Origin of the sequence: Sphaerospermopsis torques-reginae ITEP-024 (assembly GCF_019598945.1) — a bacterium.
Classification (GTDB): Bacteria; Cyanobacteriota; Cyanobacteriia; order Cyanobacteriales; family Nostocaceae; genus Sphaerospermopsis.
This window is the reverse complement of record NZ_CP080598.1, coordinates 1,499,458-1,557,128: the sequence shown is the minus strand read 5'-3', so window position 1 is coordinate 1,557,128 and position 57,671 is coordinate 1,499,458. Positions and strand designations below refer to the sequence as shown.

Annotated in this window: 38 protein-coding genes, 3 rRNA genes and 1 pseudogene (1 of these 42 running past the window's edge); 23 read left to right on the top strand and 19 right to left on the bottom strand. The window is 37.3% G+C overall.

All coding sequences use genetic code 11. The annotated features are described in order from the left end of the window. Window positions 1–84 precede the first annotated feature (84 nt). Window positions 85–933, top strand: a complete 849-nt coding sequence (locus tag K2F26_RS07080; RefSeq protein ID WP_220610904.1) for a hypothetical protein — start codon at window positions 85–87, stop codon at window positions 931–933. Window positions 934–950: 17 nt separating this feature from the next. Here K2F26_RS07080 and K2F26_RS07075 read toward each other — a convergent pair whose 3' ends face one another. From K2F26_RS07075 to K2F26_RS07060, 4 genes are all read right to left on the bottom strand, one after another. Then, window positions 951–1,691: a DevA family ABC transporter ATP-binding protein gene (locus K2F26_RS07075; RefSeq protein WP_220611813.1), complete on the bottom strand. Its 741-nt coding sequence runs from the start codon at window positions 1,689–1,691 to the stop codon at window positions 951–953. 116 nt (window positions 1,692–1,807) lie between these two features. Beyond that, complete coding sequence (devC, locus tag K2F26_RS07070) at window positions 1,808–2,962, bottom strand: ABC transporter permease DevC (protein WP_194057741.1); 1,155 nt, start codon at window positions 2,960–2,962, stop codon at window positions 1,808–1,810. 381 nt (window positions 2,963–3,343) lie between these two features. Next, the gene (locus K2F26_RS07065; protein ID WP_194057743.1) at window positions 3,344–4,783 is read right to left on the bottom strand and encodes an HlyD family efflux transporter periplasmic adaptor subunit; all 1,440 of its coding nucleotides are present in this window, start codon (window positions 4,781–4,783) and stop codon (window positions 3,344–3,346) included. Between the two features lie 935 nt (window positions 4,784–5,718). Continuing rightward, entirely contained in the window at window positions 5,719–6,456 is a 738-nt protein-coding gene (locus K2F26_RS07060; RefSeq protein WP_194057745.1) for a phycocyanobilin:ferredoxin oxidoreductase, read from the bottom strand. Between the two features lie 223 nt (window positions 6,457–6,679). Here K2F26_RS07060 and K2F26_RS07055 point away from each other — a divergent pair, with 223 nt between their 5' ends. Together K2F26_RS07055 and K2F26_RS07050 are read left to right on the top strand one after the other, a co-directional pair. Beyond that, window positions 6,680–7,447: a hypothetical protein gene (locus K2F26_RS07055; protein WP_220610903.1), complete on the top strand. Its 768-nt coding sequence runs from the start codon at window positions 6,680–6,682 to the stop codon at window positions 7,445–7,447. Between the two features lie 40 nt (window positions 7,448–7,487). Beyond that, window positions 7,488–8,321 carry a DUF4351 domain-containing protein gene (locus tag K2F26_RS07050; protein WP_220610902.1) on the top strand — a complete coding sequence of 278 codons (834 nt, stop codon included), beginning with the start codon at window positions 7,488–7,490 and terminating at the stop codon, window positions 8,319–8,321. Window positions 8,322–8,561: 240 nt separating this feature from the next. Here K2F26_RS07050 and K2F26_RS07045 read toward each other — a convergent pair whose 3' ends face one another. Both K2F26_RS07045 and psbP read right to left on the bottom strand, forming a co-directional pair. Next, complete coding sequence (locus K2F26_RS07045; RefSeq protein ID WP_194057749.1) at window positions 8,562–9,155, bottom strand: Maf family protein; 594 nt, start codon at window positions 9,153–9,155, stop codon at window positions 8,562–8,564. Between the two features lie 138 nt (window positions 9,156–9,293). Then, window positions 9,294–9,839: a photosystem II reaction center PsbP gene (gene psbP, locus K2F26_RS07040; RefSeq protein WP_220610901.1), complete on the bottom strand. Its 546-nt coding sequence runs from the start codon at window positions 9,837–9,839 to the stop codon at window positions 9,294–9,296. 395 nt (window positions 9,840–10,234) lie between these two features. Here psbP and K2F26_RS24650 point away from each other — a divergent pair, with 395 nt between their 5' ends. Both K2F26_RS24650 and K2F26_RS07035 read left to right on the top strand, forming a co-directional pair. Then, complete coding sequence (locus K2F26_RS24650) at window positions 10,235–10,687, top strand: hypothetical protein (protein ID WP_246605544.1); 453 nt, start codon at window positions 10,235–10,237, stop codon at window positions 10,685–10,687. 33 nt (window positions 10,688–10,720) lie between these two features. Continuing rightward, window positions 10,721–12,505 (top strand): tetratricopeptide repeat protein, encoded by a 1,785-nt coding sequence (locus K2F26_RS07035; RefSeq protein WP_246605543.1) that lies wholly within the window; start codon window positions 10,721–10,723, stop codon window positions 12,503–12,505. 160 nt (window positions 12,506–12,665) lie between these two features. Here K2F26_RS07035 and K2F26_RS07030 read toward each other — a convergent pair whose 3' ends face one another. Next, window positions 12,666–13,829 (bottom strand): cysteine desulfurase family protein, encoded by a 1,164-nt coding sequence (locus K2F26_RS07030; protein ID WP_220610900.1) that lies wholly within the window; start codon window positions 13,827–13,829, stop codon window positions 12,666–12,668. A gap of 217 nt (window positions 13,830–14,046) precedes the next feature. On the opposite strand from K2F26_RS07030, the gene K2F26_RS07025 reads away from it, so the two are divergent. The 14 genes from K2F26_RS07025 to K2F26_RS06965 all read left to right on the top strand — a co-directional run bounded on the left by K2F26_RS07025 (window position 14,047) and on the right by K2F26_RS06965 (window position 33,488). Then, window positions 14,047–15,678, top strand: a complete 1,632-nt coding sequence (locus tag K2F26_RS07025) for a DUF655 domain-containing protein (protein ID WP_220610899.1) — start codon at window positions 14,047–14,049, stop codon at window positions 15,676–15,678. A gap of 322 nt (window positions 15,679–16,000) precedes the next feature. Further along, window positions 16,001–16,735 carry a beta-ketoacyl synthase N-terminal-like domain-containing protein gene (locus tag K2F26_RS24645; protein WP_246605542.1) on the top strand — a complete coding sequence of 245 codons (735 nt, stop codon included), beginning with the start codon at window positions 16,001–16,003 and terminating at the stop codon, window positions 16,733–16,735. Continuing rightward, window positions 16,705–19,044 (top strand): acyltransferase domain-containing protein, encoded by a 2,340-nt coding sequence (locus K2F26_RS07020; protein ID WP_367890335.1) that lies wholly within the window; start codon window positions 16,705–16,707, stop codon window positions 19,042–19,044. The genes K2F26_RS24645 and K2F26_RS07020 overlap by 31 nt, the downstream gene beginning before the upstream one ends. A gap of 182 nt (window positions 19,045–19,226) precedes the next feature. Further along, window positions 19,227–19,964, top strand: a complete 738-nt coding sequence (locus tag K2F26_RS07015; RefSeq protein ID WP_220610898.1) for a phosphopantetheine-binding protein — start codon at window positions 19,227–19,229, stop codon at window positions 19,962–19,964. Window positions 19,965–19,993: 29 nt separating this feature from the next. After that, entirely contained in the window at window positions 19,994–21,361 is a 1,368-nt protein-coding gene (locus K2F26_RS07010) for an aminotransferase class I/II-fold pyridoxal phosphate-dependent enzyme (protein ID WP_220610897.1), read from the top strand. A gap of 16 nt (window positions 21,362–21,377) precedes the next feature. Continuing rightward, complete coding sequence (locus tag K2F26_RS07005; protein ID WP_220610896.1) at window positions 21,378–24,413, top strand: SDR family NAD(P)-dependent oxidoreductase; 3,036 nt, start codon at window positions 21,378–21,380, stop codon at window positions 24,411–24,413. A gap of 2 nt (window positions 24,414–24,415) precedes the next feature. Further along, window positions 24,416–24,832 (top strand): acyl-CoA thioesterase family protein, encoded by a 417-nt coding sequence (locus tag K2F26_RS07000; protein ID WP_220610895.1) that lies wholly within the window; start codon window positions 24,416–24,418, stop codon window positions 24,830–24,832. An 89-nt stretch (window positions 24,833–24,921) separates the two neighbouring features. Then, complete coding sequence (locus tag K2F26_RS06995) at window positions 24,922–26,499, top strand: phytoene desaturase family protein (protein WP_220610894.1); 1,578 nt, start codon at window positions 24,922–24,924, stop codon at window positions 26,497–26,499. A gap of 26 nt (window positions 26,500–26,525) precedes the next feature. Then, the gene (locus tag K2F26_RS06990; RefSeq protein WP_220610893.1) at window positions 26,526–27,833 is read left to right on the top strand and encodes an ABC exporter membrane fusion protein; all 1,308 of its coding nucleotides are present in this window, start codon (window positions 26,526–26,528) and stop codon (window positions 27,831–27,833) included. Window positions 27,834–28,050: 217 nt separating this feature from the next. Beyond that, complete coding sequence (gene devC / locus K2F26_RS06985) at window positions 28,051–29,220, top strand: ABC transporter permease DevC (protein WP_220610892.1); 1,170 nt, start codon at window positions 28,051–28,053, stop codon at window positions 29,218–29,220. Window positions 29,221–29,254: 34 nt separating this feature from the next. Beyond that, on the top strand, window positions 29,255–29,962 hold the full coding sequence (locus tag K2F26_RS06980) for a DevA family ABC transporter ATP-binding protein (RefSeq protein WP_220610891.1): 708 nt from the start codon (window positions 29,255–29,257) through the stop codon (window positions 29,960–29,962). 273 nt (window positions 29,963–30,235) lie between these two features. Beyond that, window positions 30,236–31,441 (top strand): NAD(P)/FAD-dependent oxidoreductase, encoded by a 1,206-nt coding sequence (locus tag K2F26_RS06975; RefSeq protein ID WP_220610890.1) that lies wholly within the window; start codon window positions 30,236–30,238, stop codon window positions 31,439–31,441. Between the two features lie 139 nt (window positions 31,442–31,580). Next, a complete protein-coding gene (locus K2F26_RS06970; protein WP_220610889.1) occupies window positions 31,581–32,234 on the top strand; it encodes an HAD-IA family hydrolase in 654 nt (217 codons plus the stop codon). A gap of 441 nt (window positions 32,235–32,675) precedes the next feature. After that, a complete protein-coding gene (locus K2F26_RS06965) occupies window positions 32,676–33,488 on the top strand; it encodes a carbon-nitrogen hydrolase family protein (protein ID WP_194057775.1) in 813 nt (270 codons plus the stop codon). A 145-nt stretch (window positions 33,489–33,633) separates the two neighbouring features. Here the strand turns inward: K2F26_RS06965 and fba are convergent, their stop codons facing one another. The 4 genes and pseudogenes from fba to K2F26_RS06950 form a co-directional block, all read right to left on the bottom strand. Then, window positions 33,634–34,707, bottom strand: coding sequence for a class II fructose-bisphosphate aldolase (fba, locus tag K2F26_RS06960; RefSeq protein WP_096567579.1), 1,074 nt, complete (start codon window positions 34,705–34,707; stop codon window positions 33,634–33,636). Window positions 34,708–35,196: 489 nt separating this feature from the next. Continuing rightward, window positions 35,197–35,304 (bottom strand): annotated as a pseudogene (locus K2F26_RS25415) (ABC transporter permease); the annotation flags it as partial. Window positions 35,305–35,310: 6 nt separating this feature from the next. After that, window positions 35,311–37,035, bottom strand: coding sequence for an ABC transporter ATP-binding protein (locus K2F26_RS06955; protein WP_220610888.1), 1,725 nt, complete (start codon window positions 37,033–37,035; stop codon window positions 35,311–35,313). Window positions 37,036–37,177: 142 nt separating this feature from the next. Continuing rightward, on the bottom strand, window positions 37,178–37,801 hold the full coding sequence (locus K2F26_RS06950) for an exopolysaccharide biosynthesis protein (protein WP_220610887.1): 624 nt from the start codon (window positions 37,799–37,801) through the stop codon (window positions 37,178–37,180). A 508-nt stretch (window positions 37,802–38,309) separates the two neighbouring features. Here K2F26_RS06950 and K2F26_RS06945 point away from each other — a divergent pair. Further along, window positions 38,310–39,092 carry an ABC transporter permease gene (locus K2F26_RS06945; RefSeq protein WP_220610886.1) on the top strand — a complete coding sequence of 261 codons (783 nt, stop codon included), beginning with the start codon at window positions 38,310–38,312 and terminating at the stop codon, window positions 39,090–39,092. Window positions 39,093–39,399: 307 nt separating this feature from the next. Here K2F26_RS06945 and rrf read toward each other — a convergent pair. The 3 genes from rrf to K2F26_RS06930 all read right to left on the bottom strand — a co-directional run bounded on the left by rrf (window position 39,400) and on the right by K2F26_RS06930 (window position 44,205). Further along, window positions 39,400–39,517: ribosomal RNA gene (rrf, locus tag K2F26_RS06940) — 5S ribosomal RNA — on the bottom strand. A 113-nt stretch (window positions 39,518–39,630) separates the two neighbouring features. Then, window positions 39,631–42,456: ribosomal RNA gene (locus K2F26_RS06935) — 23S ribosomal RNA — on the bottom strand. Window positions 42,457–42,718: 262 nt separating this feature from the next. Further along, window positions 42,719–44,205, bottom strand: a 16S ribosomal RNA gene (locus K2F26_RS06930). The 16S, 23S and 5S rRNA genes sit together here, the layout of an rRNA operon. Window positions 44,206–44,724: 519 nt before the next feature. Here K2F26_RS06930 and K2F26_RS06925 point away from each other — a divergent pair. Then, window positions 44,725–45,093, top strand: a complete 369-nt coding sequence (locus K2F26_RS06925) for a zinc ribbon domain-containing protein (RefSeq protein ID WP_220610885.1) — start codon at window positions 44,725–44,727, stop codon at window positions 45,091–45,093. A 110-nt stretch (window positions 45,094–45,203) separates the two neighbouring features. On the opposite strand, the gene nblS is transcribed toward K2F26_RS06925, so the two are convergent. After that, on the bottom strand, window positions 45,204–47,150 hold the full coding sequence (nblS, locus tag K2F26_RS06920) for a two-component system sensor histidine kinase NblS (protein ID WP_220610884.1): 1,947 nt from the start codon (window positions 47,148–47,150) through the stop codon (window positions 45,204–45,206). 146 nt (window positions 47,151–47,296) lie between these two features. Next, entirely contained in the window at window positions 47,297–48,583 is a 1,287-nt protein-coding gene (gene purD, locus K2F26_RS06915) for a phosphoribosylamine--glycine ligase (RefSeq protein WP_220610883.1), read from the bottom strand. A 297-nt stretch (window positions 48,584–48,880) separates the two neighbouring features. Here purD and K2F26_RS06910 point away from each other — a divergent pair, with 297 nt between their 5' ends. Next, a complete protein-coding gene (locus K2F26_RS06910; protein WP_220610882.1) occupies window positions 48,881–49,831 on the top strand; it encodes an NAD-dependent epimerase/dehydratase family protein in 951 nt (316 codons plus the stop codon). Between the two features lie 69 nt (window positions 49,832–49,900). Here the strand turns inward: K2F26_RS06910 and K2F26_RS06905 are convergent, their stop codons facing one another. Both K2F26_RS06905 and K2F26_RS06900 read right to left on the bottom strand, forming a co-directional pair. Beyond that, window positions 49,901–53,806 carry a DUF2157 domain-containing protein gene (locus K2F26_RS06905; RefSeq protein ID WP_220610881.1) on the bottom strand — a complete coding sequence of 1,302 codons (3,906 nt, stop codon included), beginning with the start codon at window positions 53,804–53,806 and terminating at the stop codon, window positions 49,901–49,903. 269 nt (window positions 53,807–54,075) lie between these two features. After that, on the bottom strand, window positions 54,076–55,515 hold the full coding sequence (locus K2F26_RS06900) for an FAD-binding domain-containing protein (protein WP_220610880.1): 1,440 nt from the start codon (window positions 55,513–55,515) through the stop codon (window positions 54,076–54,078). A 323-nt stretch (window positions 55,516–55,838) separates the two neighbouring features. Between K2F26_RS06900 and K2F26_RS06895 the strand changes: the two genes are divergently transcribed. Next, window positions 55,839–56,381: an acireductone dioxygenase gene (locus K2F26_RS06895; protein ID WP_220610879.1), complete on the top strand. Its 543-nt coding sequence runs from the start codon at window positions 55,839–55,841 to the stop codon at window positions 56,379–56,381. Window positions 56,382–56,486: 105 nt separating this feature from the next. On the opposite strand, the gene K2F26_RS06890 is transcribed toward K2F26_RS06895, so the two are convergent. Continuing rightward, window positions 56,487–57,671: the 3' portion of a dihydroorotase gene (locus tag K2F26_RS06890; RefSeq protein WP_220610878.1), read on the bottom strand. It continues 138 nt past the right edge of the window; only the last 1,185 of its 1,323 coding nucleotides appear in the window; the start codon falls outside the window, past its right edge; it ends in the stop codon at window positions 56,487–56,489.

The window sequence follows — 57,671 nt, the reverse complement described above, 5'->3', positions numbered from 1 at the left end:
AAAAAAGATTGATAATACAGTAAAGTGATACCAAATATTTGGGCATCCTAAACATTATCAGTAAAATATTCTAATTTGCTAACCATGCTCAGTACCATCTTTCCAGCCCAGTCTTCAAAAGCCAAGACTACAAAGGCAATTCAACAAGTACCAGCCAATGAGTCTCCAACATCATCCTTATTCATGTATGCCAGTGGAGGACTGCTGTTAGGACTAATAGGTTTGATTATTTATGGCAAAGTTTTAGTCCATAAATATGAAAAAAGCGTCAAATTTGAAAAATTTCGCACGGGAGAACTAGAAAAAAAATTAAAGTTGGCGCTGGAAACCATTCGCAACATGGAAACCAACCCCGATTTAGTCCACTCGCGGGACTTTAACCTTGATTATCTGCGAATGCGGATGTCACAGGAAGTATTTCATTTTGCGATTGTTAATCAAATTAAAATCAAAATCAAAGATAAAATTTCTTTAGCACTGCGCCCAGGCCAGTCTCAACAGGGACAAGTAGGAGTTGCCAGCAGCAATGGTAGACAGGTAGACCAGCTTTTTGATGTTGAGTATGAAACTGGTGTACCACCTAAGATTGTCAAGCGAGTGTTGTTTAGGATTCAAATTCGGTTAATGAAGTTACCAACACAGGCAACTTCTACGACTATTAGCCAAATTATGGACTGTATAGAAACTTATCTGAGTCCTAGAGATGATCACGACTCATGGCAGCCAACGATTCAGGGTAGGATTGTCTATATGCACTGGGATCAAAAGGCTAAACCCACTCCTTTGCTGGTTTTGGAACAATCGAATGAAGGGGTAAATGTTACTTTCCGTACTACTCGCCAACCAAATGTTGCTGCACCTTCAGAGGGTCCAACAGGAAAGGCTAATGTTCCTCCACCACCAAAAAAAACAACTGGAAAAGCTAAGGCTTGACTCAGTAAACAGTTTAGTTAGTGAGACTCTGAAACTTGCTGGCCTACCTTGTGGCTGATAGGTATATTTTGAGCATCACGAGTTAACAAACCATCTTCCATTTCCACGATGCGATCAGCTATATCTAAGATGCGGTTATCATGGGTAACTAATAAAATTGCCGTTCCTTGTTCTTTAGCTAGACGCTGCATGATTTCTACCACATCACGTCCTGATTGTTTATCTAATGCTGCCGTTGGTTCATCTGCTAAAACTAATGGAGGTTGATTGACTAAGGCGCGGGCGATCGCTATCCTTTGTTTTTGCCCACCAGATAAATTGTCTGGGTAGTAATTCATCCTTTCAGCTAACCCCACTGCCCCCAACATAGCTTCTGATTTTTTAATAGCTTGGGATTGAGAAATACCCCCGTTTAATTCCACTGCCATTTGTACATTTTGTCTAGCAGTTAAAAAACCGAGTAAGTTGTGAGCTTGGAAAATATAACCTATATTACGCCGACTCTGTACCAATCGACTTTGACTAGAACCAAATAGTTCCTTACCTAAAAATTTCAGGCTTCCTTCTTGTACAGACCGCAACCCACCAATCAAGCTCAGTAATGTGGTTTTACCTGAACCTGATGGACCAGTCATAATGACAATTTCTCCCGGATATATTTCTAGGTTAATATCAAATAAAATTTGTTTTCTCAGCGCCCCTCGACCATAATAATGGTTGATATTTTTAATGGCAATTACTGGTTCTGAAGTGTTCATCATAGGTGATTGGTGATTAATAATTGACAATTGATAATTGATAATTGACAATTTTTTCATTCCAAGGTTGAAACTTATCCTTTCAAGGAGAAAGAAACAAAAAATTTCCTCATGCCTTAGAAAATATCAGCAGGATCGGCAGAACGTAATTTTCTCATGGCTATTACACCAGAAATAAAACACATTAAAATAGTTAATATTAGTACCATAATAGCCCGATAAGAACTCATAAAAACTGGTAAAAGTGTAGCATCTCTAGCAACTTTGTAGAGAAACAAAGCACAAGCAAATCCAGGAATGTATCCTAAAACTGCTAACATAAAAGCTTCTTGCAGAATGACAGTTAATAAATAATTTTGTGTATAACCTATGGCTTTGAGAGTAGCATATTCAGATAAATGATCTGTTACTTCTGTATACAAAATCTGATAAACAATTACAGTTCCCACAATAAAACCCATAATTGTCCCTAAAGTGAAAATAAAACCAATCGCGGTACTCGTTGCCCAGTAGTTTCTTTCAAAATCAATAAATTCTTGTTTGGTGAAAACATTCACATCTGTAGGTAAATAAGTCCGCAAATATGCAGCCACTTGGTTGACATCTGAACCGGGTTTTAATCTAATTAACCCGATATCAATTAATCCTCTTTGGCGATTATTAAATATCCGCAAAAAGTTGACATCACTGGTAATTAAATTGCCATCTGCGCCAAAGGATGCTCCTAAAGTAAATAATCCTGCTACTTTAATTCGTCGTCTTCTCACTTCTGCTGTGACATTTTTTCCCTGTTCAAAATTACTAGCAATAGGTCCATATTCTACCCTAGAAGAACGGTCAAATAATACCACATCTGGCATTTCCAATTTATTGATATTTTCTTCTACTCCGGGTAAATCAAAAACATTAAATTCTGGGTTGAAGGCAAAAGTTAGGATACTGCGAGGGCGACCAGTAATAGGATTTTTCCAAGTGGTATAGTCTAAATAGATCGGATGCACTGATTCCACTGCTGGCAGATCTAAAGCTTTATATAATCTCCTTTGGGAAAAAGGTTTCATTGCTAATACAGCATTAGATTGATTGTTAATTACAACAATATCACCCTTTAAACTGCTGTGCATTCTGACGTTACTGTAATATAGTGCATCCCGAAAACCTAGCTGCATAAACATCAAAATATCAGCAAAGGCAATACCTGATAAAGCCACAGCTAGGCGAGTTTTTTCTCTTGTCAGTTGTAGCCAAGATAGAGGTATTTTTTTAGTCATTTAATTTTGGATTGGAGATGTTGGATTTGGGATTAATTAAATGAATCAATTCCAGGTATTATGGGAATATCCCAAATGTGGAAGTTGATTTTTATCTAATAACAGAAAATTATCCCAGGCTGAATTTGATTGAACCGCAAAGACGAGACAGTGCGTTGGGCGGCTCTGCCGACTTGTAGTAACTGGCGTGCAAAGGACACAAAGGTAAGAGAGTTTTAGAGAGTTTTTGGTGTGGCTGTGTTGATTTTTTCTTTTATGGGGATGCTCCCGGTTTTATTACTGTCAATTTATCGCAGATTGCAGATCAATGAGGTACAGAATTTAAATTTAAACCTATATACTTTCGCTAGTTTTACTCCTGACTCCTGATGTAATTTCAAGTTAGTTGGTTTTGCTAATGTTATCAGTGTTAATTTCCACAATCACTTTAGCGTTAGTTAAACCAGAAATTCGTTGACTATCTGCGGGAGAAAGAGCAATTTTGACTTCTACGACTCTGGCATCAATATCTGCGGCTGGATCTGTATTCAGTACATCTTTTTTACCGATTTTTCTGCCAATTTCTGTGATATTGCCTTTGATTTGCCCGCTAAATGCGCCGTTATCACTGGTGATAGTCGCAGTTTGACCAACACGAACTTTACCAATACTATCTTCGGGAATTTCAGCAATGACAAACATTTGATCGGTTTGTCCAATTTCTGCAATGCCATTTGTACTCATGACTTCCCCGGATTTGGTGTGAACTTTTAAAATTTCTCCAGGGGTTGGGGCTTTGACATAACTTAGTTGCAGTTCTGCTTGGGCTTTTCTGACAAAGGCGATCGCATTACTAATTTGAGCTTGTGCCATTTGTACGTCAGTAGGACGCACATCTAATAACCTGCTTAATCTCGCTCTTTCTTCGTCAATTTGCTTTTGTAATGTGGACACAGTTTTGTCGCGGGTGGCCGTAGCCTCGATCAGTTGCTGCTGTAAAGTAGCGATAGTTTGGATTTGAGTAGCTCTAGCTTCAGCAATTTGTTGTTGTAGTGTTCCTAGTGCTTGTCTTAAACTAGCTTGAGTTTCCCGCAGTTGCTGAGTAGCGGTGACAGCACTCAAACGTCTTCTATCCCGTTCTTGCTGGGAAATAGCCCCCTGTTGATATAAAAACTCATAGCGTCCGGCATCAACTTGAGCATTGCGTTGTTCGGCTTGTATCCGGTTAATTGTGGCTCTTAAACTATCTCTTTGTCCACTGAGTTCGGCTTCTAGACGTTTAATTGTGGCAGTTTGGGCGATTTTTTCCCCACTTAACTCGGCAGCGATGCGGGCAATAGTCGCTTGTTGGGCTTGTTTTTCTCCTTCTAGCTGTGCTTGTAAACGAGAAATGACCGCTGTTTGAGCTTGAATATCTCTTGGTGAAGCAGCTTTTACTTGGGCTAAATTAGCACGAGATTCTTGTAGTCTGGCTTTTGCTTCTTCGACTGCTGCCATGTTGGTGTCGCGGCTGTCTAAAATGGCAATAACTTGACCTTGCTGTACTTTTTGTCCTTCTTTTACCAATAGTTGTTGTACTCGTGAACCTGCTGATAGTCCTGAGTTGGGAGCAGCTATTTTAATTACTTCTCCTCGCGGTTCTAATCTGCCCACAGCATTAATACTACTGGGAGTTGGGGCTATGGATACGGAGGAAGTTAGTTTTTTTAATTGTTCAATTCTGGCTGTACCTAGAATACCAGCGGCGATCGCTACTGGTAAGGCTATAGCAACTTTCAACCAAACTTGAGATTTTTCTAGTGCCGATTCTGTTAACTTTGGCTTTTCAGTCACCCTTGACATGGTATGTTGCCCTTTTATCTAATTTGTGATTTGTGAAAGTAAAAAAGCAAATTAGCCTCAGTTGATTTGGTAAAATATAAGTTGTGATTGCACAAAAAATTACAGGAATTCGCAGTGTTTAATTCACCACATTCAGCACCCAGATAAGCAAATATTAAGAAAATATTTTTTATTGCTGATGATTTATCCCAGCAATATGGAATAAATGCGCTAATAATAATCACGCAAAAATAAATTAAGAATTGATATTAGAAGTCGGGGATCTGGGTATGAAGAAGTGTTACATACCCCTATATCAAATAGAAAATTCCTAATATCAAGGTTTTCTTAACTGAATTGTTAACAACTGAATTGTTAACCTGTGAACCAATTTATTTGTTTACATCTAACAAAACAACAAATATTTTTGGTAATTTCCTGATAATATATGATGCGCTACTTTTATTTCTACCGATTTTAAACTCCCGTTTAACTCTAGTTAAATAAATTCTACATTTATTAGTGATGAAAAAACGTAACGAAGCTTACAGATAGGGAGTCTTAAAAATTTTTCAATTAAGGATTCATCTGTCAGCAGTCAATGATCCGCAAGAACCTGAAAACAATTAATCATAGTCAGTAAATTGCTCTGATTAACACTGGTGTAATTTAACAAAACTCTGTATCCTTGTTATACTGTTTCTTGATGAGTCTGCGCTAAATTATCTGACCTCTTTCTTTGTGTTCTTTGCACGCCAGTTGCTACAAGTCGGCAGAGCCGCCCAACGCACTGGCTCGTCTTTGCGGTTCAATCATATCAAGCGAGGGGTAATTTTCTATTGTTTAAATAAGAATAAACTTAAAATAAACTGACACATTTGGGATGCTCCCTGCTCTTACTGCTATGGAATGATAACTAATAACTGATTACTGATTACTGATAGCTGAATACTGACTTATTGTGGTAAATCAAATAATACCGTAGTCATGTAATTTTCTGCCCAATCTTCACCAAAAGCTTTTTCTAGAACTCGTCGGGTTTTATCATTTTGTTGTTGTTTTGTACAATAATTATGTTGTCCGGCAATAATTGATGCTACTTTTTCTGGTGCTACGGGATTAGATGCGATCGCTTGACTACAATGAATATCTAAAAAGTCTTTTACTCTTGCCAAAAATAAGGTTTCTTCTTCTAAAGAACTGGGACGAATAAACAAACAAAAGTCAGAAAAGATATTTCCCCAATCTGGTAACTCACGGGATTGGGAAAAGTTAATTGTTGTTAACTGGCTGAGTTGAGAATTATAACCTTCTGGTAAAATCCGTTCTAAGTTGACTGGAGAAAGGTCAGCGATCGCTGCACTAATTTGACCTCTACCTCCAACTAAATCACAACCAAACATAGGTATATCATATTCAGTTCTGGGAAACATCACACAATGCAAAATATCTAACATATTTCCCACTCTTGCTAGTTCCAAGTGCATTTTACGAAAGTGGGTACTTTGATAACAACGATTTTCTATAATTAGTTTTTCGCCTTCTAGTCTACCTTCTACATATCCTAATTCCGCTGGTAAATGATAGGGTGATAAGTCTAGGTATTTATGCCAAGCTGCTTCAATTGTATCAGCTAGTTTACAAATCAAGGGATGTTGTTGTTCACGTAGGGATGGGGTAGAAATGAAAGACATATTTTTTGATTCATGGACTTTAATATATAGTTTACAATTATTGAGTACATTTTGTTGTATTTATGTTGAGAATTATAAAATTTGCAACGCAATTCTAATATATTATTGATTTTTATGATTTTTTGTTAATTTATTTAAACAAGTATAAAATATTTTTTCACAAGTTATATAATTGACCGTCTATATTGTAACATGATTTAAAATCCATTTCTTAAAATAAATCATGAATACTGAATCCAACAATCATTTTGAAGACGAGCAAGAAAATATTTCCGTTAGTGAAAATGATTACATAGATGATGAAAAAATAATTTTTGATGCAGAAAGATTTGCTGAAGTTATTTTCAATAAAATATTTTACGGCAAAGTTGAAGAAGATGTATTTTGCGAGAAATACATATACACTGAAGATGTTGAAATAGTAAAGGAAAGATTTAAGGAGATATTTTCACCCTTGGTTTCTATTGATGAAAGTATTAGAGAATGTCTGGAATATTTAGAAATTGATGAATGTGAAAAAGATTTGGAACGCTTTATCTTAATAGCTAGAGAGCAAACACTATTAATTAGTTATCTAGAAACTATATATGAGAAAATATTGGGTAAATTATCAGCTATAAATGGTAATTTCTACAGAATAGACAGAAAAATTGACCATTTAACAAATATTTCTGTAACCTATGAATATAAAAAACTAAGAATTTATGCAGCTACTAGAAAACAAAGAAAAACTAGAGAAATAGGTAGTTGGTTAAATAAAAAAACTGAAGTTTATTATGAAGATGCTCATTACTTCATAATAACAGAAAATGGTGAAGAAGTAAATCATATAGAAAGGAGTGAGTGGGAAGAAGTTTCAGAGAATCAATTTTTATCTATCTTCAATCGTTATTATGGTATAAAAGGATGGGAATTATTTAATTTACCAGAACAAGTATACGGTGGTTATGAGGGTTATGAATGTATGATAAAAAAACAAACAAAAAGTTAACAGAAAACTACTCAACAATCAAATAACAAGCATATTAAATATGAGTTACGACAGCACCTTAAAATATTTAATTGAAGAATATCCGCAAGCAATTGTTGAATGGTTGCTTGGTGCTACTATTTCCGAAACACCAGAACTCTTAAAAACAGAATTAAATTTAGAACCCATTCGGGTGGATGGACTATTTTTCTTGAAAACTACCAGTAAAATCATTCATTTAGAGTTTCAAACCATTCCCCAATCAAAACCACCTCTACCTTTACGGATGTTAGATTATTGGGTGAGATTATATCGTCAATATAACATTGAGATTGAGCAAATTGTTATTTTCTTAAAACCAACCACATCAGAAGATGTATTTATTGATGAATTTAGAGCTACCAATACTTTTCACCGTTATCGAGTAATCAGAATTTGGGAATGTGAATCTGAACCATTATTAGCAACTCCAGAACTTTTACCCTTAGCAGTTTTAGCCAAAGCTGATAATTCTAGTATAATATTAGAACAAGTCGCAGCTAAAGTAAATATAATAGAAGACAGAAGACAAAAAATTAACATTTCCGCTTGTGTGCAACTTTTAGCTGGAATTAAATTTGATACAGATATCATCAATGCTTATTTTCGGGAGGATATTATGCAAGAATCTGTAGTGTATCAAAAAATAGTTAGAGAAGGTTTAGAACAGGGAAGAAGATCAGAAGTGAAGTTAATTATTCGTCAGCTTCAGCGTCATTTAGGAAAAATAGGTACAGAAATTCAAAATCAAATTGCAGATTTATCATTTACACAGTTAGAAGATTTAGGAGAAGCTTTATTAGACTTTAAAACTGAAACTGATTTAAGAAACTGGTTAAGTGAAAATTGCGATTAAGGGAAGGAGTCAGAATATTTGATAAATATCTGGATTTTGAAAGTACAGGAATGAGCTAAATTGGGGAGAATAATCACTTAAATTAGGGAGAATCCCAAATGTGTAAGTTTATTTAAGGAATGAGGCTAAGACATGAAATGAACGAACCACGAAGGGACGAAGGACACGAAGGAAAGAAAGTTTTAGAGAGATTTTGCACTGGACAAGTTGATTTTTTCAAAATTGCAATGCTCTCCTTAATTATTGCCAAAAATCTGTAACTTCATAACCTAATTCTGCTAACATTTGTCTTAGTAATGGTAAACTCAAACCAATTACATTACTATGACAACCTGCGATTTTTTCCACAAATAAACTACCAAAACCTTCTAAAGCAAAAGCACCGGCACATTTAAGGGGTTCACCTGTTTTGACATAAGCTGCAATGGCGCGATCGCTCATTTTCCCAAAATAAACTCTAGTAATTTGACATTTAACAACAGTGCGATTTTGGGTATTATCAATTAAAACATGACCAGTATACAAATCACCAAAATTACCCTGCATTAAATTCCAACGAGCGATCGCCACTTCTGCATTTTCTGGTTTACCATAAATCTGTCCATCAATAGCTAAAACCGAATCACAACCCATCACCAAAGCTGATGGAAACTGAGGTGCAATAGTTTCTGCTTTACACTTAGCTAAAATTTCTACTAATGCTTTTGGTTCACTAATTTGAATTTGCGACTCATCAAAATCACTAGCTTTAACAATAGGTTCAATACCCACAGTTTGCAACAAATGACGACGCGCAGGAGAAGCAGAAGCAAGTATAAATTGAGGAATATTCATAGGTAATTGGTAATTGGTAATTGGTAATTGGTAATTGGGTATTAGATTTTAAATTTTGGACTTTGGATTTTACTTACTTCATTTCCATCTAAAATCTAAAATCTAAAATCTAAAATAGATCATCCCAATCACATAAAATTAATAGACACTAAAAGAACTAACAACTTCATCAATGGTACGTTGCAGTTTTTTCCAACGTCTTTCAGGTACAGAAGCGTTAAAAGTAAACAACTTACCACGACTCACAGCAACACTAGCTATATTGTGGCGTTTTTCACGGTTAGGAAGTTGAACTTCATACTCTAGAAAATAGTATGTTTTACCATCAGTTTCTTTTTGAGCAACATTAACTAATTCTGCGGAACGTCCAGAACCTTCAGGAGCAAGAGCAGCTTTTCCTAATTTATATCCTACTTCGGTAGGTGTTCCCAATTCAGTTAAACTTTTACCTTCAGGAACAGGACTAATCACCACAGAGACATTTTCTGATACTTCGATTAAATCATGAAATACCACATCAGGACCGTCGGCAACTTTAACTTGCAACCAACCATTAGGATATAAAAACTGATAACCATCAGCAGTATCTACAAAGCTTTTGAGTCCAGAAGCAGCAGCGACATCAGGGTTACTGAGGCTGATACTGAACACTAAAACCAACATTAACGCAATTCGTTTCCACATTAGATTAAAATTCCTTTCGGATAGCAGCAATATAAGACAAGGATGATTGCAAGTCTTTATTTTCTCATTAATTGGTACGTTCAGCTAAGGACGATTTTACAACTTCACCGGATTGAACTGCACGCTTCTAGGGTTTTGGGTAGTTCAGCCATATTGAAAAATTTGATACACTGTGCAAAATACCCACCTGAAAATTAATTCTCAGGCTAATAGCAAAAGTCGTCTAAAGACGACTATAAAAAGCTTTTAGTCTATTTTAGGACAATTGAACCATTAACCCTGAATTTCATTTCTGGGTAGGTTAGCTAATTTGTGATCTAAATTGGTGATTTTTGCTGCTTGATAGGGAATACTAGAATAAATATTCCTTGTTAGATAAAGGGGAATTTTGACAAATGGACTGGATAACTATACTCAAAGCACAACAGACTGATTTTATTGCCAGAATTAAATCAGGTGACTTACTCCATTGTGAGAAGGAAGGCCAGCATAGTGAGTTGACGGTTATCTCTGGAGAGAGGTTAAAGCAATTACGGGATTTTTGCTGGGAGATGGCGGAAAAATATAGACGAACTTCAACTCCTATCCGTGATGTTTTTGTCAATAATTTAAAAGGAAAGCTGGGTGAGGAAGTTGTTAAAAGTCGTTTAGGTGATTTTGTCACTGAGGTTGATTATGAAAAATACAGTGGTGGAGATGGAAAGGTTGATTTTACCCTAACTTCTGATTCATCAGTTGGTATTCAGGTGAAAACTCGTTATGGAAATTATGATCAAGTTCAATGGACAATTGATAAAGAAGAAATTGAAAAGAATGCTGTTTTAGTTTGTGTTTTATGTCAAGAGTAATTTAGTGACATTGAAAAAGAGTATCGTTTGATTATGGTTGGTTTTTTACCAACTAATATGATTAAATCTGCTGCTAATGAAGCTATAGTAAGAATAGATGAATTACTTTATCCTGGTGGTTTGCGTGGTTATTTAGAGAACTTAAAATCTTTTACGTCTTATGATTATCATAAATATATCTTATTAGGTGATGAATTTGTTAATAATAAAGATTATCAAGGTGCTATTTTTGTTTATTCTCACGCTTTATATTTAAGATCAAATGATGCAATTACTTATTATGAAAGGGATGCAATTATGGCAATTATTTGCTTGAAAAGAGGGAATGCTCTCTATACTTTAGGAGACTATAAAAGTGCAATTAATAATTACACACGATCTATTCAGTTACACCCAATGCAATTTGCTGTTGCTTACTACAATAGAGGAAACGCTTATTACATATTAGGAAAATATCAGGATGCAATTCATGATTATACACAAGCTATTAATTTAAATCTTACATCTGATAGTGTTTACGAAAATCGAGGAAATGCTTATTACACATTAGAAAAATATCAGGATGCAATTCATGATTACACTCAAGCTATTAAGTTAAATCCTACATCTGATAATGCTTACTATAAGCGTGGAATTTCTCATAAAAATTTAGGAAAATATCAGAATGCAATTAATGATTACACTCAGGTTATCCATTTAAATCCTGAATTTGCTGGTGCTTATTGCAATAGAGGAAATACTTATAAAATTCTACAAAAATATCAAAATGCAATTAATGATTACACTCAAGCTATTAATTTAGACCCAGAATTTGCTATTGCTTACTATAACCGGGGAGTTATTTATAAAGAATCAAGAAAGTATAAGGATGCAATTAATGATTTTAGTCAGGTTATCAATTTAGATCCAAAATTTGCTATTGCTTACTACAATAGGGGATCAGTTAATTTAATTTTAGAAAATAACCAAGCCGCAATAGATGATTTTACAAAAGCAGCCTCTATTTATAAACAAGAAAATAATTTTCAGGATTACCATAAAACTCTTGAACAATTGAAAAATATTCAGTGTGATGATGTTGATTTAATATCAGCAGTAGGAATGGATTATAGAAAACTGCGTGATTTACTAAAAACTGGAAAATGGATAGAAGCAGATGAAGAAACCAGAAGAATAATGTTAACGGTTGCACAACGGGAGGAAGAAGGTTATTTGGGTACTAACAGCATTGATAATTTTCCCTGTGAAGACCTCCATACTATTGACTATCTGTGGGTTAAATACAGCAATGGTAAATTTGGGTTTTCTGTGCAGAAAATTATTTATCAAGGTTTAGCTAAAACAAACGATAGCAAAATGTGGGATCAGTTTATTCATAAAATAGGCAGATATATTTATTATGAGATTAATGAATTAAATTATATTAACCCACCCGAAGGACACTTCCCAGGTAGTGTGGGGGTAATTTGGTTAGGTTGGGAAGAGGGTGTTGGCTACGAATTTGTGAAGGGTTGGTTTGATGACTATCTATTCCGTCGCCTTGTCCGTCGCCTTGAGATTTGTAAAATATATAATATCAAATCCGAAACAATATATGAGCCATTAACAAAACATAACACTCAAGTTAGTGATGATTATGAAGATAATTATTCGGCAGAGGATTTAAGTAATAATGATGACTATGATGATTCTTATCAAGAAGAATATGATGATATGTACTATAGTAAAGATATCCAAAAATCAGATGACTACAGATCATCAGACTATGGTTATTTAGAAGATTTTGATCAAAGTAGTTTTTATGATTATTTTAACTGAATATGCTAGTAAATTAAAGCCAAGGCTTATTTTCAAATATGAATTAAAGTATTTCATAAAAATCCTGTAAATCCTTAAATCCTGGACATCCTGATTCAGACAAACATCCTGAAAATCCTAAAATCCTGGACATCCTGATTCAGACAAGAAATTCTAACAATTAACCTCTTACCGATTCCACATTTACCAACCTCTGTAAAACCTGTTTTAAAACCATCGCAGTCCAATCAATATCCGCTTCCGTTGTCTGTTTTCCTAATGTTAACCTAATTCCCCCCAAAGCAGCTTTTTGAGAATATCCCATTGCTAATAAAATCGGACTAGGATTTAATTTACCACTATTACAAGCAGCACCCGCACTAATACCAATTCCTGCTAAATTTAACTGACGAACTAAAGTTTTACCACTGATTTTTTCCCCATCTGCATATTCTAAACAAAAACTCAGATGATGGGGTAAACGATGAATCATATCACCAGTAGGAATTAAACCGGGGACATTTTCTAATAAAGAAAATAGGCGATCGCGCAATTTTATTAATCTGATTCTTTCCCCTTCCAACTCTTTTCCCGCTAACTCCGCAGCAACCCCAAAACCAGCAATAGCGGGTATTGCTTGCGTACCAGAACGCAATTTTTTTTCCTGGCCACCACCACCCAAAAGTGGTATTAACTCCACCCCTGGACGCACATATAAAGCACCAGCACCCAAAGGACCATATAATTTATGACTAGAAATACTCAATAAATCAACAGGTAAATTCTTTACATCTATCGCTAAACGTCCGGCAATTTGTACTGCATCTGTGTGAAACAAAACGCCATTTAATTGAGCAATTTTTCCTAATTCTATAATCTGTTGAACCGTCCCCACTTCGCTTTGTCCATAAATCACAGATACCAAAACTGTGTTATTTCTTAAAGCTGCTTTTAAATCTTCAGGATTAACTCTACCTTGTCCATCTACAACCAACCGGGTAACATCCCAACCCCAACTTTCTAACATTCGCACCGGTTCAGAAATAGCAGAATGTTCCACACTAGAAATAATAATATGTTGCGGTACAGAATAACATCGAGCCACACCCATAATCGCTAAATTATCTGCTTCCGTTCCCCCAGAAGTAAAAATAATTGATTCAGGAATAGCATTGATTAAACCTGCAACTTGCATCCGCGCAGTTTCCAAAATTAAAGCTGCACGATTGCCCCATTCATGTAAACTAGAAGGATTACCCCACTGTTGAGTTAAAACTGACTGCATAACAGCGATCGCTTCAGGACGAGTAGGAGTAGTAGCACTGTAATCTAGATAAATTTGCATAAAATCAATAATTTTGCTAATTTAGCACCTATTATGGGCAATAATAAATTATTAGGAGTCAGGAGTCAGAATTTTTCACTTGATCAGAACTCACGAAAAATTCCTCTCTAACCTCTTTACTTTGCGTCCTTTGCGTCCTTTGCGGTTCGTTCCTCCATAACTTGTACATAACTCCTAACTTCCCTAACTATCCCTTATTTATTTGTATCAGATTCTCATGTCTATTTTTCACCATCTGAAATTTTCATCTTATATATTTTTAATTCTATTTACCCTCACCAGTTGTCAAAAAGTCACATCTTCAAATCAAAGGTTAGCACCATTACCCCAAGATCCATTAATTCAAGTTTACTTCAATCATTCCCAAGCTTCAGAATATCAAGAAACCTACCGACAACAAACCCGTCTAGGAGATGACTTAGGAAAACAGATTATTGATATTATTTCCCAAGCCCAATTTACCATAGATATAGCAATCCAAGAATTACGTTTACCAAAAATTGCCCAAGCATTAGCAGAAAAACAAAAATCTGGGGTTAAAGTTAGGTTAATTTTAGAGAATAATTATTCTCGTCCTTGGAGTAGTTTAACAGATGCAGAAGTGCAAAAACTAGAATCCAGAGAAAAAGCAAGATACAACGAATTGAGAAAATTTGTAGATATCAACCAAGACAATCAAATCACACCAGAGGAAATAAGTCAACGTGATGCTTTATTCATTATCCAAAATAGCAAAATTTCCTGGATAGATGACACCGCAGATAATTCTGCTGGTAGTGGTTTAATGCACCATAAATTTATCGTTGTTGATAATCGTTTTGTGATGATTACTTCTGCCAATTTTACTTTAAGTGATACATCAGGAGATGTTAGCAATTCTAGCAGCTTAGGTAATGCTAATAACTTGTTAAAAATTGATAGTCCAGAATTAGCAAACTTATTTACTGAAGAATTTAATATTATGTGGGGTGATGGACTAGGAGGAAAACCAGATAGTAAATTTGGACTGCAAAAACCAATACGTCAACCCCAAAAAATCACCTTAGTTAATAATCAAATTACCGTCAACTTTTCCCCCATTTCTCCCACTCAACCTTGGAGTAATTCTAGTAATGGTTTAATTTCAGAAACACTAGATAAATCAACAAAAAATATAGATATGGCATTATTTGTATTTTCCGAGCAAAAAATTGCCAATGTTCTGGAAAATCGCCATAATCAAAATGTAGGAATTAGAGCATTAATTGAACCACAATTTGCCTATCGTTACTACAGTGAAGCCTTAGATATGATGGGTTTAGCTTTAAGTGAAAATTGTAAATATGAAATTGATAACCGTCCTTGGAAAAATCCCATTACTACCGTTGGAGTACCCACATTAGCAACAGGTGATTTTTTACATCATAAATTTGCCGTTATAGATAAGACGACAGTAATTACAGGTTCTCATAATTGGTCAGAAGCAGCAAATGATAATAATGACGAAACTTTATTAATCATTGAAAATCCTACAGTAGCTGCACATTTTCAGCGTGAATTTGACCGTCTTTATAGTAACATAAAACCCGGATTACCGTCAACAATAAAAGCAAAAATTGATGAGCAAATCCAACAATGTCCGCAAATAAAAACTCAATCATCTATTCCCGATTTTAATAATCAAAAAATTAATCTCAACACAGCAACACAAGCAGAATTAGAAACCCTTCCAGGAGTAGGTGAAAAATTAGCTCAAAGGATAATTATTGCCCGTCAACAGCAAAAATTTACATCTTTACAAGACTTAGAAAAAATACCGGGAATTAGTGCAAAAACCTTAGCCAAATGGGATGGAATAGTAACTTGGTAATAAGGGATATAAAAGGAAGAGATGTGAAAAGCTTTTTTAACGCTACGCGGGCTATAAAAACCAAGTTCGTCTGTACAGACTTACTACGGAAAATCAAGGGTTTAGAACCCACGCAGACGGTAACAGAGCTTGTCGAAGTGTGAGTTTTTTTTGTGTAGTTTTAACTTGCAGTGCAAGAGTACAGAATATGAAAATATGTATAGAAGATATGTATAAAAGTAAATGTAAATTTTTGTTACATAATTTGATGAATTAGTCCGACTGTGTAGCTTTCTGGAATATGATGTATATCATACACTTATGAATAAATCTTAGGATACTGATGAGTAGCAATAAGAACTCATATTTCAGTATTGCTGTAATAGGAATGGGTTGCTGTTATCCCGGAGCTAAAACTTTATTAGAACTTTGGGAAAATATACTTACCCGCAGACAGCAATTTCGTTCCAATCCAGATGTAAGATTACCTTTATCTGAATATTATGACCCAAATCCCCAAACACCAGATCGCACTTATGGAAATCGGATGGCTGTGATTGATGGTTTTGACTTTGATTGGCGCAAACATCGCATTCCTAAAAGTACCATAGATTCTACTGATATAGTGCAATGGTTGGCTCTTGATACAGCCATGAAAGCATTAGAAAATGCAGGTTATTCCCGTGAAACTGTACCTACTGAACTAACAGGAGTAATTTTAGGCAACACTTTAACCGGTGAACAAACCAGAAGTTCTGGACTGAGATTACGTTGGCCTTTTGTGAGAAAAACATTACGTGCGGCTGCTCAAGCTAAAGGTTTATCTCCTGCAACTATAGAAACACTTGTAGAAACTATGGAAAAATTTTACAAGTCTGTTTTTCCTCCCATTACCGAAGATTCTTTAGCAGGTGGACTTTCTAATACTATTGCTGGCAGAGTATGTAATTTCTTTAACCTTGATGGTGGTGGTTATACGGTTGATGGTGCTTGCTCTTCATCATTAATTGCAGTAGCAGACGCTTGTACAAAACTCATTAGTAGTGAATTGAGTCTTGTCTTAGCGGGGGGGGGGTAGATGTAAGTTTAGATACATTTGAACTGATTGGTTTTGCGAAAACTGGTGCTTTAACGGCTAGTGATATGACAGTTTATGATAAACGTGCTAGTGGTTTTATACCGGGTGAAGGTTGTGGTTTTGTGGTGCTAAAACGTTTAGAAGATGCTCAACGTGATGGCAATTATATCTATGCTACTATTAATGGTTGGGGAATTTCTTCTGATGGTAAAGGTGGAATCACAGCACCTTCTAAAATTGGTCAATCAAAAGCATTATTAAGAGCTTATCAAAAAGCTGGTTATAGTCCTCATACTCTTAATTTTATAGAAGGACATGGAACTGGAACTGAGGTAGGTGATAGAACCGAATTAGAAGGTATTGCTTTAGCAATGAGTCAACATGGTGAAATTCTACCTCGTTCAGTAGGTATGACCTCGTTTAAATCCATAGTGGGACACACAAAAGCAGCTTCGGGAATAGGTGCTTTTATTAAATCAGTAATAGCAGTTAATCAAAGAATTTTACCACCCACCGCAGGTTGCAAAGAACCTAATCCAATATTTGATACATCTGCACAATGTCTTTATCCTGTTTTAACTGGTGAAATTCGCAACCCTAATGAAACATTAAAAGCGGGTATTTTTGGCGCTGGTTTTGGTGGTATTAATTGTCATGTAGCAATTTCCTCTGGAGATGCACCTGCTAATCATCTGAAATCTTCTGTTAGAGAAGCATCTTTATTAGTATCTAATCAGGATACCGAAATATTTATCATTAGTGCATTTTTTGTAGAAGATTTGCCAGAACGCATTCAAATATTAATTGAGCTTGCTCAAGGTATGAGCATAGGGGAAATGGTAGATCTAGCTGCTAAACTTGCTCAAGAAAATCAAGATTCCTTACCTGTGCGAGTGGCAATTGTTGCCCATAATCCTACTCAATTATTAGATAGTCTTGTCAGAATTAAGCAAATACTGAATAATCATTCATTAACAAAAGGAGAAGTAATAATTTCCCCGGAAAAAGATATTTATATTGCCAATCAAATCAAAGGTGATCGCATAGGGTTTTTATTTCCCGGACAAGGTTCACAAAAGTTAAATATGGCGCGTATTTTAGTACAACGCTATGATTGGGCAAAGCAATTAGTAAATCAAGCAGATGAATGGCTGAAAGAAATAGGAATTGCACCCATTAGTCAATTTATTTATTATTCTTTAGAACGTGCTATCAATCAAGAAGAAATTAAAGAATGGTCACAATTATTAGCTCGTACAGAGTTTGCTCAACCTGCTTTATGTCTGACTTCTTTAATATGGATACGTTATTTGGAAAATTTAGGTATTCAACCAGTAGTAGTAGGAGGTCATAGTTTAGGAGAATTAATTGCTTTTTATAATGCAGGTGCTTATGACGAAAAAACCTTAATTTGTTTGGCAGCAATGCGCGGTCAAGCTATGTCTGCATCTTCAGAAAATGCAGGTAGTATGGCTAGTTTAGCTTGTGATCAAGTAACAGCCAAAAGTATTTTATCACAAGTTCAAGGTTATGCAATTGTGGCTAATATTAATAGTCCAAATCAAACTATAATTTCAGGCGATCGCTCTGCTATAGAAGCAGCAATTACAATTGCTAAACAACAAAATATTCAGACTCATTTATTACCAGTTTCCAACGCATTTCACTCGGAAAAAGTTAAAAATGCGGCTGAATATTTACAAAATAATGCAACAATTCCAGAAAGACTTACAAATCTTGCTGTACCTGTATTTTCTAGTATTAATGGATTAGAAATTAAAACAGGAATTAATTTGCAAGAACATTTTGCTAATCAAGTAATTTCCCAAGTTGATTTTATATCACTTGTAGAAAATATGACTACTAAATGTGACTTGATGGTAGAAGTAGGATCAGGAAGGGTACTATCAGGATTAGTGAGTAATATTCCTAATAGTTGTCAGTGTTTTCCTGTAGAGTCAAAACCTGGAAATGATTCAGACTTAAACAGTTTTTTAGCCTATTATTTTGTTCATGGAGGTAATATTAAATGGTCAGAACTTTACAGAAATCGTCTGGTTCGTCCTTTCATTCCCGCAGCAGAAAAGATTTTTATTGACAATCCTTGTGAACGTAATTTTAATGTTGCAATTGATCATGAAAATCCAGAACAGATATTAGATAAAAAAGTGGATTTTCTAAGGGAATCATCACAACTTGCAATAAATAGTGAAGAGTTAGAAACCTTACTTTCTAGTTATTTAACAGAAAGAGGAGCTTTTTTAGCTGAATTGATTAAAACCGATTTGGAATCTTTACCATTTTTCTAAGAGGTTGTTTGTAAAGTCTAAAAAAACCTCTCTCTAAATCTCTCTCCTAGTAGGAGAGAGACTTTGAAAACGCCATGGGGAAGGGGGTAGGGGTTAGGTTTTCGAGATTTTGGTGTTAAACAATAATACTTTTCAAACATCCTCTAAAATACATCAATCAAACAATTATCAGGGAGAAAACCATGAAAAATTCAACTAATGTGGAAAACGAGTTTAATAAACAAGAACTACTAGAATTATTAACTCAGTTACTTAAACAACGTAGTGGTTTTTATGCTAAAGTCATTCTTGCTGATTTGGAAAATCTATCCCAGTTAAAAGGAAGTTTAACCGATTTGTACTCAGAAGAAGAACCAAAAATTAACTCTAATGGAAATAAAAAAATTTCTAATTCACAAATTCATTATACAAGTCAAAATGTTGAGCGTCAGGAGACTATCAATCAAGTCCTTCAGCCTGATGTTTTTACTCATTTGGAAAAACAGTCTCTAGTTAACGCTCAAACTTTGACGCAACAAACTATTAATGTAGAAACAATTCTGATAGATTTAGTCGTTCAACAAACTGGTTATCCATCCTCAAGTATTACACTTGATTTAAAATTACTAGATGATTTAAGTTTAGACTCGATTAAAGCAGGACAATTAATAGCCGAAGTCTCGAAAAAGTGTGGAGTAGTGGGTGAAATTGATGCCTATTCTTTAGCAAACGCCAGTTTAAAAGATATTACGGAAGTCATTAAATCTGTTATATCGAAAGGAAATAATGTTTCTCTAAGAAATAATGTTTCTCCAACAATGACACATTCAAATTCTTTGGCTACTGAACCAAAAATACAAAATCACATTATGGACAAACTAAATCAACTTAGTGAAGCAGAAATAGATTCTCTGCTTTCTGTTCATTTCATCGATCAATAAATTTATCGATCAATAAATAAGGTAAAAATATGGACACCAACAATCTTAACCAGCTTTCTATCGAAGAGAAACGGGCTTTATTAGCTCAATTTATGCAAAAAAAATCTCAGGAAGAAGCAATTGCCAATATTCCACCAGAAAATTATCAATTCGATTGTTTTCCAGAATATCAGCAAATGAAACGACGACATGAAAACTTTCATGAAAACTTTGCTGCCAATGGAATTGTCAATCCTTATTTTACTGTTCATCAAGGAATCAACAATAACAAAACCGTAATTGAAGGGCGAGAATTAATTAACTATTCTAGCTATAATTATTTGGATTTATCCGGATCATCTTCAGTGAACCAAGCCGCCAAAGAGGCTATAGACCTTTATGGCACTTCTGTTTCAGCAAGTCGAATACTTTCTGGCGAGAGACCAATCCATTTGGAACTAGAAAAAGAAATAGCTAACTTTTTAGGTGTTGATAATTCTATTGTATTTCTTAGTGGACATGCAACTAATGTTACTACAATTGGTCATCTTTTAGGAGCAGAAGATTTAATTCTCAGTGATGCTTTAATTCATAATTGTGCAGTTCAAGGTTCTATTTTATCGGGTGCAAGAAGACTCTATTTTCCTCATAATGATTGGCACACTTTAGATAATATTCTGGAAAAACAACAGCGACAAAATTACCGAAGAGTTCTAATTATTATTGAAGGTGTTTATAGTCAAGATGGAGATATTCCTGATTTGCCAAAATTTATTGAGGTGAAAAAACGTCATAAAGCTCTTTTAATGATAGATGAAGCTCATTCTATAGGTGTTATTGGTAAACATGGTGCTGGTATTGGAGAATATTTTGGAGTTGATCGTACTGATGTGGATTTATGGATGGGAACTTTGAGTAAAGCTTTTGCCAGTTGTGGTGGTTATATTGCTGGTTCAAATGCTTTAGTAGAATATTTGAAATATACAGCCCCGGGTTTTATCTATAGTGTGGGAATGTCATCTGCAAATACAGCTGCCGCTTTAGCCTCTTTAAGAGTACTCCGTGCTGAACCTGAGCGAGTTACTCAATTACACCGGCAAGCTAAACGCTTTCTCGAACTGGCTCAAAACTTTGGATTGAATACGGGAGCAAGTAAAAATACTCCTGTCATCCCTGTGATTGTGGGTGACTCTTTCGCTTGTATGCTTTTATCTCGACTTTTATTGGAACGAGGTATTAGTGTTCATCCGACGATTTATCCTGCCGTTGCTGAAGATGCGGCACGTCTGCGATTCTTTCTCAGTTGTTCTCATACTGATGAGCAAATTGATTATACGGTTAAGATTGTCGCAGAAGAATTAGCTAAGATTCAAGGAAATACAACAATCTCCAACCTATCACAAATTGAAAACAACTAATATAAAGGAGAAAATCATGAAAAATTTCAAGCATTTAGCCAATAACATCAGCAAAGAAGACTTGTTAGAAGTTTTATCTCGTTTACTTTCTCAACGAAGTCAATTTTATGCTAAAGTCATTGTCGCTGATCTAGAGAATTTACCTCATTTACGGCGAAATTTAACCAATTCTCAACCTCAATCTGAAGAATCATCTATCCAAAACAGCAAAATAGAATCAGAAACTACCCATTCATCATCTTATGTCAGTAGTTTTTCTGTGGAAATTATCAAAGCAGAATTAACAACAAGTGTTAGAGACACAGTTGAAAAAATAGCCATTGCTTGCATCAAATCTCATCAAAAATTAGCTGAAAATATAGCCCAATTATGGGATGGTTTTAATATACCTGATCGCTTGTTAATTTTAATCCCAGAAGCATGGGAGAATTTAACAGAAACTATAGAAATGTTGACCAATGTAGCTCAAAAAACTGCTGGAGAAACCTGCGAATTAGGATTTATTCAATTTGGTAATGGTTATTTTTCTCGCTGTGAAAATAATGATCCACCTACTTCTATTTTTAGTGTAGTTTCTTTTGCTGCAAGTTTACATTTAGAACGTCCTAAGCTGAAAATCCGGGTTTTAGAATTTGATCACAGACTGTCTTTTGAGATTATTAACCAGAAAATAAAAGCTGAATTTACCACAAGTGATAATTATAGCGTAGCTGGTTATAATTGTGAAAGTCAACGTCATGAAATGGTTTATGACTTAGCACAGAAAAAATCACAATCAAGAAATGTTAATCTCACATCAGAAGACGTAATTATCGTTACAGGTGGTGCTAAAGGAATTACGGCTGAATGTGCTATTGCTCTTGCTAAAAAATATCACTGTAAAATGGCTTTAGTTGGTAGTTCTCCTGTGAATGATGAAGTACAAAATACTCTCAAAAAATACACAGATGCTCAATTAATAGCTAAATATTACTCTTGCAATATTACTGACTTAAATGCAGTCAATCAACTGATTCAAAAAGTAACAACTGAATTAGGAATTATCACAACAGTAATTCACGGAGCAGGTACTAATAAACCTCGGAGAACAGAACAAGTATCTTCTAGGGAAGCATATCAAGAAATAGCACCTAAATTAATTGGTGCGTGGAATTTAATTACAGCCTTAAACTCCCATCAATTAAAATATTTTATTGCCTTTACTTCTATTATTGGAGTTACAGGAATGTTAGGCAATAGTTGGTATGCTTTTTCTAACGAAACGGTAGATTTATTATTAAGAAATCTCAAAAAACAAACAGGAACAGAGACAATAACTCTAGCCTATAGTGTTTGGAGTGAAGTAGGAATGGGTGCAAAAATGGGCAGCACTAAAACATTAGCTAATATGGGAATTGATGCTATACCTCCCCATCTTGGAGTAGCAGAATTTTTGCACTGGATAGAAAATTGTGCAGACGATCAACAAATTGTTATTGCGGCTAAATTAGGTGGTTTAGATACTTGGAAATGTAAAAAATATAACTTCCCTATTGCAAATCGTTATCTGGAAAAAATAGAGTATTTTGAACCAGGAATAGAGTTAATTGTGCGTTGTTCTCTTAATCGTCAACATGACCTTTATGTGAATGATCATAACTTCAATGGTTCGCTATTATTTCCTACAGTATTTGGTTTAGAAGCAATGACACAAGCAGCGTCTTATGTCACAGGAATTACTAATATCAATTCTGTCAAATTAGAGAATATTTCTCTTTTGCGTCCTATTGTAGTACCTGAAAATGGAGAAGTCAAAATTCAGATTCACGCTAGACTAGATGGAAATAAAGTTTTTGCAGCTATTTCTACCGAAGAATCTAATTATAAAACTCCTCATTTTTCAGCAGAAATTACTTTAAATCACAGCAATGAAAAGCCAACAAAAAATTTGAATATAACTAATGAATCTTTACATCTTGAGTCAAAAACAGATATCTATAGTTGGCTACTTTTTCAGGGTTCTACCTATCAAAATATTGACAAGGTTTATCTGCTTAATTCTGATCAAGTAATTTTGTCAACCAAGGGTTTTCATACTGATACTTCTGAAATTTGCTTTTCATCTAATAAATTAGCTCCTTTTACTTTAGGTAGTCCACTTTTGCGTGATGTCCTGTTACAGTCTGGTCAACTTCCCCTCACACAAAATGTTTACCTACCTATCAGGATAGAGGAATGGGAGATTTTTAATATTCAAAATTTCTCTAGCAGAGGTTTTGTAGAAACAACAATTCTTAAAGTAGAAGATAAGACAGCGGTTGCCGATGTAGTCTTTGTTAATGAGAATAATGAAGTTATAGAAAAGATTTTTGGCTATCATGTTAAATCACTTAAACCCACTCCTAAATATCCACATCCAAAAGATATTGGCGATCGATCTTTCATTGAAAACAAAATTACAGAAGTTTTCAAATCCTATGAACATTTATTGACAGATCAACCCCAGTTAATTGTTTACAAACATTCTGAATTATTTAATAGTCTTGACAGTGAAACTCGTCATCAGATAGAACAACAAGTATTTACCGAAAAATACGCTTCTGTTAACGGAATTGATCAAGAAAAAATAACTTGGTTAGACAGTGGAAAACCACAAATTGCTAACAGTAACTTACAGATTTCTATAGCTCATAGTCGCACCTTATTGTTAATAACTATTGGGCAAAATATTCAAGGTTGCGACTTAGAATTTGTGGAACAAAGAACACTGGAGCAATGGCTAGATTTACTCGGAAATCAGTATCAAACTTTATTGCAGGAATTTAAGAAATATGATGATACTCTTTGCTCTTTTGCTACGAGATTATGGTGTGTCAAAGAGTCTATTTTCAAAGCTACAGGTATTTTTCCCCAATTAATTACAGTAGAAATGAAAAGCCAAAAAGGAGTTATTTTTACTGCTCAAGTAGTGAATAATTCTTTTCATGTTTTAACATTTCCTGTGAATATTTGGCACCAAAATATCGTTATTGTAGCTAGTTTAGTTCATCGACAAAACCTCGTCCTGATCTAGTTATGAGTAGCAAAACTTACCAAACAGGAATTTATGATAGCAATTCTGTAGGAAACCTTTATTACTCTAACTACTACGACTGGCAAGCTAAAACACTGGAACAGTTCATTTATAAACTTATGCCTGATGTTTTTAATACAAGGGGTAAACGAGGTGAATATATTTGTCTTGAAGTTGTGGTTAATCACTTACAAGAAGCAATGCCTTTTGAAGAAATTGAAATCAATATGTATTTAGAAAAATGGTACAAAAATGGTTTTAAACTGTACTTTGAATATTACAGCCTATCAGGAGGAAGACGTAAATTAGCTTACGGAAATAATACCTTAATTTGGGCTTTGCGTGAGCATGAAAGTGCTAAACCAGTAGCTTGTGAATTACCAACAATAATCCAGGATTATTTCCAGAAATTATTGTAATCAATGTGGGACAGGCATCTTGACTGTCCCAATTCAAAAATACAGGTAGGATGCCTGTACTACAGTAAAAGTAACAGAGGTAATCAAAAATGAACCCACAAAATCAACAACAAATAGAACCTTCAATTAACAATAATTACGATGTTATTATCATCGGAGCAGGATTAGGAGGCTTAACTGCGGGTGCAAAACTTGCAAAAGAAGGGAGAAAAGTTTTGCTAGTCGAACAACATTATGTGGTCGGTGGATGTGCTACTATTTTTAAGCGCAAAGATTTCACCTTTGAGGTAGGATTACATCAACTTGATGGGCTACATGACAAAGATCCCAAGAAAAAAATATTTGCAGAATTAGGAGTATTTGATCATGTTGAATTTATTAAAATAGATGAATTTTACCGCTTTAAAAATAATCGCCTTGATTTTACAATTCCTGCTAATGCAGAATTAGCAATTGCGAAATTATGCCAAAAATTTCCCCACGAGAAAAAAGGTATCAGAAAATTTTTTCAGAAAATAAATGCCATTACTGAAGAAGTAACTAGATTACCAGAAGAACATTGGCAACGACTTTTATTAATGCCTGTCTTTCCTTTTCTTTACCCTAATTTGACTTTGGCAATTAAGCAAAGTTTGGGTAATTTTTTAGATTCAATTATCAAAGATCAAGAATTAAAATTATTACTTTGTGGAAATATGTATTATTACCATACCAATCCGTACACATTGTCTCTCGTATTTTACTCTCTTGCACAATCTAGTTATTTTCAGGGATCTTGGTTTATCAAAGGTGGATCTCAAGTTTTATCTAATTATTTAGCTTCTGTAATTAAAGAGCATAACGGGGAGATATTATTATCTCATCTAGTAACCAAAATAATGACAAATAAAGGAAAAGTTATCGGGATTGAGTGCGAGAGTAAACCCAAGAAAACAGTTAAACAATTTTTCGCTCAAACTATTATAGCTAATGCAGCTATTCCTAATATTGTAAATTTACTTCCTGCTCCAGAAAATAATCTTTTACAAAAGCAGATTAAAAACTGTGTAGCTGGTTGTACATTTATTGCTATTTACTTAGGTTTTAAAAAGGAAATTGCTCAACTTGGCAACTTAAACTATTCTATGTTTAGGTTTGATGATGATATTCATAGTTTAGATGATATGAATATTAATAATACAGCCGAATATGAGAAGCGAATCTTTACTTTTGTGGATTATAGTCAAATTGATTCAGGACTTGCTCCTTCTGGTAAAAGTACCGGATCTTTTTTATTAGTTGATCATTTATCAGATTGGGAAGGACTTAGCTTACAAGAATACAAGAAAAAGAAAGAATCAATTGCTCAAATAGCTTTAGAACGCTTAGAAAAAGAGATTCCGGGTATTAGTGAAGAGGTAGAACATTATGAAGTAGCAACATCAAAAACTATTCAAAGATATACATTGAATCCTCAAGGTACACCCTACGGATTTGCAGCTATACCTAGTCAAGTGGGATTATTTAGACTACCTAATAAATCTCCTATTCCGGGGCTTTATTTTGCCTCAGCTTGGACTTATCCAGGACATGGGTTTGGAGGAACTATTATCAGTGGTTATTTATGCGCTAGACAAGTTCATAAATTTCTCAATATTAAAATACAACTTAAAGGTATATTAAGATAATAACGCAATTAAAAACGTGAGAAAATATGAATTTACAACTATTCAATACGTTCAAAAAGAGCGGTACAACTACCTTAATTATTGCTATAGTCAGTTTAGGATTTGTGATGGCGATCGCCTACTCTATAGTTAAAAAACAGTTACCTACTCAAACATCTTTACCAACTTCTTCACAAAATCAAAATCTTCCTCAAGCAATAGCAGCTTTAGGATATTTAGAACCCCAAGGAGAAGTCATCCAAATATCAGCCCCCGCTTTTATGGAAGGTGCAAGGGTTAAAAAACTTTTTGTTAAACGTGGAGAACAAGTAAAAGCTGGACAAATCATTGCAATTCTTGATAATAAAGATCGCCTGACTGCACTTTTAGAAGAAGCTAAAACAAACGTTAAAGTTGCCAATGCAAGGGTACAACAAGTAAAAGCTGGTGCAAAACAAGGCGAAATTTCCGCTCAAAAATCTAAATTTCAAGAAACTCAAGCCGAATTACAAGGACAAATTGCCACCCAAAAAGCCACCATTGCTAATTTAAAATACGATTTAGAAGGGCAAAAAAATACTCAAAAAGCTGTCATTCAAAGAATTGAATCTGAATTAAAAAATGCCCAAACAGAATGTAATCGCTATGATAAATTATATACAGATGGTGCTGTTTCCGCTTCTCAAAAAGATAACATTTGTCTGCAAAAAGAAATCAAAGAAAATCAGCTAAAAGAAGCAAAATCAACCTTAAATCAAATTATTACCACTAAACAAGAACAAATTAATCAAGCTACTGCCAATCTTAATCGCACAATTACCACAGTTAGTGGTCAAATTAATCAAGAAAAAGCAACTTTAGCCGCAGTATCAGAAGTCAGACCTACAGATGTAATTTTAGCAACTACACAATTAGAAGCTGCACAAAAAGCCGTCAAAACTGCTCAAGCTAATTTAGATTTATCCTATGTTCGTTCCCCTCAAAATGGGCAAATTATTAAAATTCATACTTGGCCAGGTGAACTTATTAGTAATAAAGGCATTGTTGATATTGGTAATACACAACAAATGTACGTGAACGCAGAAATATATGAAACCGATATTCATCAAGTAAAATTAGGACAAATTGCCACCATAAAAGCTGATAGTGTTGTTGAAGAATTAACGGGAATTGTGGATGAAATTGGCTTGGAAATTAGTAGCAAAAATGTATTAGGAACAGATCCCGTAGCAGATGCAGATGCTAGAGTTGTGGAAGTAAAAATTAAATTAAATCCCCCAGACAGTATCAAAGTTTCTCGATTGACTAATTTACAAGTTAATGTCATCATTAATCCTGACAAACCTAATAATTAATACCTGAGAGGATATTTGTAAAGCGATTAGTCTAAGTAGCGATTAGAAATCGCGTCTACACAAATAAAACCTGCCTACGCAGGTTAGAATTTATTAGTTTTTCATTAGTCCACGCAGGTGGACTTTGCCTGTGTAGTAGCGAATTATATTCGCCCAATACTTTGAAAACGAATACTTTGAAAAATTAATATCTCAATTATCACTCATAAAATCGGCCATGTTTAACAAATTACCCACAGCTTGGTTACAACTAAGATATCAAAAAATTAGATTAATTGTCGCCCTTTCAGGCGTAATTTTTGCCGTAGTTATTGTTTTTATGCAGTTAGGTATTCGTGATGCTTTATTTGATAGTGCTGTTCATTTACACCAAGCATTAAATGGAGATTATTTTTTAATTAGTCCTCGTAGTACCGCTTTAATTGCTATGGAAAGTTTTCCAGAACGTCGTTTAACTCAAACTTTAGCTTTTCCAGAAGTAGATTTTGTTAACCCAATTTATTTGGGTTTTGGCCAATGGAAAAATCCCCAAACTAGAAATAATTGGCGGAATATTTTTGTCATTGGGTTTGATATTAGACATCAAATTTTTGATTTCCCAGGTGTTAATGAAAATATAGATAAATTAAAAATACCAGATCAAGTCTTATTTGATCAAGGTTCAAGAAGTGAATTTGGTCCAATTGTTGCTGAATTTAAAAAACAAAAAACAGTAATTACTGAAATAACAGCTAGTGGAAATAATCGGAAAATCACCGTAGCTGGTTTATTTCAATTAGGTACATCTTTTGGTTCAGATGGTAATTTAATCACCAGTCATTTGAATTTTCAAAGGATTTTTTCTAATCGTAAAAAAGGCATAATAGATATTGGTGTTATTAAATTAAAACCTGATGCTAATGTAGAAGATTTTGGCAAAAAACTTAAACAGTATTTACCCAAAGATGTAAAAAGTTTAAGTAAACAAGAACTTATTGAATTTGAAAAAAATTATTGGCAAACTAGCACGGCAATTGGCTTTATTTTTAACTTAGGAGTTGCATTAGGAATTATTGTGGGAATTGTCGTTGTTTATCAGATTCTTTATTCTAATGTTTCTGAACATTTACCTCAATATGCTACATTAAAAGCCATTGGTTATCGTAATAAATACCTCCTATCAATGGTATTACAACAGGCTTTTTTAATTGCTATTTTAGGTTACATTCCCGGCTTTTTAATTGCCATAATTCAATATCATTTTACAAAAGCAGCTACTCTTTTACCTGTAGTTATGACTTGGGAAAGAGGAATATTTGTCTTCATCGCCACAATGTTAATGTGTTTTATTTCCGGTGCAACCGCCGTTGCTAAACTAAAATCTGCCGATCCTGCTGATATTTTTTAAGAGTTATTTGATAGTTATTTAGGAGATTTAACTAATGATAAACCCAAGTATAAAGATTGAAAATTTAAACCATTTTTACGGTGATAAAGAATTAAGAAAACAAGTATTATTTGATATTAATTTAGAAATTAAAGCTGGTGAAATTGTGATTTTGACAGGTCCTTCTGGTTCAGGAAAAACAACTTTACTTTCTTTAATTGGTGCTTTACGCTCAGTACAAAATGGTAGTTTACAAGAATTAAATCAAGAATTATATGGGGCAAGTGAAGAGCAATTAGTACAAATACGTCGTCATATTGGTTATATTTTTCAGGCACATAATTTATTGCCTTTTTTAACAGCAAGAGAAAATGTACAAATGTCCATAGAACTTCATGAAAATATTAGTAAAAAACAAGCGATCTCCAAATCAGAAGCTATACTAAAAGAAGTGGGTTTAAGTGAAAGAATAAACTATTATCCTGATAATTTATCTGGAGGACAAAAACAAAGAGTAGCGATCGCACGTGCATTAGTCAGTCATCCTAGCATAGTTTTAGCCGATGAACCCACAGCAGCATTAGACAAAAAAACAGGTAGAGATGTAGTTAATTTAATGCAAACTTTAGCCAAAGAACAACATTGTACTATTTTACTTGTTACCCATGATGATCGAATTTTAGACATAGCTGATCGTGTTATTCATATGGAAGATGGAAGACTAGAAGACAATACAAATTTATTAATGACCACACAAAAATAATCACACCTTAACTGGTAAAAATATCAAGGTTCACTCAAAATTCAATAATTTTCTCAAACATTGTAGGCTAATGGCAAGAGAACGTAATATAGCAGGTGACAGGTGACAGGTGATAGGTGACAGGTGACAGGTGACAGTGTGAAAAGTCTTTTACCTTATGGCTTTTGATATAAATTGCGTATCTGATTCAAGTCCATATCACAATAAATCATTACACTAAGAATAACACTAAAAATAAATCAACCTGCTAGAATTTAGCCTTCGATCAAAACCATGACACAAACAACTACAAAAACAACTACAAAAATCTGTATACTAGGTGGAGGCTTTGGAGGTCTTTACACCGCCTTACGTTTAAGCCAGTTACCGTGGGAAAATACACCAAAACCTGAGATAATCTTAGTAGATCAGAGCGATCGCTTTCTATTTTCTCCCCTACTTTACGAACTCCTCACCAGCGAACTACAAACCTGGGAAATAGCTCCACCATACCAAGAACTGCTACAAGGTACAGGAGTACGTTTTCATCAAGCCACCGTCTCAGAAATCGACACCGACAAACAACAGGTACAATTGCAAGATGGGCAAAAAATCGACTACGATCGCTTAGTATTAGCATTAGGTGGCGAAACACCCCTAGACTTAGTACCCGGTGCAGTAAACCATGCTTACCCCTTCCGTACCATCACGGATGCTTATCACCTAGAAGAACGCCTCAGAATTTTAGAAGCATCAAATCCTGAAAAAATTCGTGTTGCCATAGTTGGCGGTGGTTACAGTGGCGTAGAATTAGCTTGTAAACTAGCAGATAGACTAGGAGAAAAAGGCAGATTTCGCCTGATTGAAATAGGTGATCAAATTTTAAGAAATTCCCCAGAATTTAACCGCGAAGCTGCCAAAAAAGCCTTAGATGCTAGATGCGTGTTTATAGATTTAGAAACCAAAGTATTATCAATAGGAGAAAATACCATTTCCCTGGAGTATAAAAATCAAACAGATGAAATTCCTGTAGATTTGGTAATTTGGACAGTAGGTACAAGAGTTTCCCCAGTGGTAAAAAATCTACCCCTCAAGCAAAACCAACGCGGACAAATCACCACTACAACCACATTACAAGTCTTAGAACATCCCGAAATTTTCGCTTTAGGAGACTTAGCAGACTGTAAAGATGCAGAAGAAAAACAAGTACCTGCAACCGCCCAAGTAGCATTTCAACAAGCAGATTATACAGCATGGAACATTTGGGCATCTTTAACAAATCGTCCTTTACTTCCCTTCCGCTATCAACAACTAGGGGAAATGATGGCCTTGGGAATAGACAACGCCACCCTCACAGGTTTAGGTGTGAAACTAGATGGTTCTTTGGCATACATCGCCCGTCGGTTAGCTTATTTATACAGATTACCAACCTTAGAACATCAGTTAAAAGTCGGGTTTAATTGGTTAGTTAGTCCGATCATTAAAACACTTTCTCAGTAAAATAGGTAATCGGTAATTGGTAATTGGTAATTGGTAATTGGTGATTGGTGATTGGTAAGAATAAACTCTTCCCTTTTGCCTCTTGCCTCTTGCCTTCTTACTGTCACCTGTCACCTGTCACCTGTCACCTGAACTTCTTATGAAAAAACCAAAAGTTATTTTTTTAGATGCTGTCGGTACACTATTTGGTGTTAAAGGTAGTGTAGGGGCAATTTATAGTCAAATAGCCCAGGAATTTGGCGTTACAGTTGCCCCAGAAATTTTAAATAAAGAATTTTTCAAAAGCTTTAAAGCAGCACCACCACCCATATTTCTTGATCCAGATATTAAAGATATCGCCCAGCGAGAATTTGACTGGTGGCGGATCATCGCCCTCAATACCTTTGAAGGTGCAGGGGTAGTCAGGGAATTTTCTGATTTTTCCGCTTTTTTTAGCGAACTTTATATACACTTTGGTACTGCTGAACCTTGGTTTGTTTATCCAGATGTACCCCTAGCTTTAGTAAACTGGCGACGGTTGGGAGTTGAGTTGGGTGTTTTATCTAACTTTGATTCTCGGTTATACTCAGTATTACAAAGCTTAGGACTCAGAGACTATTTTAAATCCATTACCATTTCTACCCAAGTACGTACAGCTAAACCAGATCCGGAAATTTTTAACATAGCTTTGCAAAGTCATAACTGTTCACCAGAAGAAGCATGGCACATTGGCGACAGCATTACAGATGACTATCATGGCGCGAGAAAGGCTGGTTTAAGGGGTATTTGGATTAACCGTCAGCAAAATTATTAAATAACTTACCAAAGTTAGCAGTATCAAATTAACTTTAAATATAGTTAACATTACTGTACTAGCTCAGTTATTTATAGGTTAGCTTGTAATATATACAACTTCAGGTTATAGCAGGAGTCAGGAGTCAGGAGTCAGGAGTCAGGAGTCAGGAGTAAAACCCTGTTGGGGTGGGGAGCATCCCAATTTTGCAAAAAGACAAAATTATCATCGGCAAAATCTCTTTGTTCTTCTTCCTTCGCGCTCTTCGCGTCTATCCCTACGGGACGCTTCGCGAACGTGGTTCGTTTCTTTCAAGCCTTAGGTCATCGGATAAAAACAAACTTACACATTTGGGATGCTCCCGTTGGGGTGAGAGTTTCATGATTCATTGATGTCCTAACTACTCTGTCTACGGCTATATTTGAAAATCTATCCCGTCATCCACTGTTTGTTGTTGAATTTATGAAGTCTTATTTAGCCGCCGCTATTCAAATGACCAGTGTGCCTGATCTAGAGAAAAATTTGGCACAAGCAGAAGAATTTATTGATCTAGCTGTCCGTCAGGGTGCTGAGTTGGTAGGTTTGCCAGAGAATTTCTCTTTTATGGGGGAAGAAAAGGATAAACTTGCCCAAGCAGATGTCATTTCTCAAGAAACAGAAACATTTCTCTTGAAAATGGCGCAACGCTTTCAAGTTACTATCCTGGGCGGCGGCTTTCCTGTACCTGTAAATAGCACAGGTAAAGTTTACAATACGGCTTTACTTATTGATCCTAATGGTCAAGAGCTTGCTCGCTACCACAAGGCACATTTATTTGATGTCAATGTCCCTGATGGTAATACCTATCAAGAATCTAGCACTGTTATGGCTGGTAAGGAATTACCCCCAATCTATTTTTCGGAAAACTTGGGTAATATTGGACTTTCTATTTGTTATGATGTCCGCTTTCCAGAATTATATCGGCATTTAGCAGATAAGGAAGTCGATGTTGTGTTTGTTCCTGCGGCTTTCACAGCTTTTACAGGGAAAGACCACTGGCAAGTATTATTACAAGCCAGGGCAATTGAAAATACTTGTTATGTCATTGCACCTGCTCAAACTGGTACTAACTATGCCCGTCGTCAAACCCACGGACACGCCATGATTATTGATCCTTGGGGTGTAATTTTAGCTGATGCGGGGGATAAACCAGGAGTGGCGATCGCCGAAATTAAACCCACCAGATTAGAACAAGTGCGCCGTCAAATGCCATCTTTACAGCATCGAGTCTTTTAGCAAATTAGATCCCCGACTTCTCAAAGAAGTTGGGTATCTATGATCATAAAAAACCGGGAAACATAAACGCCCCCGGTTTATTTATATATGGGTATAGCCTAGCTAGAACCTATTGATTGCTGAGAAAAATTCAAAAAATTAGAAATTAAACTTTCGCAGCAGCTTTCATTACTAATTCGCCTTTAGCGTATTTAGCAGCAAACTCTTCTAAAGAAACTTGTTTGATCTTGCTTGCATTACCAGCAGTACCAAACTGTTGATAACGGTCAGCACAAACTTTTTGCATATACTTAATCGAAGGCTTCAAGAAATGACGAGGATCAAATTCCTTGGGACCTTTAGCCAAAGCTTCACGTACAGCCGCAGTGATAGCCAAACGGTTATCAGTGTCAATATTTACCTTACGAACACCACTCTTGATACCTTTTTGGATTTCTTCAACAGGTACACCGTAGGTTTCAGGAATAGCACCACCAAACTCGTTGATCAATGCAATTAAATCTTCAGGTACAGAAGAAGAACCGTGCATTACCAAGTGGGTGTTAGGTAAGCGGCGGTGAATTTCTTCAATGCGGCTGATCGCTAAAATTTCACCAGTGGGTTTACGGGTAAATTTATAAGCACCGTGGCTAGTACCGATAGCAACAGCCAAAGCGTCTACTTGGGTAGCTTCTACAAACTCAACTGCTTGATCAGGATCGGTTAACAATTGAGAATGATCCAGAGTACCTTCAAAACCGTGGCCATCTTCAGCTTCACCAGCACCGGTTTCCAAAGAACCTAAACAACCTAACTCGCCTTCTACGCTCACACCCAAAGAGTGAGCAACATTGACAACTTCTTTGGTGACAGCAACGTTATATTCAAAGCTGGCAGGAGTCTTAGCATCAGCTTCTAAAGAACCATCCATCATCACGCTGGTGAAGTTGTTCTTGATAGCTGAATAGCAGGTAGAAGGAGCATTACCATGATCTTGGTGCATGACAATGGGAATATGAGGATAGGTTTCTACCGCAGCCAAAATCAGGTGGCGCAGAAAGTTTTCACCAGCGTAGTTACGAGCGCCGCGAGAAGCTTGTAAAATTACAGGGCTATCTGTTTCATCGGCAGCTTTCATGATTGCTTGAATCTGCTCTAAGTTGTTAACGTTAAACGCAGGGATCCCGTAACCGTTTTCAGCAGCGTGATCCAAAAGTAGCCGCATAGGTACAAGCGCCATAGATAGTCCTCCTAATGTGTTTGTCAGCTAATCAGTTTTAGACAGGCGTAATTGCTACGCTAATCTTAAGAGTTTTTTCAACTTATAGGAAATTATATCTAGTATGGGGTGTTTATGTTGAAAAAGTTTGCAGTCTTACTCTATCAAGGTAATATATAGTTTCCATGTACTGTTGTCATGTTAGCTACTGTCAACAGTGTTAGTTTGGTAAGCTAGGTAACTGTGATTGGTGATTGGTGACTGGGTAATCAATTTTATTTTTCCCTATTTTCCGTCCTGTTCCCTGTTGCCTCTTGCCTTTTTACTGTCACCTGTCACCTGTCACCTGTCACCTCTTCTTCATGACTAATGCCAAAATTAAGTAGGTAGGCATTAAAAATTGTCGTTATGGCAAGGCAGGAAGAAGGAGACATAAGGCAGGAGGGAAGAGGTTTTTAGCCATTTTACATTTTGTTACATACCTTGGTTTTTTCCTGCTGACTTACTTACGATCGCATAAGGTAACATCAACAAAAATTGATAGGGAACATTTGCACCCAAGGCTTGTATTCTCATGGATATCAAGCTTTGGATCGGGTTCAATCTAGTGAAAATCAAGTAAACTTAACTAAATTGTTGTGCATAAAACCGCGCATATCTTCCTTCTAATGTTAACAATTCTTCATGATTTCCTGATTCGACAATTTGCCCTTTTTCTAAGACTAATATGCGATCGCATTTTCTCACTGTTGATAATCTATGGGCAATAATTAACACCGTGCGATTTGACATTAATCTTTCTAAAGCCTCCTGTACTAAGGCTTCTGACTCGGAATCTAAGGCTGATGTCGCTTCATCCAGTATCAAAATTTGCGGATTTAAGAGTACAGCACGGGCGATCGCTATTCTCTGTCTTTGTCCTCCTGATAAGTTTACACCTCTTTCACCTACCCAAGTTTGATAACCTTCGGGTAGTTGCATAATAAATTGATGAGCATTAGCGATTTTTGCCGCTTCTTCTACTGCTTTCATTTCAAAGGTTTCTTGTCCAAAAGCAATATTTTGAGCGATAGTTCCTGAAAACATAATTGTTTCTTGGGGAACTATACCAATTTGTTTTCTCAAACTATTTAATGTCACATCTTTAATATTGACATCATCTATAAAAATATCCCCAGATTCAGGATCATAAAATCTTGGTAATAAATTCACAAATGTAGTTTTACCCGCACCGGAAGCACCAACCAAAGCAATAGCTTCTCCAGGATTGATTAATAAACTAATATTATTTAATACCAGTTCACCGGGTTTATAAGCGAAACTGACATCACGATATTCAACTTTACCATTGACATTAGGAAGGGTAATAGAAATGGGGTTTTCTAATACTGTGGGTTGAATAGCTAATAATTCAAAAACCCGATCAACAGAAGCCTCCCCTTGTTTAAATTCATTATAGTTATTAGTAGTATGACCGATAGGATCAATTAACAAAGCTGCTGCTGCTAAATAACTGAAAAATTCACCTACTGTTAAATTATTCTGGGAAATTTGCCAAGCTCCCACCATCAACAAAGATAAAGCACTCACAGCTTCTAAAAAACCCACAATGGGAATTTGAATTGCTTTTAATCTTTCGGCGGAATATTTAGCTTTTAAAGTCCTTTCTGCTTCATGACTAAATCTCGCAATTTCATAATTTTCTGCGGCAAAAGCTTGGATTAAACGAATCCCACTAAAAACTTCTGTTAAAATAGCTGATAAATCAGAAATGCGATTTTGACTTTTGAGAGAAAATTTGCGTAAACGTTCCCCAAACCAACCAATTAAAATTCCCATAATTGGCGCTACAATTACCGTAGCTAAGGTAAGTTGCCAATTCAAATAAATCATGTAAATGGGAATGGCAATTAGTTGTAAAACACAGGGAACAAAATCATGAAAAACCTTATTTACAACTTCGCCAACCCTGTCTACATCTTCTGTTAACCTATAAGATAAATCACCAGCTTTGGCAGTTTCAAAATAACTGAGATTGAGTTTTTGTAAGTGTGAGTAAACCTGTTGACGGAGATAAAAAGCAACCCTTAAAGCTGCTTTAGCCATATATAAATCTTGAACAGATTGAAAAAAACCCCGCACCAGAAATACTAAAGCACAAACACCCGTTAATTGAGCGATCGCCACTACATTACCCTGTCCAAAGGGAACCGCTAATTTACCTGCAAGATTAATCAGTGTTAAAGTCGCTAAAACATAGCCTATAATACCCACAAATCCCTTAGCAATAATTTCCCATTGCTTGCGGATATAGGGTAAAAGTAACCAATAATTAGAACGATTTTTCATTAGTCATTAGTTATTAGTTATTAGTCATTAGTAAACATCTTTTCCTCCCCAACTTCCCCAACTTCCCCAACTTCCCCTGCTTACTGTCACCTGTCACCTGTCACCTGTCACCTATCACCTGTCACCTGTCACCTGTCACCTGTCACCTACCTAACCAAGCTTTAATTACATCCAATAAACTAGAACCACCCCAAACCAAAGCCAGTAAAATAGAAGTAGTTAAAATTCCCCCCATCAAACACAGAACCAAACCACCTAAACTAATAGCACCATCATCCTCAGACAAACCAAAAGCAGTAACAAAAATGCCCATAGCTGGTAAAGTATTAGTACCAGGGATGGGAATCATCATAGAAATAGCCATGAGAGAGATCGCCACTCCAATAGTTACTCTACCTGGTAATGTGGTACAAATATAAGAAAGACGAGGACGAGCGATCGCTTCAATTCTTCGCAACCAAGGCAGTCCCGCTTTCAGAAACCCCTGAACGGTAGAAAGTTGAATTTGATAGTTTAGCATTTTAGGAGGTAGCCAAGGAGTTTTAGCACCTGCAACCAACTGTACCGCCAAAATAAAAATTAGAATACCAAAAGGAACAGAGTAACCAGGTGCGGGAACGGGTAAAGCAGAAGGTAAAGACAGAATAACCAGCAAAAACCCAAAAATTCTTTCCCCAGCTAATAACAAAATATCTGCCAAAGTTACTTTTTCAGGACGTTCTTCTTCAAAAAAATAGCGTTGTAATTCGTTAGACAGTTTAGCCATAAGAGCTTTTATAGTTCCTCAGGAAGAGATTTTAACCTTTATTGACCCTATTTTCTGAGATTAAATGCAAAATTGCCATCAAACAACGTGCATAAAATCAGACTCATACTAAAAGGGGAGCATCCCAAATGTGTAATTTGATTTTTTGGTAATCTTTGAATTGCTACAAAGTCCTAATATGAATGAACCGCAAAGAACGCAAAGGACACAAAGGGAAGAGAGTTTAAGAGAGTTTTTGGTGTTGCTGCGGTTATTTTTTCAAAATTGGGATGCTCCCCCCTAAAATTGGGATCTAACATCTTAACCTTATGCAATCAGCAAAATTAAAAAACAGTATGAAGTTGAGATAAAGTTATCTTACAGCAGTTTTCATGTATTTGTACCACATCCTTCTTGTTATCTTCCTTTCTTCCTTTGCGCCTTTGCGTCTTTGCGTGAGATTAAAAAATGTGGTTCATTTACCTGAAAATCGCTGTAAATGCAGTGGGTAAGAAGTTAAACAAAAAAAATGCAAAGATACCTGAAAGTAATCAGACTTTTTTGGAGCGCAGCCATTTCGGCAGAGATGGAGTATCGTCTCAACTTCATCATAGCTACCTTGAGCAGCTTAGGCAATCTTGCGGGTAGTATTTTTGGCTTATTCTTATTTTATCGCACAGGTTACACCTTTCCGGGCTGGTCCTGGGATGCAGCTTTAATAGTTTTAGGAATTTTCACCCTCCTGCAAGGTTTTTCAGCTACATTCCTCGCTCCCAACCTCAACCGCATAGTTCGTCATGTGCAAGAAGGGACATTAGACTTTGTATTATTAAAACCCATCCGCAGTCAATTTTGGCTTTCAACTCACACCCTATCACCCTGGGGATTACCAGATTTAATCTTTGGTTGTATCATCATTGGTTATGCAGGTAAACGCCTGGGTTTAGGAATAAATGATTATTTATTGAGTATATTTCCTTTAGGTTGCGGTTTAGTGATTCTTTACAGCCTATGGTTTATGCTAGGTTCTAGCAGTATATGGTTTGTGAAAATATACAATGTTACTGAAGTATTAAGAGGTTTATTAGAAGCGGGTAGATATCCGATTGTAGCTTATCCCGCAGCTTATCGAGTTTTCTTTACCTTTGTAGTTCCAGTTGCATTTTTAACTACAGTTCCTGCGCAAGCAATGTTAGGTGAAAGTCAGTTAACTTGGTTTATGGGTGCTGTATTTTTAGCGGTGGTGTTATTTTTTGTTTCTACTTGGTTTTGGCGGTTTGCTTTGCGGTTTTATACAAGTGCATCGAGTTAAAAATAACATTTCTAAAATAGCATTTCCAAGTCTAGTGAAGTACAAAATCATCTGCGTTTATCTGCGTCCATCTGCGTTTAATTATTACTGCTGGTACTTCACTTAAATGGTAATTTCTATATTTGTTTATCTCCATAATCTCCTGATTTTAATCCAATGGAGTTAGATTATTTATTAGTCAATATAAATATAAATGATATCAGTAAATATAACGTATAATCCCAATAACGTCTATAGCCCCAGCACCTTAGCCCCTGAAAAAACAAACACCCTCATTATACAAATGAAGGTGTTTGTAAAATATTAGCCCTGGCATCGAGCTATTGTGACAGAGGGCAACCCCTCAACTATCGTCGCCGCAACAGCGTTTCACCTCTGAGTTCGGGAAGGGATCAGTGTGGTTCCACCGCGCCATAGACACCAGGAAAACCCGTTGGAAATTGATAATTGACAATTGATAATTGAAAATTAAAGAATTATCAATAATCGTTCAAAACCCTGAAGACTGCAAGTAACGCGAATTATGCCAATGATGTTTGAGGTCAAGCCCTCGGTCTATTAGTACCCCTCTGCTACATACATTACTGTACTTCCACATAGAGCCTATAAACGGGTGTTCTGCCCGTGACCTTACCTACTTAAAGTAGTGAGAACACTCATCTTGAGGTGGGCTTCCCACTTAGATGCTTTCAGCGGTTATCCGCTCCGAACGTGGCTACCCAGCGTCTACTGTTGGTACAATAACTGGTACACCAGCGGTTCGTTCCTCCCGGTCCTCTCGTACTAAGGAGGACTCCTCTCAATGTTCTTACGCCTGCACCGGATATGGACCGAACTGTCTCACGACGTTCTGAACCCAGCTCACGTACCGCTTTAATGGGCGAACAGCCCAACCCTTGGGACGTACTTCCGCCCCAGGTTGCGATGAGCCGACATCGAGGTGCCAAACCTCCCCGTCGATGTGGACTCTTGGGGGAGATCAGCCTGTTATCCCTAGAGTAACTTTTATCCGTTGAGCGACGGCCATTCCATGCTGCGCCGTCGGATCACTAAGGCCTACTTTCGTACCTGCTCGACTTGTCGGTCTTGCAGTCAAGCTCTCTTAATGCCTTTACACTCGCCGCACGGTTTCCAAGCGTGCTGAGAGAACCTTTGCGCGCCTCCGTTACCTTTTAGGAGGCGACCGCCCCAGTCAAACTGCCCACCTGAAACTGTCCTCTCTCCGGCTCACGGAGATGAGTTAGAATTCTAGCTTCGCCAGAGTGGTATCTCACCGTTAGCTCCCTTCCCCCCACAAGGAGAAGTTCATCGCTTCCCACCTATCCTGCGCAAGCGAAGCCCGAACACAATTCCAGGCTACAGTAAAGCTTCATAGGGTCTTTCTGTCCAGGTGCAGGCAGTCCGTATCTTCACAGACATTCCTATTTCGCCGAGTCTCTCTCTGAGACACCATCCAGATCGTTACGCCTTTCGTGCGGGTCGGAACTTACCCGACAAGGAATTTCGCTACCTTAGGACCGTTATAGTTACGGCCGCCGTTCACCGGGGCTTCGGTCGTCAGCTTCATGTTACCACTGACCAACTTCCTTAACCTTCCGGCACTGGGCAGGCGTCAGCCCCCATACGTCCTCTTTCGAGTTAGCGGAGACCTGTGTTTTTGGTAAACAGTCGCCTGGATCTCTTCACTGCGACCCACTCTCGTGGGCACCCCTTCTTCCGAAGTTACGGGGCCATTTTGCCGAGTTCCTTAGAGAGAGTTATCTCGCGCCCCTTGGTATTCTCAACCTCCCTACCTGTGTCGGTTTCGGGTACGGGTAACATATGTTCATCACATTACTAGCTTTTCTTGGCACTAACATTCACCACGCAACGGTCGTAACCGTCTCCCAAACCAATCAGGGTGTGGCTATCTTTCATGCGTCCCTAGCAATGCTCCCATATCTTAGTCAGGGATTGTTGACCCTGTGTCCATCGACTACGCCTTTCGACCTCGCCTTAGGTCCCGACTAACCCAGAGTGGACGAACCTGGCTCTGGAACCCTTAGGGTTTCGGGGCATTGGATTCTCACCAATGTTTGCGCTACTCAAGCCGACATTCTCACTTCCGTTTCGTCCACAGCTGCTCGCCGCTACTGCTTCTACCTACGACGGAACGCTCCCCTACCGATTAATGTTTAGTTAATCCCACAGCTTCGGTACATCACTTAGCCCCGTTCATTTTCGGCGCAGGATCGCTTGACTAGTGAGCTATTACGCACTCTTTCAAGGGTGGCTGCTTCTAGGCAAACCTCCTAGTTGTCTCTGCAATCCCACCTCCTTTATCACTTAGTGATGATTTGGGGACCTTAGCTGGTGGTCTGGGCTGTTTCCCTCTTGACGATGAAGCTTATCCCCCACCGTCTCACTGGCAATGTGTTCATCGGGTATTCTGAGTTTGTCTCGATTTGGTACCGGTCTCCCAGCCCGCACCGAAACAGTGCTTTACCCCCCGACTTTAATCATTACCGCTGCGCCTCAACACATTTCGGGGAGAACCAGCTAGCTCCTGGTTCGATTGGCATTTCACCCCTAACCACACCTCATCCGCCGATTTTTCAACATCGGTCGGTTCGGACCTCCACTTGGTGTTACCCAAGCTTCATCCTGGACATGGTTAGATCACCAGGGTTCGGGTCTATAAATACTGATTATCGCCCTCTTCAGACTCGGTTTCCCTTTGGCTCCAGCATTCTCGCTTTAACCTACCAGTACCTATAAGTCGCCGGCTCATTCTTCAACAGGCACGCGGTCATCCGTTTAATCGGACTCCCACTGCTTGTAAGCTAATGGTTTCATGTTCTATTTCACTCCCCTTCCGGGGTTCTTTTCACCTTTCCCTCGCGGTACTTGTTCGCTATCGGTCACACAGTAGTATTTAGCCTTACGAGATGGTCCTCGCTGATTCATACGGAATTTCACGTGCTCCGTACTACTCGGGATGCAGCTACTATCCTTTAACTTTTGACTACAGGACTTTCACCTCCTCTGGTGCAGTATTTAGCTGCTTCGTCTAGTCTCTGGATTCGATATCGCTGTCCCACGACCCCAAAAGGTAAACCTCTTGGTTTAGGCTTTTCCCCTTTCGCTCACCACTACTAGGGGAATCTCTAGTTGATTTCTTTTCCTCTGGCTACTAAGATGTTTCAATTCGCCAGGTTGGCTCTTTCCTGTCTATATATTCAACAGGTAGTACATAGGGTTGCCCCATTCGGATATTTCCGGCTCACCGTTTGCTTCCAACTCCCCGGAACATTTCGTCGGTAACCACGTCCTTCTTCGCCTCTGTGTGCCTAGGTATCCACCATTAGCCCTTATTAGCTTGACCACAACATTACATTGGTTTTTTTGCTTTCAGTTTATCTGTTGCTTTCGCACTAGATTACTGAACTGCCTCGCGTTACTATGCAGTTTTCAAGGTTCTGACTGGACTTTCATCCAGCAGTCTGGGTTTTTCCCAGGTGCTGAATTTGACCAGAGCTTTAATAATACTTTGAAAGAGACTTCCGATTCTCGACCGACCTAGAGTAGACCAGTTTAGTATCTAATTACTGATTGTGTTCGATATCTAAATGGGTAGGTCTCCCTAAAAAGGAGGTGATCCAGCCACACCTTCCGGTACGGCTACCTTGTTACGACTTCACCCCAGTCACCAGTCCTACCTTAGGCATCCCCCTCCAAACGGTTGGGGTAATGACTTCGGGCGTGACCAACTTCCATGGTGTGACGGGCGGTGTGTACAAGGCCCGGGAACGAATTCACTGCAGTATGCTGACCTGCAATTACTAGCGATTCCTCCTTCACGAAGGCGAGTTGCAGCCTTCGATCTGAACTGAGCTACGGTTTTTTGGATTTGCATCACATCGCTGTGTAGCTGCCCTTTGTCCGTAGCATTGTAGTACGTGTGTAGCCCAAGACGTAAGGGGCATGCTGACTTGACGTCATCCTCACCTTCCTCCGGTTTGTCACCGGCAGTCTCTCTAGAGTGCCCATCTTAATGCTGGCAACTAAAAACGAGGGTTGCGCTCGTTGCGGGACTTAACCCAACATCTCACGACACGAGCTGACGACAGCCATGCACCACCTGTCTCTGCGCTCCCTAAGGCACTCCCAGCTTTCACCGGGATTCGCAGGATGTCAAGTCTTGGTAAGGTTCTTCGCGTTGCATCGAATTAAACCACATACTCCACCGCTTGTGCGGGCCCCCGTCAATTCCTTTGAGTTTCACACTTGCGTGCGTACTCCCCAGGCGGGATACTTAACGCGTTAGCTCCGGCACGGCTCGGGTCGATACAAGCCACGCCTAGTATCCATCGTTTACGGCTAGGACTACTGGGGTATCTAATCCCATTCGCTCCCCTAGCTTTCGTCCCTCAGTGTCAGTTGCGGTCTAGCAAAACGCTTTCGCCACCGGTGTTCTTCCTGATATCTACGCATTTCACCGCTACACCAGGAATTCCTTTTGCCCCTACCGCACTCTAGTTCTGTAGTTTCCACTGCTTTTACAAGGTTGAGCCTTGCTCTTTAACAGCAGACTTTCAGTACCACCTACAGACCCTTTACGCCCAATCATTCCGGATAACGCTTGCATCCTCCGTATTACCGCGGCTGCTGGCACGGAGTTAGCCGATGCTTATTCCTCAAGTACCGTCATTTTTTTCTTCCTTGAGAAAAGAGGTTTACGACCCAAGAGCCTTCCTCCCTCACGCGGTATTGCTCCGTCAGGCTTTCGCCCATTGCGGAAAATTCCCCACTGCTGCCTCCCGTAGGAGTCTGGGCCGTGTCTCAGTCCCAGTGTGGCTGATCATCCTCTCAGACCAGCTACTGATCGTCGCCTTGGTAGTCCCTTACACCACCAACTAGCTAATCAGACGCGAGCTTATCTTCAGGCGATAAATCTTTCACCTTCCGGCACATCCGGTATTAGCAGTCGTTTCCAACTGTTGTCCCCGACCTGAAGCCAAATTCTCACGCGTTACTCACCCGTCCGCCACTAAATCCGAAGATTTCGTTCGACTTGCATGTGTTAAGCATACCGCCAGCGTTCATCCTGAGCCAGGATCAAACTCTCCGTTTTGTTAAGTTTGTTTAGCTCTGTTATTTTTGTTTTACTTCCGAATTCCTTTTCTATCGCCAGAACTCGTTAGTTGAATTTCTTTGACGAGGAATGGTCGTCTTTTTTCTTTCAAAGTATTATCTTGTCTCGGTTCAGTGTGTGGGCTTCGTTTGCCTCACCTCATTTAATATAGCCGACCTCTCTGGGAATGTCAACTACTTTTTCCAAAAAATTTTGATGTTTTTGGGAGAATGGTTTGAAACCCTTGCAGGAAAAGGATTTTGGCAATAAAATTGATTGTTCCAGAGGTGGTTAGTTTCTATGGGACTGCTAGGACATAACTTATCCAAATTGTCTCGATAGAAATTTCTGGTAGTGCGCTGTCAGGGACGGGCAGGATGCCCATCCCACAAGAGGGGGGATATATAGTAGCAGCCTACTTGGTGCAACACTCAGCCATATTTGCTGTTTGGGTCGCTGCTTGTGAATCCAAGTGGCTAAAATCAAAGTGTTTAACCTATTTCTACTTAATGTCAGGTTTTGGCTACTTTATCTTGTCCTCGTTGTCATCAACTTATTGATAGTCAGGCTATCACTTGTCCCCATTGCCGGATAACTCTAAAAGCTTTCGGGCATCGGGGGATTCCTTTGCATCGCGCTGTTGGCAATGAATATCTTTGTGAAACCTGTGTTTATCATCAGGATGATAGCTGTAATTTTCCCAAACGCCCTTATGCTCAAGATTGTACTCTTTACCAGAATTGGGAAGAGAGTCAGTTAGAACTGGAAAAGCAGACTAATAATAGTAGTTTGAGTACAAAGGTCAAAAGCTGGATCAAACGAAATCAGGGTCTAGTGCTGCTAATAGCTATATTATTTGTCTGTTTGTTAATTTCTCTGACAACCTAAGTAATATAGGACTTACGCACAAGTCAAGGAAGAATAAACCACGAAGGAACGAAGGACACGAAGGAAAGAGGGTTTGAGAGATATTTTGCGTAAGTCCTGATAGTTAAGCATCAAACCTTTGCTATTTCAGATGTGTCAGATGTAGTTTCCATCAGTGCGGGTGCGGCTTCTTCATCAAATATGGCTAAGTCGAACCAGAAAGTTGTACCCACACCAACTTCACTGACTAAATGTACTTGACTGTGATGCCTTTCTATAATGTTTCTGACAATTGATAAACCTAAACCTGTACCTTCGAGGGTGTGAACTCGATTTTCTACCCGGAAAAAGCGGTCAAATATTGCCTGTTGGTCTTCTGGGGCGATACCTATACCTGTATCACTAATTTCAATCCTGACTAGGGGATGCTTTTGTTCTGATATGGGAGGCTTTAGCTGGTAGGCGCGAATGGCTACTTTACCGCCTGCGGAAGTGAATTTGAGAGCGTTACCGATTAAATTACCAAAAACTTGCAGTAATAAATCATAATTACCCATTACTAGGGGTAAATTCGGGGCGACTTCCTGAAGCAGTTCAATTCCTTTATCTTTGGCGTTAAGTTGGTAAGTACGTAAGGTCTGCTCTAATGCTTGTGCTAAATCAACTCCGTCAAAGTTATAAGTGCGACCGGATTCTAGTTTTGATAAATCTAATACATCGTTGACTAGGCGGGTAAGTCTGTCGGTTTCATGATTGACAGTTGCCAGAAATTCGCGGCGTTCTTCTGCTCCTAAGTCTTCACCGTAGTCATGCAAAGTTTCAATATAGGTTTTGATGTTAAATAAGGGTGTGCGTAGTTCGTGAGAAATATTGCTGATAAATTGACTTTTGGCTTCATTCAGTTCTACTTCACGGGTGATATCTTGCACTGTAATGGCGATACCTTTAATACTTTCTCGTTGCAGGTTGAGGACTGTGGTTAAAAGAATACGGATAGTGCGTTTGGTGGGTTGGTTGAGGGGGATGCGGAACTCAGCACTTTCACATTCACTGGCTGCCATTTCGTACAAAGTTCGGGTAATTTCCATTTGTACGCTTTGGGGTAAGTTATGCAGTACATTTTTACCTACAACATCAACTCCTTCCCAAGCAAAAATGCGCCTTGCTGTGGGGTTGACTAAAATTACCTCCATATTGTTATCAATTAATACTGCACCATCGGCAATGGTGGAAACCAAGGTTTCTAATTTGGCTTTTTCGGCGGTTAATTCTTCTATGTTTTGTTCTTCGTAGCGTTCTAGACGCTCTGCCATTTCATTAAAGCTGAAAATAAGCTCTCCTAGTTCTCCTCCCAGCGGTAGGTCAATTCGCTGTTTAAAATTCCCTGTGGCAATTTGTTTAACGCCTACTAATAGTTCTTTAATTGGTTTTGTAATAGTTAAAGCGTTAATTACTCCTGCTAAAATAACCATCACCCAAATTGTGATAAATACAGCGATGGTGACATCACGGGTAAAGTTAGAGGAAATGACTACTGTGGGGTTGGGGTTGATGCCAATGGCCAACACGCCTAAATATTTTTGATCCTCTATTAAGGGAATAAATACATCTGTGACTAGACCATCTGGGGTGTTATGTTGGCGTACCATTGGCTGGTCGTCATCACCAGGATAATCTTCTGGTAGTTGTATTTTGCGCTTGATGGTGAGGGAGTTTTCTACTTCGGGTTCCCAAAAAGGAATGCCAAAAAAGATTTTTCCAGTTTCATCAGCGTAAAGCATATATCGGACGCTAGATGTACTGCTGTAGAAACGTTGGGAAAATTGGGCTACCTCTGTGAGATTGTTTTCCGCGATGAGTGGGGTAACGTTAGAAGCTAGTAGTAGTCCCAGGTCACGACCAAAGCGGGTATCGTTAAGACGTGCATCTTGCTGAATAGTGTTGACTGCCCAAAAAGTTAGGCCACTCATAAATAAGGACACAACTAGGGTGGCGACTGCTAGGAGTTTGGTTTGGAGGGTAAATTCATACCACCAATGGCTAATGACGTTGCGGATTGTTGTGAAAAAAGCCAGCATCTTAAATATATTTATATATAGCTGTTAGTAGTTGTTGGTTTTCTGCCCCAACCATTTAAAAATTAACAGTTAATTCACAAAAGGTGTTAGGGAGAAATTGGGAAGATGGAATGGTGGGGAGATGGAAAACCTACTAACCTGCTAACTTATGACTCTGTTTTCAGGACGCGATGACCGATATCTCGACGGTAATACACCCCGGAAAATTGAATGTGTTTGATTCCAGTGTAAGCTTGGGCGATCGCCTGTGGGAAATTTTCTCCCAGTCCAGTAATATTCAAAACTCTACCACCGTCTGTGACGATTTGTTGGTCTGAGTTTAGCTTTGTGCCAGCATGAAATACTATTGCTCCTGCTGTTTCTGCTGTATCAATACCACTGATGACTTTACCTTTTTCATAATCTCCAGGATAACCGCCTGAAGCGGCGACTACTGTAGCTGCTGCACCTGGTTTCCAAGCAATGGGGGGCATTTCTCCTAAACGCTGCTGGATACAGGCTAAGATTAAATCTTCTAAGGGTGTTTCTAACAAAGGTAAAATTACCTGTGTTTCGGGATCACCAAAGCGACAGTTAAATTCTAAAACGCTAAAGTCGCCATTGTCTGCAACCATTAAACCAGCGTACAAAACTCCCCGGTAGTCAATACCTCTGTTTCTTAAAGCTGTAATGGTTCTTTCTAAAACTTCTGTTTGCACACGCGCCATTAATTCTGGTGTAGCGATGGGTGTAGGGGTATACACTCCCATACCTCCGGTATTTTCTCCGGTGTCGCCTTCGCCAATGCGTTTATGATCTTGAGCAGGTAAAAAGGGGCGAATAGTTAACCCGTCTGTTAATGCTAAAACCGAAACTTCTTGTCCTAACAAGCATTCTTCAATAACCACAAAATTACCAGCACTGCCAAACTGCCCCTCAAAAATGGCATCTATGGCGGTTTCTGCTTGTTCAACGGTTTGGGCTACTATCACACCTTTACCAGCAGCTAAACCATCAGCTTTAATAACAATTGGCGATCCCTCTGCTTGTACATAAGCTTTTGCTGCTGCTGCTTCTTGAAAAACTGCTGCTTTAGCTGTGGGGACTCCAGCTTCTTGCATTAATGCTTTAGCCCAAGCTTTACTGGCTTCTATTTGCGCTCCAGCTTTGTTGGGACCAAATACCATCAGTCCTTTAGTTTGCAGATAGTCTGTAATACCGTTTGCTAAAGGTACTTCTGGACCGATGACTACTAAAGAAATACCATTTTCTACAGCAAATTTGCCTATGCCTTCAAAGTCACTTACCGCCAGGGGCAAATTTTGGCAACGTTCCATAGTTGCAGTACCACCATTTCCAGGTACACATACAACTTGCTCGATTTTATCTGATTGTAGCAGTTTCCACGCTAGAGCGTGTTCACGTCCCCCATTACCGACAACTAAAACTTTCACTTATTTCCTCGTGCGTTCCTGGCAAAATGCGAATACCATAAAGCTACTCGCAGATTAATTTTTTCACTAATTATCCTAATAATCAAGGTCTGAACAGGAAAGGGCAAACGAGCAACACTTATTTAGTAAGTCAAATTCATCACGCTCTACTAAAATTGTCAACAAACTATAAAGTTTTGTGGTTTTTTAGTAAAAAGAAAATGTCTAGTTAAAAATTTAGCACAACTTAGCATAACTTATTAATAGTTAGAATGACTTTGATAATAAAAATTATAAACATTTCAAAGAATCAGGAACATGACTAAAATTATCGTTACTGGGGCTGCTGGGTTTATAGGTTCTCACCTGGTCAATATATTATTGCAACAGGGAGAAGAGGTAATTGGCATTGATGAATTTAATGATTATTATGATCCACAGTTAAAGCGAAAAAATATTGCTACCTTGGAAAATTCACCTAATTTTACTTTGGTAGAAGGGGATATTCAATTTTTAGATTTGCCGAAACTTTTTCAAGATGTGGAAATAGTATATCATCAGGCGGCACAAGCTGGGGTGAGAAATTCCTGGGGTCAGGGTTTTCGGGCTTATACGGAACGGAATATTAACGCTACACAGGTTTTGTTAGAAGCTGCTAAGGATGCTCGTCAGTTAAAAAGGTTAGTATTTGCCTCAACATCCAGTGTATATGGTGATGCGGAAACTTTACCAACTCATGAGGAAATTCCACCTAAACCAGTTTCACCCTATGGTATTACTAAGTTAGCGGCTGAAAGGTTGTGTGGACTATATCATAAAAATTTTGGTTTGCCTTTTGTTTCTTTGCGGTATTTTACTGTTTATGGTCCACGACAAAGACCAGATATGGCATTTCATAAGTTTTTCAAAGCTGTTTTGCAGGATGAGGCTATTCCTGTTTATGGTGATGGACAGCAAACGCGAGATTTTACATTTGTCAGTGATGCGGTTGCTGCTAACTTAGCTGCTGCTACTGCACCGGAAGCGGTGGGAGAAATTTTTAATATTGGTGGTGATAGTAGGGTGGTTTTAACTCAAGTTTTGGATACGATGGAAGAAATTGTTGGTAAGCCTATTAAACGCAACCATATTGAAAAGGCTATGGGTGATGCGCGTCATACTGCTGCTGATGTTTCTAAGGCGCGAAAAATTCTTGGTTATTGTCCACAGGTTTCTTTGAGGGAGGGTTTAGCAAAAGAATGGGAGTGGGTTAAGTCGTTGTATTTGTAGTTTTTGATCCCCCCAACCCCCCTTAAAAAGGGGGGCTTTTAATTTTTAATTTTTAATTTTTAATTTTCATTATTCCCATTGTTGAAATTTTTCGATGCTACTGCGAAGTAATGAAGTAATTTGAGTTCGTCGGGTTTCAAAGTTGGCTGCTATGTAAATTAAGAGAATGCCTACTAATAAGCCAATTATCCATTTTAAGAATGAGTAACTGAGGCTGAAAATTACTAATTGATAAATGCTGGTAATGATGAAAGTGGCAGTACCAACATAAAGGAAGGCACGTATTTTTAAAGCTAGTCCGGCAAAAATAGCAATGAGGCTAAAAATACCGGGTATGTAAGGTAAATGTTGATAAAATAATATTGACCAAGTACAAACTAAACCACTACCAATGGTTCTGATAAAGTGACGTATTGGTTTAAGTTCTTGTGGTTTTAATTGGGGGTCTATTTGGGCAGTATATAATATTGATAAGCTGATGGATGTGATGTACCATAAGCTATCTTTGAGGTTTAATTGCATGAACCAGTTAAATAATGCCCAGTTTATTAAAACTAGACTAATGTAGGTAAAGCGAATTTGTCTGGTTATTTTGGACAAGAATATATAGTAGAAAGCAGCAATAGTTAAGGTGAGAGGATAAATTTGTTGTTGGGTTGTTCCGATGATGATTAATGGTAGGATGTATGATGTACGCTGCCAAGGTGTTTTTGACCAACCTAAGTTTTCCCAAGGTATGATGTAAATAAAATAGGCTATTAGACAAGAAAGCACACCGTTCCAAGGTGTTAACTGTTGAGTTAAAAAGCTGCTTATAGGTAAATTTTGTAGATAAATACCTGTTATCCCTGCTGTTAATAAACCTAGATAAACCCAAATTTCATCTTTACCAATATTACCAATAGTTTGTACAGGTTCATGAACGTTTTCTTGAACATTTTCTTGAATATTATTTCTTCTTCCTTGCCATATTCCATAGCGGGTTAAAAATATTCCTGTTCCTATAGCTGCATAAAGGTTAATTTCTGTGGGAACTGTGACAGCAACTAATAATAAAATGCTACTCCAAAACCAATGTAAATGGGCAATATTTTTTAATTCTCCTGGTGTGAGACAAAAATAATTTATTAACCAAGGGGAAAGGATACGGTAAGCATACATGATGCTAGTTCCTAATGCTGACATGGCTATTAAACCATCTCCTAATGCACCTCCTGTACTTTGAGACATTTGATAAAATAGCAGTTCATAAGCAGAAATTGAGATCCCAATGATGCCAAAATAAAGTAATGGTTTAAATTCTTCTCTTCTCCGTCCTACACCAACTAAAATTAAGGCTATCCCTAAACTATATAAACCTGTCCAGTCTGTAAAGGTATTGAATCTTAATATTACACTAAATGCACCATAAATGATGGGTAAGATGTGGAAACTTTGAGGTATGTTTTGATATTGTGCTTGATATTTTCTGCGCCACCATTCCCCGAATAATTGAGTTATTAAACCCAAGGCAATATTAGCAATTCCTATTTTAATAATTGATGGTTCACCAAAACCTAAAATTTCCGCAACTAACAATTCTAAACACCACCCAATGCTATAAAATGCCCAGTTTGTTGGTTGTTGATAAGTACGATAAATAATGGCGGCTAAAGTTATTGATGTAGCTAATAAATAGAAAATTTCAGCATTACTATTTCCTGTATAAACAAGGAATGAATGTAATGTAATTCCTATTAATTCTATGATAGATAGTGCAATAGCCCATTTATCACTTGCTGCGGCATAAATAAGAGTTAATTCCGTATTTTTTCTTAAAAGAATGGTTCGTCCTAACCATAAAGTAAAAATAGCAAAACTACTTACTAAAAACCAAACTGATAAGGCTAAATTTGGTATATTCCACAATAATGCAGCAATGAAACTCAGTCCAAAACTAATGGTTAAAGCGGCGGTTTCTTGTTTTCTTAAATAACGAGTATTGACAAACATCACACCTACACCCACACCCAAACCAATTAATCTTATTTCTGTTAAAGGTAAAGTTAAAAATTGGGCAGTTATGACAGATAAAACACTCAAAAAAGTATTAACAGTGCGATGTTGTTCATCATGAGTACGAATAGCTAAACCAGTAAGTGCTAAAGGTGTAATTAACCAAATAACTCCCCAATATTTAGAGGTGTCAATTACATTATAAAATGATGATTGGACATTGAAAAGTAACCAGGTAAAACTCAAGGTAGCAAGTGCTAAACCAATATACCAAGCACTACGTTTCCAAATTCCTGCACCGACACTAAATACCCATTCGGCAACCATGAAAGTTAACAAAATTACTGCCCAAATTTCTTGATTCAAATTTGGTGATAACCAATTGATAGCAGAAAAAACTGTTAAAATTCCTGTGGTGTGAGTTAAATAAACTAAATGAGGAATAAAAGTATGGCGTTTAGTAACGATAGCTAAAATAATACTAGAAAATAAAAGGTTGAATGTTAATAAAGTAGAATTTACTAAAGCAAACATTGTTAGGCAAACCCCTAATAATAGGGTTAGCTGTTTACCGAAAATTGCTAATTCTTCTTTTTCATCATGATGCAATTTTTCTGAGAAAATTAACATCAATATTAAATAAGGAAATAAAGCAATACTCAATAATGTTAAAGGTTGGTTTTGGGAATGAGTCAGATAAGTTGCTGTATTAATGATAAATTGCTGTAATGTTTCTGGTACTAAACGCCAAGCTAACCAAGTTGTTTGTAACCCAATAAAGAAAATAGCTGTTAAATCAAATTTTGAATTATGAATTTGCAACCTTTGACTAAAAACCCATAAACTTAAACCACTGATAATTATTGCTTGTTCTGGTTGGGTGAAGACTGAAACTAACCAACCTAAAAATAATAAAATTACGCCTATTTTTTCCCAAATAGCAGCAATGGAAGGGGTAGAAGTAGAATTTTTGGCTGATAACCAAACTGCTAACCAACCACAAATACCAATTGCTAAACCTAACTGAGTGATATTAACACCAGCGACAAAAATCGCTCTAAATAATAATCCTAATAAACCATAAGTAACTACTGCAAAATAAATTCCTACTCCCCAATTATCATCCTGTGTATTATCCTGTGTGTTGGTATTTTCTCTTGGTTGTTTGAGTTTTTGATAAACTGTAATTAAGGTTGTTCCTACCATTGCTATATAAACAGCTATTAGGGGAAAACCTGATATTTTCCAACCCCAATGTAAATAACTTAAACTGAGAATATTTAAAAATGGTAATTTCCCTGATGGAAAATTATTAATAATTGTGCGATTCTTAGCAAGTAAAACTGTAATTGTTGATAGAAATAGAGAAGCAATAGCTAACAGTAACCAGTTAATAGTATTATTCCATAAATTAAAGCTATCCATTGCCCAAAAATTAACAGGCACTAATAACCAAGTGACAATTAATAATGTCTGTGCGGTTAATTTTAAATTATCTTGTTTACCTGCCCAGAAAGTAAAACCACCAAATGTTAAAGTATAAGCTAATAAAACTCCATATTGTCCAATAGCGGGAAATTTTTCCCATTGACTTGCTGCTAAAACACCAGAAGATAAAACGACTAAAAACACTCCTAAAAATAACAACCATCTCACACTTAATTCTTCACCTAATGATTGCAACATCGAGGTGATAAAATTAGGTTGAGGTGGTGTTTGTGGTTCTGGGGGTAAAGTGGCAATGAATGGTTTTAATGTGCTAGAAGTTGTCAATACCTCTTGCGGTTGATATTCTATTTGTGGTTGTAATTGTGTTTGTAAAACTACAGCACAAACTAGGTAAGTTTGACATATTTGCCTAACTTTAGCATCAGATATTAAACCCATACGCAACCAAATATCTAAACCTTCTAATAACTGAGGATGGGAAGCAGGTATTCTCAGTTCAATTTGCAGCAGAGGATCACGGGATGATGACATAAGTTTCAACCGTATTAGTAGATACTTATATTTTGATAGCGGTGCTACAATATTTTGGTGTTTATTGTGCCAGTTATTAGAATATCTCACGCAAAGCCGCAAAGACGCAAAGAAAAGTTAAGTTTTATCGCTAAAAGTACAAGGTATGTTGCAGCCATTTGCTAAAACTGTCACTTTAGAGGTTTAATTATTGCTACTGGAGTAAGTTCTGTGTATGTTTTGTGTGGGGGATGGTTAATGTTTATATCCTTCCCCTCTAAAAATAAAAATTAATCTGTACCAGCTTTCTGTTCTTGATACAATTGTTTAAACAAAGCTTGTTGTTTTTTATGATCTACAATGGGTGCAGGATAACCAACTGCACGACGTTCTAAGGGTGTAATATTTCCACTTATTAAATATTCTGTATCTACAGATTTTAATTCTCTCACCCATTGGCGAATATATTCCCCATCAGCATCAAATTTCTGTGCTTGACTAGCTGGGTTAAATATTCTTAATGGTTTGGGGTCCATGCCACTTGATGCACTCCATTGCCAACCACCATTATTAGCAGATAAGTCACCGTCGATGAGTTTCTGCATAAAATATTTTTCTCCCCATTGGGGGTTTATAATTAAATCTTTGGTTAAAAAACTGGCTACTATCATTCTACATCTATTGTGCATCCAGCCGATTTCATTTAATTGTCGCATGGCTGCATCAACTATAGGATAACCGGTTTTTCCTTCACACCAAGCTTGAAAATGTTTTTCGTTATTTCGCCAAGGAAAGTTTTTAAAAACTTCTCTATATGCACCTTCAGCTAATTCTGGAAAATGATACATGGCGTGTTGATAAAATTCCCGCCATGCTAATTCTTTCTGCCAAGATATAATATTATTGGTGACTTCTTCGCTGTTAGTATCTGCTAATAATTCGGTAGTTTTTTCCCAAATTGTCCTAATTCCTATAACACCAAATTTCAAAGCTGGACTTAATAAAGATGTTCCTTCAACAGCAGGATAATTTCTTTGTTCATCATATTCTTTAATGACATTTTTTATGAAATTATCTAATTTTTCTTGTGCTGCTGTTTCTCCTGGTGCAATTATTAATTCCCCATCCCAATTAAAACCTAAATCTTTTGCAGAAGGTAAATTAATTGTGCCTGTTTTTTTAGCTATTTCCTGTTCTGCATCTGTTAAATTTTCGCAGTTTTCTAAAGTTGCAACTGGGTTATTTTTAGGTTTACTACTCCAATTTTTCCAGAAGGGAGTATAAACTGTGTAGGGAGTTTTTGAACCACTAAAAATTTCATCGGGTGAATGTAATAATTGATCCCAATTTTTCTCAAGTGTCTGAATACCTTTTGCTTTTAATACTGAAATTACATCATTATCCCGTATTTGTGCGTAGGGTTCAACATCCCAATTCCAAAAAACTGCTTTTGCATTTAAGGCTTCAGCTAATTGAGGAATGGCTGTCACTGGATTGTCATGTAAAATTAATAACTGACTACCTGCTTGAAGATATCGTTGTTGCAATGCTTGTAAACAGCCGATCATGTAAGTTACTCTAGCAGGTGCAACATCATCCTGTTGCAAAATGCCAGGATCTAAACAAAATACACCTACAACCTTTGCAGTTTGTGTTCTAGCTGCTGCTAGTCCTGTATTATCGGAAATACGTAAATCTCGACGATGCCAAAATAAAATCAGGTCAGACATTTGTTGACAATGGTTACAATATAGTTTATTTGTACTATGATACTGTTAATGGTAGCATGAAGCATCAATCAAGTAATGAATTTTTCTGTAAGCAGGACTCACGCAAAATATCTGTCAAACCCATGTTGCTCTGTGTTCTCTGTGCCTCTGTGGTTCTTTATTCCGTGACTTGTGTGTAAGTCCTAAAATATTCTGACTCCTGACTTCTTACCTTTTTATATTTATAAAGTATATTAAAAAACACCCATTTATCGGTCGGTAATAGTGGCTTTTTGAGACAATTTTCAGTAAACTGTTTTTAACAGAGGATTTAGTATTTTATCATGGCAATTTTATTACTGGAAGACGGAACAACGGAAAGTGATTTAAGTGCGATCGCTCATGAGTTAGAACCTTTAGGTATTAAACTCAGACATTATAATCCGGGGACATCTTTACTTTTTCCAGAACTGATGGAACAAGAAACCGTTACAGATGTGGAAAAGCGTCATATTGTAGGACTTCATAACAGCGTGTTTGAGTTTCTTCAGCAAGAAAATGGTTATTTGTGGAGTGATTTACTCAATATACATCCTGGTTCGCCAAATTTAGAAACTTGGATGGCAACTTATGGACGTTATCACACCCATAATGCTGCGGAAGCTATTTATTTGTTAGCAGGAGAAATAATTTATAGTTTTGTGAAACCTGATCGCACTCAAGTACAACTGTTAATTACATCACAAGACTATTTACACATTCCCGCAGGAGTAGAACATTGGTGTAGTTTCTCGGCATCTTTACATTTTAAGGTAATACGCTATTTCACAACTGTCGAGGGTTGGATGCCAATTTATACAGGTACTCATCAGCAGTTTAAAATTTAGCTTTTCAGAAGGTGCATCTATCCATCTACCAATAATCTACTTTCGGCGAGTCTGTGTAAAATAAATTCGCTTTAATTTTTTAATTTTTTGGGAAAAAACAATTATTTACGACAGGAAAGTTAAAGCTTGTCCGCGAATTTCCGTATTTAATTTTCCCTGATCATAAACAATTTCACCACCAACAATAGTTGTCACAGGCCACCCTGTCAAATTCCAACCTTCAAAGGAACTCCAACCACATTTACTTAAAACTTCTTCCCGCTTTACTGGTTTGTAGGTGTTTAAATCTACTAAAACTAAATCAGCATCGTAACCAGGGGTAATTTCTCCCTTGTTGGGAATACCATAAGCGGTAGCTACTGCTTTAGACATCCAGTTCACAACTTGGGAAACAGTACATTTTCCTGCCATTGCTGAGGTTAACATTAAAGGTAGAGAGGTTTCGACACCGGGCATACCTGAAGGAGTATTCGGGTAAGTTTGACCTTTTTCTTCTAAAGTGTGTGGTGCGTGGTCAGTAGCGATAAAATCAATTACACCATCTCGTAAAGCTTGCCAGAGAACTTCATTATCATGAGGCGATCGCAAAGGTGGGTTCATCTGTGCGAATGTGCCAATAGTTTGATAAGCACTGGTATTTAACAACAAATGTTGTGGTGTCACTTCGGCAGTCACCCAACTCGGTTTATCCTCACGTAGCAACTCGGCCTCTTCAGCCGTTGACATATGCAGAATATGTAACCGTCGTTGATATTTTTTAGAAAGCTTCAATGCTAATTGTGTCGCATTCAAAGCAGCTTGATTATCTTGAATTTGGGAATGAATAGCCGGATCATGAATACCAGCAAACTCTTGACGACGCTGGTTAATTCTCGCTTGGTCCTCTGCATGAACAGCAATTAAACGACTACCATGAGCAAAAATCTGCTCTAGTACAGTTTCCTGGTCAACCAGCAATTGACCGTGCATAGATCCCATAAAAATCTTAATACCCGGAGTGGGTTGGGCAGAAACTAATTCTGTTAAATTATCGCCCGTTGCCCCAATAAAAAAGCCATAATTAACTAAGCACTTATTGGCAGCCCTTTGTAGTTTGTCATCTAAAGCTGACTGGCTGGTTGTCAAAGGTCTTGTATTCGGCATTTCCAGAAAAGAGGTGACACCGCCTCTAGCACAAGCACAACTAGCAGTAAACAAGTCTTCCTTGTATTCCAGACCTGGTTCGCGGAAATGTACTTGCGGATCAATGACTCCCGGCAACAAAGTTAAACCTTGTGCGTCTATTTCTTG

What these genes read in the sequence shown, in the direction of transcription:
- K2F26_RS07080 (WP_220610904.1), top strand. Translation starts at nt 85, where the DNA reads ATGCTCAGTACCATCTTTCCAGCCCAGTCTTCAAAAGCCAAGACTACA.
- K2F26_RS07075 (WP_220611813.1), bottom strand. Translation starts at nt 1,691, where the DNA reads ATGAACACTTCAGAACCAGTAATTGCCATTAAAAATATCAACCATTAT.
- devC (WP_194057741.1), bottom strand. Translation starts at nt 2,962, where the DNA reads ATGACTAAAAAAATACCTCTATCTTGGCTACAACTGACAAGAGAAAAA.
- K2F26_RS07065 (WP_194057743.1), bottom strand. Translation starts at nt 4,783, where the DNA reads ATGTCAAGGGTGACTGAAAAGCCAAAGTTAACAGAATCGGCACTAGAA.
- K2F26_RS07060 (WP_194057745.1), bottom strand. Translation starts at nt 6,456, where the DNA reads ATGTCTTTCATTTCTACCCCATCCCTACGTGAACAACAACATCCCTTG.
- K2F26_RS07055 (WP_220610903.1), top strand. Translation starts at nt 6,680, where the DNA reads ATGAATACTGAATCCAACAATCATTTTGAAGACGAGCAAGAAAATATT.
- K2F26_RS07050 (WP_220610902.1), top strand. Translation starts at nt 7,488, where the DNA reads ATGAGTTACGACAGCACCTTAAAATATTTAATTGAAGAATATCCGCAA.
- K2F26_RS07045 (WP_194057749.1), bottom strand. Translation starts at nt 9,155, where the DNA reads ATGAATATTCCTCAATTTATACTTGCTTCTGCTTCTCCTGCGCGTCGT.
- psbP (WP_220610901.1), bottom strand. Translation starts at nt 9,839, where the DNA reads ATGTGGAAACGAATTGCGTTAATGTTGGTTTTAGTGTTCAGTATCAGC.
- K2F26_RS24650 (WP_246605544.1), top strand. Translation starts at nt 10,235, where the DNA reads ATGGACTGGATAACTATACTCAAAGCACAACAGACTGATTTTATTGCC.
- K2F26_RS07035 (WP_246605543.1), top strand. Translation starts at nt 10,721, where the DNA reads ATGGTTGGTTTTTTACCAACTAATATGATTAAATCTGCTGCTAATGAA.
- K2F26_RS07030 (WP_220610900.1), bottom strand. Translation starts at nt 13,829, where the DNA reads ATGCAAATTTATCTAGATTACAGTGCTACTACTCCTACTCGTCCTGAA.
- K2F26_RS07025 (WP_220610899.1), top strand. Translation starts at nt 14,047, where the DNA reads ATGTCTATTTTTCACCATCTGAAATTTTCATCTTATATATTTTTAATT.
- K2F26_RS24645 (WP_246605542.1), top strand. Translation starts at nt 16,001, where the DNA reads ATGAGTAGCAATAAGAACTCATATTTCAGTATTGCTGTAATAGGAATG.
- K2F26_RS07015 (WP_220610898.1), top strand. Translation starts at nt 19,227, where the DNA reads ATGAAAAATTCAACTAATGTGGAAAACGAGTTTAATAAACAAGAACTA.
- K2F26_RS07010 (WP_220610897.1), top strand. Translation starts at nt 19,994, where the DNA reads ATGGACACCAACAATCTTAACCAGCTTTCTATCGAAGAGAAACGGGCT.
- K2F26_RS07005 (WP_220610896.1), top strand. Translation starts at nt 21,378, where the DNA reads ATGAAAAATTTCAAGCATTTAGCCAATAACATCAGCAAAGAAGACTTG.
- K2F26_RS07000 (WP_220610895.1), top strand. Translation starts at nt 24,416, where the DNA reads ATGAGTAGCAAAACTTACCAAACAGGAATTTATGATAGCAATTCTGTA.
- K2F26_RS06995 (WP_220610894.1), top strand. Translation starts at nt 24,922, where the DNA reads ATGAACCCACAAAATCAACAACAAATAGAACCTTCAATTAACAATAAT.
- K2F26_RS06990 (WP_220610893.1), top strand. Translation starts at nt 26,526, where the DNA reads ATGAATTTACAACTATTCAATACGTTCAAAAAGAGCGGTACAACTACC.
- devC (WP_220610892.1), top strand. Translation starts at nt 28,051, where the DNA reads ATGTTTAACAAATTACCCACAGCTTGGTTACAACTAAGATATCAAAAA.
- K2F26_RS06980 (WP_220610891.1), top strand. Translation starts at nt 29,255, where the DNA reads ATGATAAACCCAAGTATAAAGATTGAAAATTTAAACCATTTTTACGGT.
- K2F26_RS06975 (WP_220610890.1), top strand. Translation starts at nt 30,236, where the DNA reads ATGACACAAACAACTACAAAAACAACTACAAAAATCTGTATACTAGGT.
- K2F26_RS06970 (WP_220610889.1), top strand. Translation starts at nt 31,581, where the DNA reads ATGAAAAAACCAAAAGTTATTTTTTTAGATGCTGTCGGTACACTATTT.
- K2F26_RS06965 (WP_194057775.1), top strand. Translation starts at nt 32,676, where the DNA reads ATGAAGTCTTATTTAGCCGCCGCTATTCAAATGACCAGTGTGCCTGAT.
- fba (WP_096567579.1), bottom strand. Translation starts at nt 34,707, where the DNA reads ATGGCGCTTGTACCTATGCGGCTACTTTTGGATCACGCTGCTGAAAAC.
- K2F26_RS06955 (WP_220610888.1), bottom strand. Translation starts at nt 37,035, where the DNA reads ATGAAAAATCGTTCTAATTATTGGTTACTTTTACCCTATATCCGCAAG.
- K2F26_RS06950 (WP_220610887.1), bottom strand. Translation starts at nt 37,801, where the DNA reads ATGGCTAAACTGTCTAACGAATTACAACGCTATTTTTTTGAAGAAGAA.
- K2F26_RS06945 (WP_220610886.1), top strand. Translation starts at nt 38,310, where the DNA reads ATGCAAAGATACCTGAAAGTAATCAGACTTTTTTGGAGCGCAGCCATT.
- nblS (WP_220610884.1), bottom strand. Translation starts at nt 47,150, where the DNA reads ATGCTGGCTTTTTTCACAACAATCCGCAACGTCATTAGCCATTGGTGG.
- K2F26_RS06910 (WP_220610882.1), top strand. Translation starts at nt 48,881, where the DNA reads ATGACTAAAATTATCGTTACTGGGGCTGCTGGGTTTATAGGTTCTCAC.
- K2F26_RS06905 (WP_220610881.1), bottom strand. Translation starts at nt 53,806, where the DNA reads ATGTCATCATCCCGTGATCCTCTGCTGCAAATTGAACTGAGAATACCT.
- K2F26_RS06900 (WP_220610880.1), bottom strand. Translation starts at nt 55,515, where the DNA reads ATGTCTGACCTGATTTTATTTTGGCATCGTCGAGATTTACGTATTTCC.
- K2F26_RS06895 (WP_220610879.1), top strand. Translation starts at nt 55,839, where the DNA reads ATGGCAATTTTATTACTGGAAGACGGAACAACGGAAAGTGATTTAAGT.